Here is a 57671-nt window from a genome sequence, read left to right on the forward strand (position 1 = left end):
GGACAAGCATCGTCATTTTATTATGGTCAGCCTCAGGGTGAAGTGTGTCTAATCAACAGGGTTTTCGGTCTCTAAGTACTTTTTAAAGGGAACATCATCGACTCAAATCTCTATTTGCAACAGTGCCATAAAACTCGCCTCTGCTCAGGGGAAGTACAAAGGTCGGGTGCATAAACTAAAGCCTGACCAAGCTGAAGCTTTACGACAAGCATGGAAGGAGGGGAAGTATCCATCGAAAATGGCATTAGGGAAAGCTTTTGGGATTAGTCGTCAGGCGGTATACCGATATTTACAAGTTAGTGAATAGCTTATTGGGATTAGCAACTAAATTTAGTTTAACTTATAAAAATCATGAAACACTGTTCGAATTTTAAGCGTGGAACATGAATAATCAATAAAAAGCCGCTCTGGTGCCCTATATTCCAGAACGGCTTGCTTTAATATAATGATATTTAAAGAGAAATATCAAGCATTACGTATAAGGTGTATTATGTTAATTTTAGAAAATCTTTATATATCAGCATCAATTTTTTAGGATTAAAATGTTAGTTAAAAAAGAAAGATTAAGACCACTAACAATTAAAGACAATGTATGGACCGGAATTTTTTCTGCTATTTTAAGTATTTTGTTCTTATTTACCAATGAATACGAATTGGCCTTATCTTGTGCACTGATTTCAGGATTTACATTACTATTTGCTTTGTTCAGAAAATACATAAATGATGTACTACCACTTTCGATAAATTGGTTATTTTTTTTATTATTACTCTTTGCTGGAATTTCGACAGGCGTAACAATAGCACAAGATATTAATCAATCAGCACAGCAAAAAGAGATGTGCGGTCAAGTCGAAAATATTTATATTCCGCAGCGTAGAGGAATAGAAACCTTTGATTTAGTTAATAAGCAACAACGTTTGAATGGATTACCTTATTTTAGATATAAAAATCAGATACACGAAGCAAGTAATCAAATTTGTGTAATCTATTCACATGCTGAGAAATGGAATAAAAATCCTTATATCCACATGGTAAAAGCAAATCAAACAGGATATTCAAAATAATTAGATTTTTTATCTTTGTGCAAAACCGAAATAACCTTATACGATATAAACATCCATAAGCCTCTATTTAACATAATGGATATTATACGAAATGCATAACCTATAATTTATACTTATCAGTAAGTTAGTAAGCCTAGTTCTATTTCAGTTCTAGGCTTTTTTATGTTCCACGCTATTTCGGACGTTTTATAGGCATATTTGATACTTTATGCCAATCATTTTCCTACTTTTTAGCTTTGTAGTTTTTTAAAGCTGCACGCTGTTTATTTAATTCATCTACTGAATTTTGACTTATTGCATTTAGTGCTGCCATAGTTACAATGTAAGCAGCATTTTCTTGAATTAGTGTTGTTCGCTCTTGTTCGTAACGTATCCAGCTTTGGTGTTCAGAATAAACATTAATTCCTTGAGCCTCATATTCTTTAGCTTTTAATCTAACATTTACTGCGGCAGTAGTTTGATACGGAGAAATTTGTGACATAGAGACTATGTCAACTGATGCATTTGCCGAACGTAATAATTTGCAGACCTTATCATAATTTTCAAATACGAAACCTTTCTCTTTGATTGTTCTAATCAGTGATTGATTAGTTGTAAAATCAATTGAACATTCGTCTTTTGCATAAGTTTGTGTTGTTGAAATTAGTAAAATTGATGATGCTAATGCATACTTTAGAGCTTTAATCACTTTATATTACCAGTTGGTTTATAGAAATATTTAATAAAAAAGTATCTAAAATTAGACAATTAATTGTACTTTTATTTAAAATATTGTTCCAAGCGAAATATGACTTTTTTAAAAGTTCTTAGCTATTTTTAAGTATAAAAAAACCCGACCAGGGATGATCGGGCTAAAAAATAAACTACAGCACTAATTTCTGAAAGGAATATAACATAAATCACAAAAAAATAAAGATGTGAGCGTTCCTTCACAGGTCGGGCTAGTTGCCCTTCGGGTCGATACATTCGTATCGAGCAAAGCCAACATCCCTAACGCAAAAGCAAAAGCACTGGACTATATATAAGGACTTTCCCTTCAACTTATGCTGCAACAACCAACATCATTGGGTAATCCTCCCATAAATAACCGAAGTTAAAAGTAGAGGTTAAGCAGCCATTAGAGGTGGCCTTCCTTTGTTTGCTTGGTGTGGTCTTTCATAGTTGTAATGCCACAGCCAACTCGTTGCATAATCTTGTACTTCTTCCAGTGTGTCAAATAGATGCTTGCTTAGCCAGCTATAACGTATAGTCCGATTATAACGTTCAATATACGCATTCTGCTGTGGCTTACCTGGTTGAATATATTCAATACGAATACCTTGTTCAGTTGCCCAGCGTACAAATTCATGACTGATAAACTCCGGGCCATTGTCACACCGAATAACTAACGGCTTTTCTCGCCACTCCAGCAACTGATTCAACGTACGAATAACTCGGATTGTAGGTAATGGGCTTTGTTGCACAAAGATTTCATAACTATATGATTTTAAAAGTTTTGATTGTTTTTGATCCAAAATTAAATTTATTTAAATCAGATGCTTACATATTTATGCAACTACATATTTTGATTTCAAATCAAATCTGATAAAACTAAAAATGCAGCCCAAGCACGTTGGGGAAAATCCGCAAGTAATGCTCAAGCAAATCATGAGCACAGCCCGAGTATTACTCAAGTCATGCTTGAACCATGCCCTGAATAGCCACCACTTTCCTAGACAAATACAGCCCAAAGAATGATTTCACCCTGAAAATGCCGACCATGGAAGGGATTCATATGCTGCACCTTTAGCTAAAAGAGGATTCAGCTTACCATTAGTGGTTATTTGCAACAGTGCCCTTTTTCTTATGCACGTGGCATGTTCCCTCAGGTTTGATTTAAACCTTCTGCAGTAGAAGTTGAACCTCAACAGCTTGGGCTGCAAATAATTTTTAGCTCAAGTTTGATTGCTCTAAGTAATCTATAACCACCTTCTGGTGAGATAGATATTCAGAACACAATCCGACGAATGGAGTTGTTTTTTTCCACTGCTGTTTTACCATCTTGATTATGTTACACAATCAAGATGAACAAGTAAAATGGATGAATTTCAGCATGGTGGTGCCCGTGAAGGTGCTGGTCGCAAACCAGTTCATGAAGGCCCAACCAAAGTGATCCGGGTTCCCGAAGCCCGTGTACTGGAGATCAGGCAGTATCTGGATCAGATAAAAAAACCAGCCCGCAATGATGTTGCTTCGATTACTCCGGTTGAAGCCAGAACACATTATGAGATTCCGGTTGCCTTGCAAAAGGTGGCTGCAGGTTTCCCTTCCCCAGCCCAAGACTATATCGACAAGACCCTGGATCTGAACGAGTTCCTGATCCAGAACCAGCAGGCTACCTTTATCGTTGAGGTGGAATCGCTTTCCATGCGCGATGCCGGGATTGATCTGAAGGACAAGCTGATCGTGGACCGCAGTATTGAGCCCAAGCATGGTGATATTGTTCTGGCCCTGATCGACAATGATTTCACCATCAAACGACTGATGATTGAAGGCGACAAACGCTGGTTACAGGCGGAAAACCCGGATTATGCGGATATCCATTTGAAAGACGGTCAGACCCTGCTGATCTGGGGTGTAGTCACCAGTGTCATCAAGAAGTTCAGATGAACAGCCCCGAGCGGATTTATGCCCTGATCGACATCAACAACTGTTATGTCAGTTGTGAACGGGTGTTTAATCCCAGCCTGAATCACCGTCCAGTGATTGTGCTGAGCAATAATGATGGTTGTGCAGTGGCCCGCAGTAATGAGGCCAAAGCCCTGGGCATCAAGATGGGTGTTCCGTTGTTTCAGGTTCAGGACATTGTCCGGCAGCATCAAGTGGTGGTGCTGTCGAGCAACTATGCCCTGTATGCGGAAATGTCCAATCGCTTCCATTCGATTTTGGCCGGTTATGTGGCTCCGCATGAACAGGAAATCTATTCGATTGATGAATGTTTTCTGGATTTAACCAGTTATGCACAGCATTTTGACTTGACCCGCTATGCCAGAGAGATGAAACAGCGGATCTGGGACTGGATCGGGTTGCCGGTATCCATCGGGATTGGTCGCAGCAAGACCGAAGCCAAGCTAGCCAATCACCTTGCCAAGAAATGGCCTGGCTTTGCAGGCGTATGCAATGTGCTGGAGCTGGATTATCTGGATCAGGAAACGCTGTATGCTGGAATTGAGGTGGGTGAAGTCTGGGGTGTGGGACGTAAGCTGGTCAAAAAGCTGAACCAGATGGGCATCCATTCGGTACTGGATCTGGCCATGCAGGATGCGCATCGCATGGGAAGTTTGTTTTCAGTGCTGATGCAGCGCACGGTGCTGGAATTACAGGGCATCTCCTGTTTGCAACTGGAGGATGCTCCTGCACCCAAGCAGCAGATTGTGGCTAGCCGCTCCTTTGGAGAACGGATTACTGAGCTGGATGATCTGAAAGAAGCCATGGGTAAGTATGTGCAAGATGCAGTCATGCGCTTGCGTGCGGATGCCTCGCTGTGTGGCTGTATCATTGCTTTTGTGCAATCCAATCCCTTTGATCAAAACACAGCGTATTACAGCAAATCGTTGGCCTTTGAATTCCCGGAACCCACGGACTGTGTACTTGATCTGATTCATGCTGCGATGCAGTTACTGCAAGGCATCTATAAGCCAGAGGTAAAGTATAAAAAATGTGGGGTGATTCTGACCGGTCTGGTCAGCAAGACCCGCTATGTGCCTGATCTGCTTACAGACCATCGCCAGCGTGAAAGCAACGAACAGCTGATGCAGGCTTTAGAAGCCGTGCAAGCCAGATATGGCAAGACTAAACTGGCAGTGGGATCGTGTTATTTACCACAGCGGAAATGGTCGATGAACCGGACACATCTGACCCAGAACTATTTCAGCTGGCAGGGATTATTGAAAATTACCCATTAAGCCAACACCCCTTTTTAGGTTAAACAGGTGACAATTAACAACCGGACATCTATCCAGCCCCCCTATTGCGGACGGATCGCTGCTGGGAAGATACTCATATCGCTATGGTAAAACATTGAGCTCATCATATTGCAAGCAACTCAGGAGGCTTAAATCGCATGGCTAAAACAACAAAGGACGAAATCCCTGTAGAAGAATCAGCTCAAGCCAGTGAAGTTTCTGACAAAGTAACGGAAGCTAGAGCGTTATTGGGCAAGCAAATGTCCGCAAACCTGATTGCGATCGCAGAACTGACCCATACCCCGATTCCACACATGCAGGTAGATGAACACGGGGTTTTTCACGAGATTCAAAACACTGATAGGTAGACCGGCATGGATTGCAGTAACGGACGGTATTCTCCTGTTCAATCGGTCGAGTGCTCAGATCCGGTTTGATCGTTATCGTTAAGTCCATATTTTTGTACCTAACACATGGTTTTATACAGTTAAGTACAGGAATACGTACTGAACAGACAAAGCGTTTTTATGGTCCTTAGGCTTTTTTTCTATTCCTTAAAGGTGTCATTGAGCGCCTGCTGAACCGCCTCAATCCTTGATTTGCAGGCTTTGTAGGCGGTCATGGATTCTTCAACGATCGCCATCAGGTTATCAATATCCGGTTCTTCCTGCGATTCCAGCAGTTCGGCATTCTTCTTCAGAATCTCGTAGCCCTGTTTGAAACTGAGTTCTTCATTGTTCATGTGTATTTACCTGTGTCACGGTGGCATCAATCATGCCATCCTGGAGTTCGATCTGGAGTTGCTGGCCAGTGATTTGTTGCACTGAGCGGATGGCTTTGCCCTGACTGCGGACAATCGCATAGCCTTTAGCCATCACGTTTCGTGGGTTCTGTAGCAAGGTTTCCCGCATCAGGGATTCGGTCTGCTGTACAGCCTGCCGCAGCTGTTGCTGGGCAAAATACTGGGTATCGCTTTTCAGCAGATCAACGCTACGCTGCGCATCATTGAGCTGGCTTTGTGCCAGGGTTTGGATGGTTTTCAGATACTGGTCATTCTGGCTTTGATAGGCGGTCAGCTGATGCTGGGACAGCAGTTTGATGGTTTGCAGCGCAGTACTGGCTTCATTGACCCGTTCGACAATCAGGTTACGGATCCCGGCGATGACTTTACTTGGGGTATCAAAGGAGCGATGCGCGATTTCATCCAGAATGGTGCGGTCTTTCTCGTGGCCAATGCCCACCCAGATCGGCACTGTTCTTTTACACAACAGTGCAGCCAGATCATAGTCGTTCAGGTACGCCAGATCATTCACTGCTCCACCCCCACGGATGATCACAATTAGGTCGGGAGCGGCCTGGTAATCTTGAGCCCACTGCCTGAGTGCACTGGCCAGAGCCTGCATGATGCTGGTTGGGGCAGTATTGCCCTGGAAGGTGGCTGAATGATAAACGAAGTGGCAGACACCCGCCTGAGCCAGGGCATCGGCATCTTTTTTAAAGTCTCCCAGCCCGGCGGCATTTTCCGGGGCGATGACCAGTACGTTCTGCAAATCAAAAGGTGCCGGTAGCTGTTTGTTGTTATTGAGCAGGCCTTCCTGGGTCAGGCGCTGCAGGATCTGCTGATAGCGTTTGGCAATGTCACCTAAGGTGAAGCTGGAGTCGATATCTTCAATATTGACGGAGAAACCATATTGCGGATCAAATTTGGCTTTGACCTTGATCAGGACATTCAAGTCTCTGGACAGTTCAATGCCGCTTTCCCGTTCAAACCTTAACACGATTTTTTGTGCGGTGAATTTCCACAGGGTGCCTTTACAGCTGGCAATCACTTTATGGCTGTCTTCATCTTTCTCTGCCAGTTCCAGATAGTAATGCCCGCCTTTGATGCTGAGATTACGGATCTCGGCTTTGACCCATACCGCTTCATCGAAAGTCAGCTGGATGACTTCCTGTACGGTGGTCAGGTATTCACTGAGACTGAGTTGGGTTTCTGACATGAAAGAAAATACGGAATGCGGTCATTTGATCCTACAAAATAACAGCTTTCATTGGCTTTGTTGCATAAATATGTAAGCATCTGATTTAAATAAATTTAATTTTGGATCAAAAACAATCAAAACTTTTAAAATCATATGGTTATGAAATCTTTGTGCAACAAAGCCACTCACAAATATAGCTAACTAATAGTGAGTATCTAATCGAGGAGGAAAATTTGAAACTTTCAATAATAAATAAACTTTAAAAACAAGGAAAAAATGATACCTCCTGCCATATTCAAAAACTCTAAATATACGTGAATATTGCTGTATTATTTTTATTCAATAGCACACATGGATCTGACATCTGAACTACTTTTGAAGTTTCCAGCAACACAGATAAGTACTCTAAAAAATTTCAAAAAAAGCAGAATCACCATTCATCCACAAGCGTATGGTTTCAACTTATGCTACTTAAATATGTTTAAAAATCTCACTGCAGATTTAGATATTTCTAATCGCATAAAAGAACTCCATGTGTGGAAAACTTCAGAATTTGATGGCTACTCCATTTTCAATAATATTCACTTATATCTTAGCTATTTAAAGCAAGATATTAATGAAGTCACTTTAATTATTCACAATCAACAATCTTTTTCAGATGATGAGTTAGCATTTCTGATGGAGTTATGCAGTCGTGAATTTATTCAATTCATCAAATCTACAAAATTTGACATTAAGACTTTGAACCCACGAAAAACATTGCACTTGATTAATACACATCTTTCACGTCAAACACTATTAACTCTTAACAAAGGATCATCTTTAAAACCACATCATCAAATGAGTCTGGAACTGCTAGCACAACTACTTGCATGTTCTCGAAATCAACTGAATCAGCGGATTAAAAATATTAATCAACAGCGCACACATATTTTTAATGAATTATCACTCAACAGCAGATGTGTAAAAGAACTCATTGATCACTCTGATAGTTGCCTAAGTACAGAAAAAATTTGGAGATCATAGTGTGGAACGATCTAAACGAGCATATTGATTTGCCAGTTATTTCACTGCAAAAAACACTAGAAAAACTGTTTGGTGATGAGCAATTTGAACGTACGCAACATATCAACTTTGTAGTTAAACTATTGTCTTCTCAACAGACTGACAATTTTTTGGTTGGTCTTAATCTCGATTACTTTGATATCGATGTAGAGTTTGATTCACAGCTGCCGACACCTCTGGTAATCGCTTTCACGAAAAAGGTTAAGATTAGTGATTTACCCATTACGTCATACATCAATTCAATTGCGCAATTATCTGAGTCAAAAACTCATGCGCAACATTGGAATATTCTAGTTTTAAAAGCGGCAATTTATTTAATTGCTCTTCCTGAGCTTAAACCAGAGCTTTTTAAACAAGCACACACAGAACACTTCAATACCGTAAAGCGCTTATTCCAGCGCTTTAGGACTGCAAATAAAAATTTAGATACTGAAAAAAAATATCAAAATACAGAAGAGTATCAACGTCTCTGGAGTACCTATCTTCAAGATCCAACACAGAGCTTAGAACAATTTATTCAACATCTGATCACATTAGATACGGATGAATTGCCGGAGTTTGATCGCAATCTACTCAATGATATTCGCATTACTTTTAACTACGTTTTAAAAAACAAAGCGAAGATTGCACGTGCAAGTATCGATACACAACTTCAACATCAGTTTCTTGATGAAGAACAATTCATTGAAGAAAGTATCGAAATCAAAAAAGGGGCTAAATCTAAAGCACTGAATATAGAAACCTTAATTGATGAGCCGATTAATCGGCAAATTGTTGTCAATCCAACTGACGTCACACCACTCGCAGCACATTCAGAAACGAGTCAAAGCTATGTTCTACCGCTTGTTGCAAAACATATTCAACGCAAAGAACATTTACTCACGTCGAGTAGTTTTTTTCCGAATCCATCTAGCGTGAACCATCTACTGAAAAGACTTCATGTGGACTACTCTGAACATCAAAATAAAAGTGCTTTGATTCTAATGCTCGCATTTTTGACCGGTAATAGTGTGAATGAGTGGCTATATATACAAAGCAAGCGAGCTAAAAACTTAAATAACCGCCAAAAAATGATCAATAAAAATGATCAATTCTTCTTAAACAGTAAATTTAATGTATTTGAAAACCGAGATTTTGAGTATTCAGACAGCTTGCTTAATCAGACGATCTATTTAGACATTCCAATCCCGAATCTATTCATTGAGGATCTCCGCAAAATGGATTCGGTTAGTTTCGATGATATACAGCAATATTTACGCAAATTAAGACAAGAATTATTGATTCCAAAACTGTCTGTCGTAAAGGTGAGTTCTCTACTGCATCATACGGTTCTTGCAAAAACAGGGAATAAACAACTCGCAGATTTAATCACAGGGATTGATGCCAATCAGTCATCATCTATTTCTTATTGTCATCAGAATATTCCACGATTACATGCACAATATGTTGATATTCTAAAATCACTTTGTGCAGATATAGCAAGCACATATGAAAGTTGTGTACCTTCGCCCCCTGATTCAATAATTCATTTTGGTAGTCGTAAAGCTCCAAAACCACAGATCATTACAGAGATTTTTGCTGTATTGAAGTTTAATATTTTTTCACAAGCTGAAGACGATCTGATTGCTATATACAACCACTACAACATCTGGATGTGGCATATCCTGCTTCTTTTTACAGCAGCACGCCCCGTTGCTGAATTCCCTGGATTTCTTAAAAGCTTTAATTTAAAACGCCAAATTTTGATGGTTTCTGACAAAGAAGCAGGCGGTCGCAATGGATTCGGACGTTTAATCCCACTTTGTTCATTTTTAGTTGAAGAGATAAAAAAATTCCTTAAATTTTTAGAATATTTTTCGATTCAAATCATGATGAGTCATCCAGCTTTAAGTGATGCTATACAACAAATAGAAGCAAGTAAGCTGCCCCTTTTGGGAATCATCCAAGATGATGAGTGGAAACCACTAAGTCATTCTACAGTCAAAAATTTCCATCCTGAATTAGGACTTGCTCATGAAAATTGGCATCGCCACACAGCTCGTGCATTTTTGACTCATAAATTTTCTGAACCTGAAATTTTAGCTCTATTTGGGCATGAGCTCATGCAACAAGAAGCAGCACATCCATTTTCCAGTTTATCGCTCTCACAATTTTCTAAAATTGCAGATGTTTTAGAGCAAATGAAAACATATTTTAAAATTACAGGTGTTGAAGATCATGTCATCACGCAATAAAAAAATCTCAGAAAAACGCTATGCTGAAGACAGACGTCAATTCAAACGAGATGAGCCTAAAAAGGACATACGAGCTAATGCAGAACAAGAGCTCCGACAATACTTTGATGAACAAAAATTCTCAAATGAAGACTTAATTCAAGCTTATCCTGCAATTTATGAGTTTATTAAACATAAAGCACCGAATCTTGCCTGGAAAAAATATGCTCATGAATTCTTCCGAACATATATCAAAGACCTCAATAAAAGTAATAACCTAGACCTCCCACTACCTTATCTTACCTTTGAGATGAAACGCGATGAACCAATTTTCACCCTAGATTGGATCCAAGCCGGTCATGAAATTGACATCATCCTCGAAAAACTGTGGGATTACTGGATTCTTGCTCAAGATAGTTCCGCTTTTTCTGATGATGAAATTATTGGGAATATTCTGCTTTGCTCAATGTTATACGGTGGATTAAATCAAACAGCTTCATTAAATGCTTTGCTCGAACATTTAAAAAACCCTGAAAAAATCCAAAAAATTTGCGATTTTAATATCATCTTTTTAGAGCCACTTTCTCGAAGCTATGGCGATCTATTTGTTGATGAAAAAACAATACGAAAATCACGTAATTTTGTTCCAGATCAACTCACACGACTCTGGCTCATTCACTTCAATACAAGACAAATTCGTGACATCAGTCTAGACGTGAATGCGTATCTGCACCTCATTTTTCAAAAAATAAAACATCCATACACCAAAAAGACTTTTAAGTTTTTACGTGACTACGCCAATTTTAATTGGCTACAACTGCAGAATGCAGATGTTGATCCTGCCCTTTCACAATGTTTGTTAGAAAACACACTCACGTGTGGTTTATCAGAACATGAGTTTGAAAACTTTGCATTCCCAAAATTTAAAACTCAATTAAGTGATGAAATCGAACGAAATGTCTCTTCTACAGCCAAAGTCCTACCAGATCTCAATACGTCTGAAGCAGTAGAGAATGTGATATTTATTCATAAAAACTTGCTGAAAATAATTCGCACATCATCAACGGACCAACCTATTGCTGAACTCATTATTGATTTTTGCCTGCGTCACCAAGAGCAGTTTAATGAGTTTTCTAAACGTATTATTTTGTGGCTCATCAGTCTCTATCTACCAAGTTCAGAGCAAATAAAAAAATTATCAGCCACCTTTGATTTTGATACAACTCAGTACACGAAGGTATTTCAAGATAATCAAAAACTCGCAGATAGTTCAATCTATACATATTACACCCGGATCGCAGAACCGTTTTTAACTCATGCCTTACAATACTTCGATGCCGACGATGACATTAATGATCTGCTGAACAAAATCTATCAACAAATCATTAGCAATACACGACTTGCTGATGAAGCAGATCGACCTGAGTTTAAAAAATCTAAAGACCAAACAATCCGGATGTTGAAACGCTTTCACACCTTTCAACAAATTGTTTTTCAAGCAGAAGATTTCGAACTTGAATTTATTGCATCGCAAAGTAGACCTCGTGCACGCATCATTGGTCATACAGCCTTCCAGGTCATATTAAAGAAGTTAAATCAGCTCTTACATGACCAATCCATCTCAGACCATCACTATAAATTATTAAAAATTATTTATATTTTGGCTTACCGTACTGGTATGCGTATTAACGAAATACTCGGGTTACGTGTAAAAGATATCGAGGGTTTAAATCAATTTTCTATCTGGGTTCAACCTTATGGTTCAAAAAAACAAGGGAATCAACATCTGCTCAAAACGGATAGTGCGGAACGGATTGTGCCTGCATACGCTTTGCTAAAAGATGATGAGTACCAATTCTTTAGCGATTTTGTTGTTGAAAAACGCTTAGAAAATAAGAAAAGTTTATATTTATTCAGCAACTTGAATGAAAATAAAAAACTGAATAAACACACTGTCACCGTACCCCTAAAACTGATATTAAATCAGATCTTTAAAGGGCATCATTACTCCTTTCACTCTTTTCGTCACACTGCAGCGAATCATTTATCGCTTTTACTGAACTGTGAATATGCACCACTTGTGCAAAAGCTAACTGACTATAGCGAAAACGAATATCAAAAAATTCGAGCTGAGCTACTTCAAAATCAACATGGACAAAACCATTGGTTTGTTATTGCACATCTCTTAGGACATATAGAGCCAGTTGAAACATTCAAAAGCTATATTCATTTAAGTTATCTCATAGCTGGTCAAAAACTACTAAAACATCATCCAGATATGCCTAATGAATTGGCTAAAAAAATTATGGGCCACAATGCAACGTTTAAAAATTTGAAAATAACAAATGATGAAAAAGACTTTAATTTTGAAAAAAACCAGGCCGTTCTAGCAACTATATTATTGAACGATCAAACAAAATGGCTTCAAAGTAATGCTACTGATATTTTAGATGAACTGTCATTACAAATAGATCAATCCCATGATTTTTTTGCTTTCTTTGTTGGAACAGAAGATTCTAAAATTTCACTTCAACGCTTCTATGAAACGCTCAATATATTGGAGACCACTAACGATCCTAAAAGTGCAGCTCAACGTATGTGCTTACCAGAAGAACTCGTCAATTATTGGTATGAAAATGCCCTAAATTTAGCAAACATTAAATCAAAAAAAGGGAATCCGCGTTTATTTAGTATTGATAGCTCAACCCACTTAAAACCAGCAATGCTTGATAGCGCTGAAGAGCTTCATGCAGTGACTTATTTTTTTGAACATCTACAGAAAATAGCTCGTAAAAATCCAATACAAATTGCATACGTCCTGAATGTATTTTTAAATCGAGTGACCGCATCACATACCGGTATCCATTATCGCTGGAAGAATATCGATCAACTCGAACATTTTTACTCCCAAGTTAAGGCTTTATTTCCTGCCAAATTTTGGCACTTACTTGGACAAGATTTGCAAACAAAGTTAGATGCTAAACAACAGCCTCAACTTTTCAAATTAGCAAAAGCATCAACAGATAAACATCCATCGACTCTAGAAGAGTTTCCTCGTCTACAACTCTACTCAGTAAAAGATGGTCATGCTCTTGCTGCATTTAAATTTTGCTTACATCTAGCATGTATTGGTCGCCCACTACCTATTCAGCTTAATGGATTAGATTACATGTCACCTGATACCGTACATAAGCCTACAACTGTATTCCACCAAGAGGAACTTATTGAAACTGATTAAATCGCCGACTGGACTGCTCCAAGTATCCTAGACACGAGACAGCCTCATTTTGAAGCTGCCTCAAATGCTTCTGGGCTCATTCCTTACCTGACCAGCATTGTGGTAGGTATCGGGCTTTCATCATTTAATTTAGGAAGTGAGCAAATTACGCAGGACATAGTGCAAGATCCCACAGACCTTAAAGTATTCCACCTCATTCAAGGTATCAATACGACACAACACTTGAAAACGGTTAAATGTACCATCGATATGTTGTACTTCTACATCCAGTATTTGATGCGGATGAATATCATCTGACAAACCTAGAATTGAAAGGAGGTAATCGCTGAAATCACCACATCACCATGCTGCAACGGATATTTTTTACCCTCAATCATACAAAAAACATTTTCATGTGACAGGTTGGCGTGTTTTGCTTCAACAGCCGCACCTCCCCTCCTTCATTTTCCAGACGCTCTTTTTCTTCTTTGACCGGTTTCAAGATCAGATCCATCAAAGCATCAAAGGTATTCGGCACTTGCGACAATAGCACACGATCCTGCGGACGTTTCGGACCTGCCAGACTGGCTTCTACCGTCGACATATCTAAAGCCAGCGTATCTGTAAAGACGGGTTCATCCCTCGGATTGCACTAGGCAGCTAAATGCAGGGCTGCGAGGAAATTTTGCTAGAGAGTTGCCAACAATTCAGATCTGGCTGCCAATTCCGTAAGGAGATTAAGGTAAATTGAACCGCGTATTTTAACTGTATTTTCAGAGTGATTTCAGATCACTACGTAGCAAGGGCTTTTACAGATCGAAATGATAAAGTCATAAATTGCTTTTCAAAAAAAAAGAAACTAATATGTTTCTTACAGGACCTAAAAGCAATAAATTTATCTACAATGAATAAGTCTTTACTTCAGCAAGGCTTTGTTTCATAAATATGTAAGCAACTGATTTAAATAAATTTAATTTTGGATTAAAAAATAATCAAAACTTTTAAAATCATATAGTTATGAAATCTTCGTGCAACAAAGCCCTTTCAAAGCATTACAAAAGAAAAAGCCAACTAACAATGTCTAAATTAGTTGGCAAAAGCACAAACCTATTTTTTTTCTAAGTTTTATTTATTTATTTTTCTTCTTTCTTAAACTCCTTAAAATCTGCTTTACGAATCATCGCGTGAATTCCTTTGGTTTTATCGACCACTTGAGACACCTCAAAATCCGTTGCAGCACTTAAGTACGCATACGCAATTTCTTCTGAAATCCCGTATTCATCTACAAGAAAACGTACTGCTTCACGAGTCGACTTACGCATCGCTTCATCAAGGTCTTCATCTAAACCCGGCGTAATCCAAAATTCATCATTTTCACCCAAAGGCTGCTTTAATGACTTACCTGGTATTTTGTCACTCCCCGCTTTTAATACCGTAATTTTAAAGGTCGCACGTGCAGAACCTTCAAGTGCGGTCAATGCAACCTCACCATCACCTTGAACAAAATGACTATCACCCGTATAGAACAACGCACCCGGTACTTGAACTGGATAGTAAGCCGTTGCACCTGCGGTTAAATCATTAATATCAATGTTACCGCCATAGAACGATGGTGGCACAGAATGCACAGGGGCGCTCGTATTTGGTGCAACGCCCATCGTGCCCATAAATGGATTCAATGGGAAACGAATTGCTTTGCCTGACTCGGTTTTTAAAACGCCTTCCCAAATACCCTCTTTATTCTTTTCAATTGGAGTAAAGATGGAAACATTGCCATAGGCTTCTGGGTTTGCAGGCGATGCATGATCATGCTTTTGACGCTTAGGAAACTCAGGCAATGTGCCTTTACCATGACGGTTTGAAATCACACCATAGGGCACACGTGGCTCAACTTTTAAAATCTCGACTTTTAAAATATCACCTGGCATTGCATCTTTGACATAGACAGGTCCGGTAATAATATGTGGACCATCTTTATGGAAATCGTGCTCTAACTTAGAACCTGTAATCAGTTTCGCTTCAGGCAAAATATGCTGAGGTTTCACACCTTTAGAAGTGAAATACTTTTCAGCATCACGCCCTTGGTCTTCAAGCAAGCCTTCATGCGAAACTGTATCAAAGGTAATAGTGCTGCCTGATGGAATGGTCAACACAGGTTTGGCATCTTTGTTAGGTAAATAGCCCCAAGTGATTGTATTCAAGGTGCTTGGAACATAATAATTCCCTTTATATTCCCCACTTTTGAGTAAGGTTGGTTGACTTTCAAGCTGTTTTAAAATTTTAAAATCTTCAGTTGCCGCATGTGCAGAAATAAAAGAAAAGCTTGATGCAACAACAAGAGACAAAGCTAAAGGTTTTAACATATGTTCAAATTCCATGAAAAATTAATGCAAGCTAACTTCATGCAATCCCAATGCCAATCTAGTACATACCCCACCATAAATATTCAAAATTTAATCATTTGATCGATCTCCACTTGGCTTTGTTGCACAAAGATTTCATAACTATATGATTTTAAAAATTTTGATTTTTTTGATCCAAAATTAAATTTATGTAAATCAGATGCTTACATATTTATGCAACAAAGCCATGATTTAGTGAAACGTAATTTTAATGCTGATCATCCTGACCAACTGTGGGTGAGTGACTTTACGTATATTCAAACTCATTCAGGCTGGGTCTATACCGCCTTTATTATTGATGTGTTCTCACGAGCAATTGTTGGATGGAAAGTATCTACACGGATGAATACGTCTGAGAAACGATAATCAAATAGTATAAACTCTAGGTATCAGCAACGTCTGAAACTGAGATCAGTCATGCATAAAACGTCAGAAAAAATTGCAAAACAAAAAAAGGTATTAACTAAAGCTGTTTTATCATCTGCAAAACAACTTGGTTTAACACTGGACCAGCTTGCTATCGTTATCAATTTAGATTCAGTGGAAACTTTAAATTCGCTTCAGTTAGATCCCGATTCAAGTCAAGGAGAACTCGCAATTATTTTAATTCGTATTGCGATATCACTAGATGCTCTAACAGGTGGAGAGGCTAAATGGATGCAGCATTTTATGAAGTCACCAAATAAGCTAACCAAAGGCATTCCGATAAAACAGATTCAGACTACTCAGGGATTAGCTACTGTATTAAACGTAGTCGAAGGACTTCGGCTTCAGGGTAAATATTAAGAATATATAAAGCTTCATTACACAGAAAATTAAAAGTCATAATTTTGTCTAATAATTCAAATTCAAGGTATAAGAAGTTTCTCTTCTCAAGAGGTATACAACTGCCTCATTATTGAGAACTACCATACATATATGGATTCTATTAACCTAATTTGAGGCTAAATTGAATCTTATAAGTTCAATTTAGCTATTCAAGAATCATTATAAAAGTTTGCTATATAGCGAATATTAACCATAATTAGTTAAAAGTTTGCTATATGGCTAACAAATTTCGGGAGAAAAAATGGCTACACGAGGTGAAATAGGTAAAGAAATACGTTTGGCAAGAAAAGGGTTAGGCTATACACAGAAAAGCCTTGCAGAAAAAACTCAAGTCAATAAAACAACAATTTCAGAGATGGAAAATGGCCATTTTACAGGTTCATTTGATATATTTGAACGTGTGCTTGATGGTGTTGGTTTACAATTCGAAGTGAATAAAAAAAAGCATAAATTGCCGCAGTGGGATGAAATTGAAGAAATATTTTCAGAATATGATGAATAAATTGTGAATCGGTACCGAATAAGGTATCAGAAAAGGCAAAGCCCTGCCCATCGACCTCATTGCTCCAGACCACTTGTGCCAGATATTCCAGATTGACCTGATGGCAAATTCCGGTTCTTGGCGGCACCACGCGAAACTGATTGAGCGCCGCCTGCCTCCAACGTAGAAGCTGGTAGCGCTCGCCATTGCGTTGCATCTCAATGGCGACATTCTACTCAAAAGCTTGCGAGCTAGCAAAGTAATCGACCATCACCGAGTGATCGATGACTAAATCCACTGGTGACAACGGATTAATTTTTTCCGGATCACCACCGGCTTTGGCCATTGCTGCACGCATTGCAGCAAGATCAACCACTGCAGGAACACCGGTAAAATTCTGCATCAGGATCCGTGCCGGATGATACTGGATTTCCTGTTCTGAAGTTCGACCGTTAAGCCACCCTGCCAAGGCATGAATATGATGCATCACCCGATGGCTGGGTGTGCTCCAGAATTTTGGTGGCTATTCAGTCCATCATTACTTACATTCCAACTCTCTAGTTTTCCAACTAGCCCAGGTTATAATAATGGCCACCCAAAATACGATTGATCTATTATGAACACCTCCAATGACCCTTTACACGGCAAAAAACTTGCTGACATTTTGGATGAATTATTGGATTACTACGGTGGCTTTGAAGGTTTAAGTCGTAAAATTGAAATTAGATGTTTTTGCATAGACCCAAGTGTTAAATCATCATTGCGATTCTTGCGTACCACACCATGGGCACGTGAAAAAGTAGAAAGCTTATATTTGTACGTCTTACGCCAAAAGGCAAAACAGAAACCGTAGCCCCAGGCAACACCCCTCTCATTATAAAATTATACCAGTCAGTAAAACACCTTTAGATTAAGCATGTGTATGTTGGTTATTATTGTTGGCTATCACAATAAATTAGTGACCAAAAATCAAAGTACCCCACCCTACCTTAAATTACACCACACAAAATAAAAACTCTATATAACTGTTATATATAGAGTTTATTAAAATACTAATTATGTTATTTAGTGTATTTTATGTCGGTAACTCTTGCCAAGGTTGGGGTCGGGAGTTCGAGTCTCCTTTCCCGCTCCAGATTCAAAAAAAGCCCTGATATTAATCAGGGCTTTTTTATTATTAAATTTTTATAAATTCAATTTTTTACATCCAATAAACTTTTACTGCACTTTTTCCAAAAAAATTCATCCACTTATGAGCGCTGCTTGATTTACAACCAACAATAAGCATCATAACGTAAATTAATTTACTGAATTTAAATGTAATTTTTCATCTCAACCCATGCCTGATTTGCATAAAATCGCTATAATTTTCGTATTCAATTTGCTCAATAGATTAGAACCTTAACATGGAAAAATTAACCTGTTTCAAAGCCTATGATATCCGCGGAAAATTGGGCACAGAACTCAATGAAGATATCGCATACCGTGTTGGACGTGCTTATGGCGAAATTTATCAACCTCAAAAAGTGGTAGTCGGTTGCGATGTTCGCTTAACCAGTGAAGCACTGAAACAAGCTACCATCAATGGCCTGAATGATGCAGGTGTTGATGTTTTAGATTTAGGCATGACTGGGACTGAGGAAGTTTATTTCGGTGCATTCCATCTTGATGTGCAAGGCGGGATCGAAATAACAGCCAGCCATAACCCGATGGACTATAACGGCATGAAGCTTGTACGCGAAAATGCTCGTCCGATTGGTGCAGACTCGGGTTTAAAAGATATCCAACTTCTTGCTGAAAAAAATCAGTTCAAAGCAGTTGAAATCAAAGGTACAACTCAGCATTATAATATCTTGCCTGAATTTATTGATCATTTGATGACCTATATTGACCCTACAAAAATCAAACCTTTAAAACTCGTGGTCAATGCGGGGAATGGTGCTGCAGGTCATGTGATCGATGCGATCGAAGAAAAATTTAAAACCCTGAATATTCCAGTTGAATTCATCAAAATTCACCATGAAGCAGATGGCAACTTCCCAAATGGTATTCCCAACCCCATCTTAGTTGAAAACCGTGCAAGCACCTGCGATGCTGTACTTCAGCATCATGCTGACATGGGCATCGCTTGGGATGGTGACTTTGACCGTTGTTTCTTGTTTGATGAAAAAGGTCAATTCATTGAAGGGTATTACATCGTCGGTCTCTTGGCACAAGCCTTTTTACTGAAACAAAAAGGTGAAAAAATTGTGCATGATCCGCGCTTGGTGTGGAATACCTTCGATATCGTTGAACAATATCAAGGCGAAGCTGTGCAATCGAAATCAGGCCACTCTTTCATTAAAGATAAAATGCGTGAACACAATGCAGTGTATGGTGGTGAAATGTCAGCGCATCACTACTTCCGTGATTTTGCCTATTGTGACAGTGGTATGATTCCGTGGTTATTGGCAATCTCAGTTGTCTCTGAAACAGCAAAACCACTCTCTGCTCTGGTTGAGGAAATGATTGAAAAGTTCCCTTGTTCTGGCGAGATTAACTTTAAAGTTGCGGATACAAAAGAAACCATTCAAAACATCTTTGATCATTTTGCTGACCAAAAACCCAAAATTGATGAAACGGATGGCGTCAGTTTAGATTTTGGTGCTTGGCGTTTAAATGTACGTGCTTCAAATACAGAGCCTTTACTCCGTTTAAATATTGAAAGCCGTAAAGACAAAAATCCAAAGCCGATGCAAGCTTATATCGATGAGCTCACTCAACTCATTCAGGCTTAAAACCACATAAAAAAATGGAGCGTTGTAACGCTCCATTTTTTATTCACGATAGCCATTTGGATTTTGTTTTTGCCAATTCCAACTATCTGCCAACATATCTTCCAGATTCAATTTTGGCGTCCAACCCAATTCAGCAACTGCACGCGCATTATCTGCAAATGATGTTGCGACATCCCCTGCACGACGCGGTGAAAACTCGAAAGGAATCTCAATACCATTCACTTTTTCAAAGGTATTTTTAATTTCTAGCACTGAACAGCCATTGCCTGTCCCAATATTCCAAGCGCGACAACCTTGTGCATTTAAACGATTTTCCAGTGCGCATAAATGGGCATTGGCCAAATCCACCACATGGATATAATCACGTACCCCCGTGCCATCAACTGTGTCGTAATCATTACCAAAAATCGACAATTTTTCACGACGACCCACAGCCACTTGGGTCACATAAGGCATTAAGTTGTTTGGAATCCCCTGAGGATCTTCACCAATTTGACCACTTTTGTGCGCACCGACAGGGTTGAAATAACGCAGTAAAGCAATCGACCAACCTGCATCTGCTTGCGCGAGTTTCTGCAATAACTGCTCAACAATGAGTTTTGTATAACCATAGTTATTACTTGGCATGCCTGTCGACATCTCTTCATTCAGTGGCGATACATTGGCTTCGTCATACACCGTTGCAGAAGAGCTAAAGACTAAATTAAAAACATTGGCGCGTTCCATCGCTTTGACTAAGCTAATCGAGCCAGAAATATTATTCTCGAAATACTTCAATGGGATTTGCTGACTTTCCCCGACAGCTTTTAAACCAGCAAAATGAATCACAGCATCAATCTGATGATCTTGAAAAATTTGATCCAAAATGGCTTGATCGAGAATATCACCTTCGACAAAGTCTAAAGATTTTGCAGTGAGTTGCTGTACTCGATTTAAGGATTCTTTACAGCTATTGGATAAATTATCCAGTACGACAACTTCATGTCCTGCATCAAGGAGTTCCACACAGGTATGCGAACCGATATAACCTGCACCACCCGTCACTAAAACTTTAGACATTGTCTTTTCCCATTAATATCTGAATTAAACCTTGTGTCGACGCATCAAGCTTGGATAAATCTGTTTGTTCGCCACTTAAAATTGGCAACAGTTGATTGGCAATCTCTTTGCCTTTTTCAACGCCCCACTGATCAAATGGGTTGATATTCCAAAGCACCGATTGTACAAAGACTTTGTGCTCATACATCGCGATCAGCATGCCCAAACTATAGGGATTCAACTCTTGCATTAAAATGGTGGTACTCGGTTGATTGCCTGTATATTGTTTATATTCAGGTAAATCTGCAACTTCATGTTGATCCAATGCCTGATTACCAAATGCCAATAAACGCGATTGTGCTAAACAATTTGATAATGCCAAATGATGTTGTTCGATTAACGCATCTGCATTGTCGATATAGGTAAATTGTTGCCCGTTATAACGCTTGACCGGTGCAATAAAATCACAACTGACGGACTGCGTCCCTTGATGCAATAGCTGATAAAAGGCATGCTGGGCATTGGGCCCTACTTCGCCCCACACAATCGGACACGTATCTAAATCTACTTTCTTGCCGTCTCTTTGAATCGATTTACCATTCGATTCCATTTCCAATTGTTGTAAATAAGAGGCGAAATATTTCAAACGGCCGTCATAAGGCAATACCGCATGGGTTTGAATCTCTAAGAAATTGTTGTTCCAAGCACCCAGCAACCCCATCAGTACAGGCAGATTTTCAGCAAAAGGCGCTGTTTGGAAATGCTGATCTATCGCATAAGCCCCTGCCAACAATTGCTTAAAACCATCCACACCGACCGTTAAAGCAATCGGTAAACCAATACAAGACCATAAAGAGTAACGACCACCGACCCAATCCCAAAGGAGCAATTGATTTTCAGGTGCAATTCCCCAAGCGGTCATTTTTTCAGGTTTGGTCGAAACCCCAATAAAATGGTGTTTTAAAATTTGCGCTTCCTGACCTAAAGCTTTTTCCAACCATAGACGCACGGTTTGTGCATTGGATAAGGTATCAATAGTCCCAAACGATTTTGATGAAATAATAAAAAGTGTCGTTTCAGGGCGGAGCTTATGCAATAAATCTGAGAGCTGGCTGCCATCCATCGTGGATACAAAATGCACATTGAGTGGTTTGTCTGTGATTTTCTTAAAATCAGACAGTGCATGACTGACCATGAGTGGCCCTAAGTCTGATCCACCTACACCGATATTCACGACATCTTGAATCACTTCACCGGTGGCACCGCGGTATTGACCTGCATGAATTTTATTGACCAAGGCATACATCCGATCAAGCTGTGCATGCACTTGTTTGGCCAATTCAAGATGAGACTGATCATGTTTCGGTAAGCGTAGCGCCCAATGCATGGCCGCTCGGTTTTCCGTATAGTTGATCTGTTCAGTGGAGAATAAACGTTTGATCCAAGGCGTGAGCTCTTGCGCATTTGCCCATGCGACTAAACGACTTAAAACCTCTGCATTAAGACGGTGTTTACTAAAATCAAATACAATCGGCGAAACGGCCACTGAAAATTTTTCAAAGCGCGTGACATCTTTGGCAAATAACTCGGTTAAATGTAATTGCTCAAATTTAGTTTTCAAGGTCTTTAATTGTTGTATGGCTGTCGCACTACTTTCAACAGCATAAGGCTTTGCATGACTGATCATTAGCGACCTACCCCCATATAAGCAAATCCTTGCGCTTTCACATAACTTGGATCATAAATATTTCGCCCGTCCAGAATCAGTGGATGAGACATAGTTTTTAATAATTCTGGATAATCCGGACTCCAATATTGCTTCCACGCAGTCAGCAAACACAGCGCATGCGCATCTTTGACTGCATCATATTGGTCTGTACAGTAGATTAAGTCGGGACGATGGCCATAAACTTTTTCAATTTCAGGCAAAGCTTGAGGATCATGTAACTTCACTCTGATCCCTTGCGCCCAAAGTGCTTTCAACATGGTGTGAACCGGAGATTGCTGAATACGTGAGGTATTTTCTTTAAATGCAGCACCCCAAATCGCAACTGTTTTACCGTTTAAATCACCATGATAATAATTCCATAATTTACGGAATAAAATTTCTTTTTGTTGTTCGTTAATATCCCAAACTTGTGCCAGCAGTTGACTCCTTGCACCCGCACCTAACACCGTTTGCGTCAATGTCAAAATATCATGTGAGAAGTTCTCCCCACCAAAACCTGCACCTGGATATAAATAAGATGCGCCAATACGGCTATCCGCTGCCATGCCTTGACGCACTTGTTCAATATCAATCCCCAATTTTTCAGCAACCACAGCCAAGTCATTAATATAACTAATACGTGTCGCCAACATGCCAGAAATACTCAGTTTGGTAAATTCCGCATCCAGTACAGGCATAAATAAATATTGCTGTGTACGTGGGAATAATGGTCTAAGTAACTCTTTAATTTTGGTTTGTGCGCGTTCAGATGAAGTCCCTACAATGAGCTGCTTGGTCTGTATCAAACTTGGTAAAGCATTACCTTCTTGGATGATGTCAGGCAAATAAACCCAATCATCTTCTGATAAAATTTGTGCAAATTTTTCAGTACCATGCAATCCTAGAGTTGAAGCATTCATCATCAGTTTAGGATGAATCATGGGTCGAGATTTTAATTCTTTTAAAATCTCAATTGCTTGAATCTCTTCAGTAGGATTAAAACTAAAAAAATAAGCATCGATATCTAAAGGAATATGGGAAAAGTTGCAGTATTTTAAAAAGCCATTAGCTTTCTGTTGCTCAAGCAAACGCTTAACCGCTTCATCTTGGGTATAGGCTTGCTCCGATGTTGTTTTTTTTAAAACATCACACCAAAAGACCTGATGACCACTTTCAGCCATTAACCCTGCAAAAACACCTGCATACAGCGTCTGTCCAAATACTGCAACTTTCATATCTGTCTCTTTTTTATAATTTTAGATCTTTAATCAGCGCTTTAAATTCCTCACCTAATTTTGGATGATCTACTCCATAATGAAGTACAGCTTTTAAATAACCCAACTTGCTACCACAGTCAAAAGTTTGACCTTTCATACGATAGGCTTCAACTGTATCGGTTTGTTGTAGCATGGCAATCGCATCTGTGAGTTGGATCTCATTACCCGCACCTTTCGGAGTTTGTTCTAACAGCTGCATAATTTTAGCAGGCAAAATATAACGCCCCACCACAGATAAATTTGATGGTGCAGTACCAACCACTGGCTTTTCTACAATGCCTTGCATTTGGATGCTTTGACCTTCTGCAGGTGTAGATACAACATCGACAATCCCATATTGATCGACCATATGATCAGGCACAGCTTCGACCATAATTTGTGATGCTTGAGTCTCATCAAAGCGTTGAATCATCAAACTTAAATCATTGCGTTTTGATGAATCTTTAACAAGAACATCCGGTAAAAGAACTGCAAAATCATCTTGTCCCACCACAGCCTTAGCACACAATACTGCATGACCTAAACCTAAGGGTTGTGGTTGACGCACACTAATGACACTGACGTGAGGTGGTAAAATTTCGGTAATTTCTTTGAGTAAATCAAATTTCTTTTTATTTTCTAAGGTGGTTTCTAGCTCAAAATTACGGTCAAAGTAGTTTTCGATTGAGACTTTTGAAGAATGTGTGACTAAGATAATTTGTTCAATACCGGCAGCAACTGCTTCACGCACCACATATTCAATCGCAGGGCGGTCAACAACAGTCACCATTTCTTTTGGAATGGACTTACTTGCAGGTAAAAAACGTGTCCCGAGACCTGCGACAGGGAGAATGGCTTTTTTGATCATATAAATTACGCTAATAAATTAAATTTTACTTAGAACCAGTTTTGATATTTGAAGAGCCTTGACTTGAAAAACGAGTAGCACCTACCTCTTGGTCCGGTGCATTAATCCCCTCTTTAGTAATCATGACCTTCACTGTTTTAAACATAATTTTAAAATCTAGCCACATAGATTGGGTTTCAACATATTGCACATCGAGTTCGAATTTTTCTTCCCAAGAAAGATTATTTCGTCCACTGACCTGCGCCAAACCAGTCATTCCAGGTTTTACTTCATGTCGACGCATTTGTTCAGGCGTATAGTGATCTAAAAACTCTTTCATTTGAGGACGCGGGCCCACAATACTCATGTCACCCTTCAACACATTAATAAGTTGTGGCATTTCATCTAAGCTTGTGGAGCGCAACTTATGTCCGAAAGGTGTGATACGTTTTGCATCTGGGAGAGGATTACCATTTTTATCAACAGCATCCAACATTGATCTAAACTTAATCATCTTAAAGATTTTTGTATCTTTACCTGGACGTTCTTGATAAAAAAATACTGGTGAACCTAAATGTTTGCGAACTTTGAATGCGACTATAATAAATATCGGCAACAGCAATATAATTGCTAAAGATGCAATCACAATATCAATTAACCTTTTCATCCTAAGACTCATTTGAAAATATTTTTTAATGGACATCACTAATTACACTTCTAATCTTTTCCATTGCTATGGGTTCAGCATAATGTTCTATCAAAATTTTCCTAGGGGAAGACATTTTATCATTTATGAAGTCCTCAGAAATCTTTAAGAATAATTCAGCTAATTGTTGAGGATTTCCTGAAGAAACTGCCCAACCAATACTTAGTTGGTTGACCATACAGGATATCTCTGAACCTTCATGCATTATTGCTAATAATGGTTTATCCGCGGCCATAGAATAATAAGCTTTACTTGGCACACCTAAACCATACATTCCATCAGCTAATGTTACAATCGCAACATCGCATGCATTTAGTCCGTCTGATTTTCGGATGGGATCAAGGGGTCCAATATATTTTATGTTATCATCTTTAAGTTTTGCGATCATTTCTTTTAGTGGTTCTTCATAAGCGCCAGAACCGATAAACAAAACTTTAGGCCTTTGACCAATTGGTATCTTCTCAAGTGCCCGAATAATATTATCAATGCCTTGTACTCGACCTATATTACCAAAAAAGGCAAATACCGGTTGCACACTTTCCCAGCCCAAACGTTTTAGTATTGGATTATCTTGTTTTGATTGAACTGCTATATCGCAATGATCAATCCAGTTTTGAATAATAATTGAGTCCTTTTTGTTAACTTTCTGATCGATCAACTCTTTCATATCAATACCAATAACAATTCGCTTATCTGCCGCAGCATAAAATCGATCAAATAAAAACTTTAAAATTTTATAAAAAAAATTATTTTTTTTAATTACTTGTGCTGGAATTAAATTTTCAGGAAAAACGTCATGAACTAAAAGAACCCACTTAAATCCTTTGATTTTTTTAGCAAAAAATATCACCGGCAACAATAACACCGGTGTCGTTCCACTAAAAACCGTATCTCCTTTTTTCACATTAAAGATTATTTTCAACAAAAATCTTAAAGAAATAATTAGTTCAAAGACTAGTCTTTGAACTAATTTCTTCTTATTCAGGTTAACATTTTTAATTAGAATTGCATCTTTTTCAATTGCATGTTGAGGATCCTCTTTTACAATTAATTTTAGTTGCTGTCCGTAGTGTTTTTTTAAATTCACATGCAATTTATGGAATAAATATCCTGTCGTATTTTGCTCAGGCAAAATATATTCCGAAATCAAAAAAATTTTTTTCATGTTAACCTGCATTTATTCAGTATTTTTTCCAAACAACACGATTCACATAATCTGTGTAGCTCAAAATAATACGTACCACTTTTTCACTTACATTCGGCATACCATAGTCTGCAACTAAACGTAATAAGCGATCTTCACCACGTGGCTGATAATCTAAAATCGCTAAACCTTGCAAAATACGTTCCACTTTCAAACCTACCATCATCACGGCTGTCTCTTCCATACCTTCTGGACGTTCATGTGCTTGACGCAAATTTAGTGCAGGAAAATTCAAAATAGAAGATTCTTCGTTAATTGTACCGCTATCAGACAAAGTCGCTTTTGCAGATAATTGAAGCTTATTATAATCACTAAAACCAAGAGGCTTTAACAACTTAACAAGTGGATGAAACTCAATACTCATCTGTTCAATACGTTTACGTGTTCTTGGATGTGTTGAAACAATAACAGGATATTGATATTTCTCGGCAACTGAATTCAACATTTCTACCAAATCTAGAAAGTTCTGATCTGAGTTAATATTTTCTTCACGGTGCGCACTGACAATAAAATATTCGTGTTCTTTAAGATTTAAACGTTGAAGAATATCTGAAGATTCAATCTTCGCTTGATAATGCTTCAGCACCTCAAACATTGGACTACCTGTTTTAATCACTTGATCTGCAGGCAAACCTTCTGAAAGTAGATAGTCCCGTGCAATGGTACTATAGGTCAGATTAATATCCGCAGTATGATCAACAATACGGCGATTAATTTCTTCAGGTACACGCATATCAAAACAACGGTTACCTGCTTCCATATGGAAGGTGGGAATTTTACGACGTTTGGCTGGAATTACTGCCATACAACTATTAGTGTCACCTAGAACTAACAGTGCTTCAGGCTGTACTTCTTCTAACACTTTGTCTACAGCAATAATCACATTACCAATTGTTTCTGCACCTGACATTCCAGCTGCATTCAAAAAGAAATCGGGCTTACGAATACCTAAGTCGGTAAAGAAGATTTCATTCAGTTCATAATCATAATTCTGTCCAGTGTGCACCAAAATATGATCAAAATATTGGTCACATGCAGACATCACACGTGACAAACGAATAATTTCTGGGCGCGTTCCAACTACGGTCATTAATTTTAATTTTTTCACAGCTTCGACTCTTAATCTGTTAACGGCATCGCAAATGTATCTGGTTTTTCACGGTCAAAAATTTCATTCGCCCACAGCATCACCACCATCTCATCTTCACCAATATTGGTAATGTCGTGTGTCCAACCTGGCACAGTTTCAACAATCCGAGGTTCTTCACCCGTGGTTTCTAATTGATAAAATTCGCCCGTAATCACGTGCTTAAACTTAAATAGTGCTTTGCCTTTAATCACCAAGAATTTTTCGGTTTTGCTATGATGATAGTGTCCACCACGAGTAATGCCTGGGTGTGCAGTAAAATAGGAAAATTGTCCTGCATCTGGGGTTTTTAGCATTTCTACAAATACACCGCGCTGGTCACCATATTTTGGGACACTATAATCAAACTGATGTGGCTGTAAAAAACTCAAATAGGTTGAATATAATGCACGCATTAACCCAGTTCCAACACGATCACTGACGAGTGAATCACGTGACTGTTTAAAACCCTGCAAAGTTTTTTCAAGCTCCCCGACAGTGATTTGATACTCAGGTGTTATTTCAAATATTGGGGAAACAGTGATACCTTCTTGGATGATATTCCAGAAAGTTTCCACAACATCGTCTACATACACCAATCGTATCACTGCATTTTCATCATTGATTTGGATCGGCAAATCATGGGCAGTGTTATAGCAGAAGGTTGCTACAGCGGAGTTATAATTCGGACGAGACCATTTACCAAACACATTAGCTAAACGACAAATATAGACTGCATTACCGTTGGATTGTTGTAGATCTAAAAGTACTTGTTCCCCTCCCAATTTGCTTTTTCCATAGGCATTATCACGTTCAGCCTGAATAGAAGAAGACAAAATGATCGGCGTTTGTTTTTGAGCATCAATTAGGCATTGCGCAATTTTTTGCGTCAAACTCACATTACCATCAATAAACTCTTGTTCATTGACTGGTCGATTGACCCCAGCCAAATGGATAATCCAATCGGCTGCAGTGACCGCAGTGGTTAATTCAGCATCAGTGGATTGACGATGAATCTTTAAAATTTCAATGTCATTCTTTTCAGATAAAAATTGAATCAAATTTTTTGCAATAAAGCCATTTGAGCCTGTGACGAGTATTTTCATATTAGGCCTCAGGATCAATATATTGGCCATCAATTAAGGCACGAATGAAATCAAGTTTTAACAATAACTTTTTCATACCTTCTACATCTAAGCGTTCGGTATTATTGGAGTTATAGTCTTCAAATTGTTTAATTTTATGATCACCATTTTCTACATATTTCGCATAGTTCAAATCGCGTTGATCCGCTGGTACACGGAAGTAATTCCCTTGATCGTACGCAACGGCCATTTCTTCACGGCTTAACAGTGCTTCAAATGCTTTTTCACCATGGCGGGTGCCCATAATAGAAACCGGATGTTCAGGTACAGAAAGTAGCTCCGTTAATGCGTGAGCCAATACTTCAATGGTTGCTGCTGGTGCTTTTTGTACAAAGATATCGCCATTTTCACCATGTTCAAAGGCATACAGAACTAAATCCACAGCATCATCTAAAGTCATCATGAAACGTGTCATGTTTGGATCTGTAATGGTTATTTCTGTACCTGCACGAATTTGATCAACAAACAGCGGAATCACTGAACCACGAGATGCCATGACATTACCATAGCGTGTACAACAAATAGTGGTTTCTGTTTCTTCTAAGTTTCGAGATTTCGCCACAATGACTTTTTCCATCATGGCTTTTGAAATACCCATAGCATTAATTGGGTAAACAGCCTTATCTGTACTTAAACATACGATACGTTTTACACGGTTTTGAATTGCAGCTTCTAATACATTTTCTGTACCAAGAACGTTGGTTTTGACTGCTTCCATTGGGTGGAATTCACATGATGGTACTTGTTTTAAAGCAGCAGCATGGTAGATATAATCTACACCACGCGTTGCGTTTAAAACACTATTATAATCACGCACGTCACCTATATAAAACTTGAGCTTAGATGATTGGTATTTTTTACGCATATCATCTTGCTTTTTTTCATCACGGCTAAAAATACGGATTTCTTTAATATCTGTTTTTAAAAACCTCTTTAAAACAGCATTACCAAATGAACCTGTACCACCAGTGATTAACAAAATTTTATTTTCAAACATCTTCATTACTACTTGGTTACCAATTCAATAATTAATTTTCGTTGCATACCCCATTTGCTAACAGCAGATGGATAATTATCATGCAATACCTGTATACCACGTTTGACTAATTCATCACGCAAAGGTGCATTTGTCACGATTTCAAAAATTGCATCGGCAATATTTTCTTCATCTAATGGATCAAAATAAAGTGCAGCATCCCCACATAGTTCTGTTGCAAAATCCCTTTTGCTAGCTAATAGTGGTCGCTTTGACAAGAAAGCCTCAGGAAATACGGCTGTTGAAGATTCAACTATACTTGCGCAAATCACTGCATGACTGCTTAGATATAGTCCCGCAAATTTTGAATTAGGAATAAATCCTGCCGAATCTATATATTCTTCAACTCCATTATTTTTGGCTAAATTATATAATTTCAGCCATTCCGTACTCTCTTTAGGAATAGTAAAGAGTAATTTTAACTTTGAAACTAATTCACTATGTTTTTCTTTTAAAAAAACTAGAGAAAAAATCACTCTTTCTAAATTTTTATGTGGATAATAACTACAGGGAACAAGAATTTGAAAATACTCACTTCCACTTTCTTCAATTTCTTTAGATGTGGCTAAATAATCTAAAAAAGATGGGCTAAATGAATTTCCAATAACAAAAATTTTTGAGGAATCATAATTTAAAAAAGATGATAATTTTTGCTTTACAAGTTCTGTTTCAACTACCAAATAAGAATCACACATTAAAAACAATTTAGCTTTTACAAAATTTAGAAATTTTTCAAATAATCCCAATTTCAATTCTTTTTGATATAACATTTTACCTAAAGCAAAACCCTGTAATGTAGGAGCTTTAGGTTTCCAATATGCAGGTCCAAAAACAACAAATACAAAATCAGGTTTATATTTTTTTTCAATTTTTGAAATTCTAAAACCTTGGAAAAATTTGAAAAACACTGATACTGTATTTTCGACATAATAATGCTTAAATTTTGATTTAGTTAATACGGATAATTGTTGATCAATCTGTGTATTTACAACACAAATCACTTCAAATTCTGGATCATTAGCTATATTTTCAATAAAAGCCAAAGCAACTTGTACTCCACCACCAACTGAAGTAATAGAAGCATCCACCATTAATTTCATTTATTAACCCACTTATCTAAAGCATTAATTAAATTATTAGCCATGGCCTCACTATTAAATTTTTTAAACAATTTTAATGAATGAGATCCATGATCTAACAAAGAAATTTTTTCATTAGTATAAATTTCCATTTTAATTTGAAGATCTTTAAAATTATTTGACTTAAATTTATATCCATTCTGACCATCCTCAATAAGATGCCATGATGCACCAACCATATCAGAAGCTATTATGGGTTTTCCTAAACTAGCAGCTTCATTCAAAACAACGCCCCAACCATCTTCACGACTTGGAAGTACAATTACATCAGCAGCGCTTAATATTTCACCCACATCATTTGAACTCACAGAAGGACAGAATAAAATATTTTTATCTAAGCCTAAATGTATACTGAGGTTTACTAATTTTTTTTTATCACAACCATCGCCAACAATTATAAGACACCAATCTTCATTTTTAATGTGAGAAAAGGCTTTTAAAAGTAAATCAACTCCTTTCAAATGAATTAATCTTCCTAAATACATAAATGCTTTTCTATCACCTTTAAAATTAATGATTTCGTGATTTTCTTTACTGACTGCTAACGGCTTGATGGAGTAGCTTAAATGCGCTATTTCTTTCTTAATTCCCCATCTTATAAAGTCTAACTCAGCTAATTTACCTTGCGAAAATGCACCCAAAGCATAATTATTCACCATATAGGCATACCATTTTTTTACAAAATATGATCTGTACCATCGTAAGCCTGGTGTAGATTTTTCACTCCAATGAGCCCATTTTATTTTTTTATTTGACAGTTTCATACAAAGCGTACGAGTAAAAGAACTGCCATAACCAGGCAAAATATGAATGTATTCCTTATAAGAATTTAAATAATCATCTACTTGATGAAGATCTACTTGTATCTCATAATCATTAAATGAAAACTCATTCCACCCCATTTTCTTTCGTTCTTCAGTTATTTTTTCATAATAACCAACTTTTAAATCTACGCCCTTTTCAACAAGAGTTTGAAAGAAAAATGATTGATGATGAGAAGGATAATTCATCCAAATAAAAACTTTCATTTAACACCTTTCACGTATGCCTTCAACACCATTATAAATAACTCAAAAGAAGGGTATTTTTTTAAGACTTTTAAAATAGTCCCTTTGTCAACATCAACACCGTTACAATTAAATGTTTGGATATACAAATATTCCTTTTTCCATCCTCTTAAATCGTGTTTTTTTGAAATATAATCATAACTTTTTAAATATTTCGTATGATTACTATTTCCTATTCTCGGCTTATCATGACTGACATCAATGGTATAACTATGTAAAAATATTTTTTCAATATTACCAATATTTAAAACCCTTAACCAACATTCTAAATCCTGCCAACATTTTAAATTCTCATCAAAACCATCAATTTTTTTTAAAACTTCAGTTTTAGTAAAAATTTGGTTTCCAACAGCATTATTTAAAAATAAATCATCAAATTTTATAAATTTATTTTTAAATAATTTCTTACCATAAATAGTTTTATTTTTATTTTTAATTTTATATAAAGTACTTAGAGCTATTGTTCCTTCATTTTTCTTTCTCCAAGCATTTACTAAGCTTTCAATTCTGTCTAGATCAAAAAAATCATCATCATCTAGACCAGTAATAAAATATCCCTGAGCATTACGTATTGCGATATTACGGCTAACACATGCTCCAGAATTCTTTTCTTTTAAAAAATATTTAACACGACTATCTTGACTAGAAATTTCTTTTAAATAATCTTGAGTACCGTCTGTTGAACAATCATCAACAACGATTAACTCAATATTAGAATACGTTTGATTCAAAACAGAATTTACTGATCTTTTCAAAAGTTCCAATCTATTAAAGGTTGGAATATAAATTGTAACCAAACTCAATGTTCTAAATATCACAATTTTTCCTTTTATCTAGTTTAGAAAAATACGAAAATCCCATACCAATAATTAGAGAATAAAAACAATAAAGTTTAAATAAACCCTGATAAACTGGTTCAATTAAAAATATTACAAAAATTCCAAAAAACAAAGCCACAAAATACACTGAAAAAAAGTTTTTCTTTCTTAAAAAAATAAATTTTGTAAACAGCCCCAGTCCTAGTAACAACATTAAAAACAAAAGTAGTGCCGGAAAAAAACCATATGGAATAGCTATATCTAAGATAAAATTATGTGCAAAAACATCACTTGTTCTTAAATCACTTCCAATTAAAAAGTTTTGTTTAATAATTTCAAACCCTTCGATCCAGTTTCTTAGCCTACTGTTATCTAATCCATCATCTGATTCCATTCTTTTACCTAATATTGTTTCATTAAAAAAAATTAGGTAGTAAATCGCAACCAATGCTACAAGAGGAATAAATTTCATCCAATCAAACTTACAAATAAAAATAAGTAAAATAAAAACACCAAAAACCATTATAAATGTTGATCTATTTCCTAAAGTTATACCTATATAAATTGATATAATTCCCATTAATAAAACTATAAAATTTTTACTCTTAGATAATCCATTATTTTTTACCATAAACAATGGAAATAGAACCATTGATCCAGATAAAAAACCATTAATAGCTGTATTACTATATTTTACATTTGTTATAAACTCATATATAACACGACCATTATTCACTGTGAAATCTGAATAACTTCCATAATTCCATAGAGTATGAATCATAGATAATATGCAAAAAAACAATAAAGACAATGAACAATTTAATTTCAAATTTGCACTAGCTTCACGTCCATATTTATCATAAAAAATAACACCTACGAGGAAAAATAAAATTGGATATAATAACTTACCAAAAACTTCTATCCCTGCACCTTTAATGATATCAACTACAGAAACATATAAACTAAAAAAAATTAAAATTATTATATACAAAACCATTACTGCATTAAGCTTGTATTTTTTTATAGAATATATAAAAAATAAAAATAAAAATGGTAATATTTCACCCACCACAGGTATCAAAAAAAAACAAATCATTATTAAATTTAATATTATGATGTCATAATTAGCCTGTGTTTTCGATATATTCAAATTTAATTTTCTCCAAACAAATCACGTGTATATAACTTAGACTTTACTTCTGTTAAATCTTCATTCATACGATTCGCTAAAATCACATCTGAAATATTGAGAAATTCATTTAAATTATTTTGGACTGAATATCCTTCATAATGTTCAACATTCAATGTTGGTTCATAGACAATAATCTCTACATTGTATTCTTTTAATTCGCGCATAATGTCTTGAATCGCAGAATCACGAAAGTTGTCTGAACCTGCTTTCATCGTTAAACGATACACACCTACTACATTAGGACGTTTTTTCAAAATTTCTTTAACAATAAACTGCTTTCGTGTTTGGTTTGAATGAATAATCGCTTGGATTAAGTTTTGTGGTACACCTTTATAATTTGCTAAAAGCTGTTTGGTATCTTTTGGCAAACAATATCCACCATAACCAAATGAAGGATTGTTGTAATGGTTTCCAATTCGTGGGTCTAAACTTACACCTTGGACAATATCCAAACTGTTTAGATTATTTTTTTCGCAGTAGGTATCAAGCTCGTTAAAATAAGCTACACGCATTGCTAAATAAGTATTAGAAAATAACTTTACCGCTTCTGCTTCAGTCGAATCCATGCAACGTGTGGGCGCATTTTTCTCAATGGTTGCATCTAAATAAAGCTGAGCAATCGCTTCACCACGTTCAGATTTTTCACCCACAATAATTCGAGATGGATATAAATTATCGTAAAGTGCTTTTCCTTCACGTAAAAACTCTGGGGCGAATACAATTTGATTGGTTTGAAATTTCTGTTTCAACTGTGACGTATATCCCACAGGTATAGTCGATTTAATAATAATAGTTGCTGTGGTGTTGATTGGCAAAATTTGTGCAATTACACTTTCAATCGATGAGGTATCGAAATAATTCGTTTCAGCATCATAATTGGTTGGCGTAGCAACAATAATGTAATCGGCATCTTTATATGCTTGCTCAGCATTTAAGGTTGCAGTTAAATTCAACTTTTGTTCACTTAACGCTTGTTCAATATAGTCATCTGCTATGGGTGACTTTTTTTGATTAATTAAATCAATACGTGCAGAATTAATATCCAAACTAATGACGTGATGCTGCTTCGCAAAAAGAACAGCATTTGACAATCCTACGTAGCCTGTTCCAACGACTGTAATTTTCAAAATATTTATTCCTTTACCAGAAGGTTTATTAATTCTGCTGTTAATCCCAAATTTTGAACTGTTCTACCATTTACGCGAAAATCTCTGTTCAATGAGAAATTAGCTAAATTAATTAGTGATGTAGCTAATGGTGTCTCTACGCTTAACAATTTCCCTAAAGATTCTAGTAAAACTAAGCCCTGTGATACATCTTCAGTAATATATCTAGAATTACTAATATCAGGGCCTTTTGGAGAATGATTCATTGCATAATCAAAAAAAGCTGATTTGGAGTCAATTGATAGATCATGAAAATTCCTGTATTTACATGCATCTACATAACTTAGTTTAGAAAGTCCTAAACTTAAAAGTATATTATTTTTTTCTTGATCTAAATTTTCTACTAAGTTCCAAACACTAGGGGTAAAAACTTCTTTATACATCCAATAATCCCCCTTAGAATATTCAATTCTCGGAATACTCATAATTGCACCAATAGTATGTACAATCAGATTAGGGTTATGTAAAGCAGCTTCAAAAATATTTTTGAGATAAACAAAATTAAAATTCAATTGATCAAGTTTTATTTTAGCAGTATCTAAATTTTGTTTTGGATAGATGCCTATAGGATTTCTAACATTTTTAAATAATACTTCAGCTTCACCATTACTTGTAACACGACAATCAATTGGTGAACTTTGCGCTTCTACAATTGTACATTGTATATTATTTTTTATAAAATATGCAGTAGATGCATATCCAGGTTGGATATAAACCACATCAGTATTAACAATATAAGGTTTTATTTTTTTTACTATTTCCTCATGATAATTTGTTTGAGAGCATATAATAATAATATCTCTTTCTTCCAAAAATGCTTCATCATATGAATTAGTGATTTTAGATATTTTTACTTTTTTTGACTTACCGCCATCTTTAAATAATAAAGTATTATTATTTTCAATAATATATTTTGTTTTAACATCGAAATCTCTAGATGAGCTTTTAAGCAAAGAAACTTTATGACCTTTCAATGTTAAATCTGCAGCATATGTAATACCACAATTCCCTGAACCTATAATCAAAATATTCATAAATATTCCATTAACCTAAATTTAATAAATCACCTAAAAGTAAATCTGTTTTTTCCAACCTATCTCGATCTAATCCAGCAGAAGGAGTGAAAGTTAACTCGCCAAAAATCACCTTTCCATTTACATGATAAAAATCAGCTCTTACGAATTTAAAGTCTGATGATAGCTTATATGCATATTTTTTCATCTCATCAAACGCAATTGGTTTTTCTATTTTTATGTTTTGATTAATTGCATCTAAAGAGTCCTTACTTAAAGGAGCCAAATTCCAATCCATATCAAAGTAATAAAATTTAGTTTCAGCATTTTTACGGCCTTGACAAAGCATTACATATTTTGGTACCCCATCAAAACAGTAAAACTTGTAGTCATCTGGAAATTGCCCAAATTCATTAACTAAGAACTCCTCGCAAATAATTTTTCTAGGAATTTTTTTATAATGTGGCTCTGCACTAAACAATGAAAAATCAGTTTTCATCCAGTTATCAAGTTTTAACTTAATATTTTTTCGATCTAATTGATTTTTATCTTCAACAATAATGTTAAAGCCTGCACCGTGATTACATTTTAATGCGAATTTCTCAGGCAATTTATCAAAGTCAATTTCTTCAAAATTATTATAATTAGCTATCAAAGGATTTAGAATTTCTGAACAACCTTTTTCAGCAACATACTCTCTAACCAAATATTTATCTGCACATTTAGTATATATTTTTTTATGGTATTCATTAAACTTAAGCCATTGAATTTTTTCATTCAATGTTTTAACTTTACTCTTTGATAAAAACAACCATCTTTTAAAAATAAATAAAAAAAGAATTTTTGCATGTAATTTTGAAGAGATTAATGATAAAAATCTGAGATATTTCATTTGAATAACTTACCCGATAGAATATTTGCATGCATTTTTAAAATAATTCCTTTTTTGAAAAAATAATTAGCTATTGTTAAGGAAATTAACTCCACACCAACATAGCACATTACTGCCCCCAAAATACCGTATTCTTTTATCAAAAGATATGAAATTCCTATACTTAAAATAGCCATACTAAACATTTTAATAGCTAAATATTTATAAGCATTAAATGCAATCATATAACGATAGCTAATTGTACCTAGTGCTGACAATGCGGTACCTATAACGATATAAGGAAGTATATCTGATGATAGAAGATATTCAGCCCCATATAGCCATGCTACAACCCACTCACCTAACCACAATACACCTGAAAGTGCACAACCTGAAATTAGAAGAACAATGATATGTAATTGCTTTAAAATCTTTTGTTGAACTTCAAATTGCTTTTCTTCATAAACTTTGGAAAAAAAACTTGTAATTAAAGCTAAGTTTACAAAGCCCCAAGCTCCACCCAAAGTCATAGCAACGTTATAAATGGCTAATTCTGAAAAGGAAACAAACTTCGCCAAAAATATATTTGAAATTTGTGTATAAAAAACAATAGATAATGTTGAAAAAACTAAACTACCACCCGTAAAAAATAAATATTTATTATATTTTTTTGTATGTGCAACATAAATTCTCTTGTTCTGCTGATGGTAGTAAATTTTTCTTAACAAATATGGAATCAATGCAATGATAATAATTGGATAGACCATAGTGTAAGGTTCTGCTTCAAAAAGCACTAAAAAAAACCTTAAAACTAAAGCCAAAGCTAAACCAATTGTGTTTGAAATGGCATTTACATAGGAAATTAACTGACTATTATTATAAGTTGTGTAAAAATCACTCACTATAAAATAGCTTGCTATAAAATTGCCTAGTCCAAATATAAAGGTGAGCGGATCTGTATACAACCATAAATATACCAGAGCGATCGCAGAAACTAACACACAAAAAAATTGTCGCATTTTTTGAGTGGATATAGCTAGCTTTAATCCAGATTGAGCATTTTGGCTAAATCTTTTAAATAGAATATTTTGAGCACCAAACCATGCCAAGGTCTGTACAAATAAAAAAATAGAAGTGGTAAAAGCTAATTTACCAAAATTTTCAGGCCCTATATATTTCGCCATCAATGCATTTACAAAAATTAAACCAAAAATGGAAATCACTTTTTCAAGCATCATCCATAGGGAATTAGAAAATATCTTTTTAGAAAAAACTTGCATTTCAGACTTCTAATCCTTCCTATTAATGGCTTATTTCATCTACTTATATAATTAGTAAGAGTTCACTTACAGATTTCCACACATTATAGTAAAAACCATCTTTGTTGTCTTTGTTTTTTGACAAAACCTATGTTTTAGTGTTGTTTTTTAATATTATGAATGTACAAATCCATCTACATAGGTTCGTAATATCTTCATAAATTGAACTTTACTTTCATCCCTCATGATTTCATTAAATTCATTATAAACATTCGATATTTCACCATGTTTATAAAATTTCTCAAAACACTTTAAAATCCGCTCATGCCCTGTTTTTTCGACACCTTCCTGATCAATCAATAACTCTTCATACAGTTTTTCACCAGGACGTAAACCTGTAAACTGAATCTCAATATCCCCTACCCCATTTTCATCGATAGGACGGAAACCACTTAAACGAATCATTTGTTTGGCTAAATCGACTATTTTTACAGGCTCCCCCATATCCAACAAAAATACATCACCCCCCGTACCCATTGCACCAGCTTGAATCACAAGTTGCGCCGCTTCAGGAATAGTCATAAAGTAACGCGTCACTTCAGGATGAGTTACCGTTACAGGACCACCTTGGGCAATTTGCTTCTTAAACAGTGGTACAACTGAACCCGATGAACCCAACACATTACCAAAACGAACAATACTGATTTGTGTCTTTGGATTGGTCGATGCTAAACCTTGGCAATATAATTCCGCCATACGCTTAGATGCCCCCATCACATTAGTCGGACGTACTGCTTTATCAGTCGAAATCAAGACAAAGGTTTCAACCCCTTGTGCAACCGCAGCATCTACACTACGCTGCGTGCCAATCGAAGTATTGTAAATCCCCTCAAATGGATTGGCTTCGACCAAGGGCACATGTTTATAAGCGGCAGCGTGATAGACCGTTTGCACGCCATGTTCTTTCAAAACACGCTCTAATTTTGCTTGATTTGTGACTGATCCAAGAACAGGAATAATTTGAACACCTGTGCTTTGTAACTCTCGATCAATCGAATACAAGGCAAACTCGGACATTTCAAATAGCACCAACATTTTCGGTTGATGCTTGACGATTTGACGACACAGCTCAGAACCGATTGACCCCCCCGCCCCAGTCACCATCACGACTTTATCTTTAATATTTTTCTCTAAAAGCTCAGGCTTTGGTGGTACAGGATCACGACCCAATAAATCAATAATATCCACTTCACGGATATCAGACACTTTGACTTTACCATCAACCAGTTGTGTCACACCCGGTAATTCCATAATTTTCACATCAGTGGCTTCAAAGGATTCAATAATTTCCTTTTTACGGGCACGCCCCACCGATGGCATGGCAAGTAAAACTTCTTCAATACCAAATTTGCTGAGTTTCTTTTGCGCTTTTTTTGGGGAATAAATTTTTAAACCACTTAAAGACTGCCCTTTCAGTGATTTTTTATCATCAATAAAACAAACAGGTAAATAATCATCAGAACGATTTAAGGCAGCCGCAATTTGCTGTCCTGCTAAACCTGCCCCATAAATCGCCACACGTTTGCGAGTTTGTTTTTTGGCAAAGGTTTTAAGGGTCGCATAACGAATGACCGCGCGACTCCACCACATGTAGGAAAACAGCATAAAGCCATACATGAGTGGAATACTCATCGGAATAAAAGCAACATCTAATTTTTTAATAGCATACAACGCCACAATTTGAATAAATGTCCCAATCGAAATACGCAGTAAATAATCTTCATTAAATGAACGTACAATGGCACGGTAAATTCCGAGCAAGGCAAAAATCAGTACGCCTGCGATCGCCACATAGATATACCAAGCCTCAAGCCCTTGCATCACGGTCACATTTGGGCGTGCCAAACGAATGGCATAGGCCAGCCACATCATCAGTGGCAACATGCACATGTCCATGATCACCAAAACCACTTGTTTTTGGCGACGCGGTAAGGATGCAATGGAACGAATAAAATCTTTCATTGAGGCTCAGTTATCTTGGCTGAAAAAGCACGCTGTGATTATACGCTGTTTTAACCGTGAATCTTGGCAATCACGCTTTGAATCGCATCTACGGTTTTTTGTAGGCTGTGTTCAGACAGTGTTGGATGCACCAAGAACATCAGACTGCTTTCACCTAAAGCTTTCGCATTGGCTAAACGTGTTACTGGGCGCCACGGTGTCTCATCAAAAGCTTTTTCTAAATACACTTCTGAACATGAGCCACTAAAACATGGCACCGCTTGCGCACTGATTTCTGCCATGATGCGATCACGTGACCAGCCTTCAGGTAAGGCATCAACATTGACCTGTACATAGCATTTATAACTCGCATGCACATAATCTGACGATGGTTTAGCGACTGTAAAATAAGGACTATGTTCAAATACCGCTTGGATGCGTGCCATATGGGCATTACGTTTTTCTGTCCATTCCGGCATTTCTTTCAGTTGCAAACGACCAATCACCGCTTGCATTTCCATCATGCGCCAGTTGGTGCCAAATGAGTCGTGTAACCAACGGAAACCCGGTGGATGTTGTTTGTTATAGACGCTATCAAAGTTTTTGCCATGGTCTTTGTATGACCACATTTTTTTCCAAAGATTTTCATCATTGGTGGTGACCATACCGCCTTCACCGCCGGTAGTCATAATCTTGTCTTGGCAAAACGACCATGCACCAATATGACCAATTGAACCTGCGGATTTGCCTTTGTACATCGCACCATGCGCTTGGGCGCAGTCTTCAATCACGAAGATGCCTTTTTCCTCAGCGAGTTGCATGATCGGGTCCATATCACACATCCAACCTGCCAAATGTACACAAATAATGGCTTTGGTATTCGGTGTAATCACTGCTTCAATGGTACGGCGTGAGATATTTTGTGAATCGAGCTCCACATCAGCAAAGATTGGATTGGCACCTGCAGTGACAATCGAGCTTGCTGAAGCAAGGAAAGTACGTGAAGTGACAATTACATCATCACCTGCACCGATGCCTAAGGCTTTCAGTGCTAAATCCAGTGCCACTGTGCCATTCGCGACGGCAACGGCTTGTTTTGTTCCAACGAACTGTGCAAATTCCTTTTCAAATTCACGGCATTCCTGACCTGTCCAATAATTGACTTTATTGGAAAGAAGGACGTTTGACACCGCATCGGCTTCTGCTTGAGTAAAGCTTGGCCAAGGCTCAAATGCACTGTTTAACATGGAATTTTCCTAAAACTTATTGCTGTGAAGTGGTGACAATCCGTGCAGGATTACCGACCACTGTTGCACCTGCCGGCACACTTTTGGTGACTACGGCGCCCATACCGACAGTCGCACCTTTACCAATCACCAAAGGCTGATCGGGGGTACCCTGCTTAATCATGGCACCTGCGCCGATATAGGCATGGTCATGAATATGAATATTGCCGTTGCATTTTACGCCTGGCGCAAAGGTAACGAAATCCCCAATCACACAATCATGCTCCACATAGCTATATAAATTGGCATGGAAGCATTTGCCGATTTTAATATTGGAGGTAATGGTGACAAACGGGCCTAAGGCTGAACCTTCCGCGATTTGCACTTCATCCATGAAAATGACGTTATCGGCAGAGATTGACCAAAGCCCAATGCCATTAGCTTCTAAACGTTGGGCGATTTTTTCACGTACCCGACTATTGGCAATCGCGATTTGTACGTATTTTGTCGATGCTGATTCATTTAAGAATGCTGAGTAATTCATAGCACGATGACCATTCACCGAACCGATTTCTGTTAAGGCATCATCAATAAAGACAATTTCAGCCTCTTTTTTTTCACGTAATAATTGCTGACGCGCCACAGGCATTAAACTGCGCCCGCAACCTGAAGCACCATAAATTGCATAAAGTGTTGTCATTTTTTTTGTTCCGGTGTACCGGTAAATTTCGTCGTGGTTGCCTCGCCTTCGGCACTAATATCATCCTTGGCAATGACTTTTTTTATGGTTTTCAGCATGATTTTAAAATCGAGCCACAGTGACTGATGTTCAACATACCATGTATCGAGTTCGAATTTCTTTTCCCATGAAATGGCATTGCGACCATTCACTTGCGCATAACCCGTGATGCCCGGACGCACGTTGTGACGTTTGGCTTGTTCCTGATTATATAAAGGCAGATATTCCATCAGCAGTGGACGTGGACCCACGATGCTCATATCGCCTTTAATCACGTTCCACAGTTCAGGCATTTCATCGAGACTGGTGGCACGGAGCATTTTACCAAATGGGGTGAGGCGTTCGCTGTCGGGTAATGGGTTGCCCTCCGTATCCAGTGCATCTTTCATGGTGCGGAACTTGATCATTTCAAATGGCTTGCCATGTAAACCCGGACGCACCTGACGAAACAGCACCGGTGAACCGAGATTCTTTTTCACTTTATGTGCCACGATCAAATACACGGGTGACAGCAGAATTAAAGCCGTGGAAGCAATGGTGATATCAATAATACGTTTTAACATTGAATTCCTCTGCCCTTTAGTCAAGATCTGTCCAACGTCTATTTACAGATTGACCTGCATTATTCATGTGAATCACTTTGGCATAATTTCCCACAGCCGTGGCATTTTCAGGAATATCTTTCGTCACCACACTACCCGCGCCAATCGTTGAATTATCACCAATCGTAATTGATTCCACGATACAGACATGAGGTCCAATATAAACATTATTACCAATTTTGGCTGCACGACGAACACCATTGGCGCCAATCGTTGTGAATTGAGATAAATTGACGTTATGCCCAAGCTCTGCTGTGGGATTAATGACTAAAGGTCCACCATGTCCAATATATAAGCCATAGCCAATTTTAGTCGTGGTATGAATATCGATCCCATATTGCTTTCTTTTATAATAATAAATGGGGTAAGCAAGTTTTGCTAAAAACGTTTTTGAACTGGCAATACGTAACCAAAATGAAAAATTAAAGCCGCGATTAAATAGGTAGTTTTTAATAAACAATTTAAAACTGACTTTTCCCGTATAACGATATAAATCGCTTTTGATGTATTTAATCAACATGCGCCAGACTCTAAATTGATATCGATGATTCCCATTTCAGCAAGCATATGTTTATTCACCTGATGCACATCATATTTATTCAGGGCAATTTCACGGGAGCGTTGCCCCATCAACTCGATGAGTTTTGGATCTTCAATAAAATATTGCATGTTTTTCACCAAATCATCGACTGATTTTACTTCGACCAAATAGCCGTTTACACCATGCGATACGGTTTCACGACAACCCGGCGCATCAGTGGTAATCACCGCACGTCCCATTGCCATGGCTTCTAGTACGGTACGTGGCGTACCTTCACGATAAGATGGCAATACATACACAGAGCTTTGTGCAATCGCAGGACGGACATCACTGAGTTTACCCCAATATTTGAGACGCCCATCAGCCATCCATTGATCAAGTTCAGCTTGGGTAATCGCAGATGGATTATCGTCAATCCAACCGACCAAATGAAATTCTGCTTCAGGATATTGCGCTTTGATGATGCGTGCCGATTCCGCATATTCACGTACACCTTTATCACCGAGCAGGCGTGCAATCAGCAAGAAAGATGCTTTGACCTGTCCTTGTGCATTTTTCGGTAAGGGCATCACATCAAAGTCTTGTACATTGACCCCTGAACCATTCACCACCACAGTCGGCTTATCGGCTTCAAGCAAAAGCATGTCTTGGAACAGTTTTAAATCATCAGGATTTTGAAAAAACACTTTGTCGCTATGTTTTAAGGCTTGGGCATATAAGCCATGTACCATTTTTTGGAACAGACTGCGCTTGCCTGATTCCACATTTTGAAAGGCATAGCCAAGACCTGTAATCAACGCAAAACGATGCTGTACTTTGGCAAGCCATGACGCAAGCGTGCCATAAATCACCGGTTTAATGGTATACGACAGCACATAATCAGGCTGAATATGACGAATCTGTTGATACAGGTTTTTCAGCAGTTTTAAGTCCGCTAGTGGATTGGTACCAGTGCGTTGCATCGGAATTTCATGTAAGTGATAGCCAAGTGCTTGTAACTTTTTCTGTTCTTCGGGAAAGCTTGCAAAATCAGGTGCCATGATGTGAATTTCATAGCCTTGGGAAGCAATGGCTTCCAATAATTTGCCACGAAAATTCAGTACTGACGGCAAAAAACTACTGATCATTAAAAATTTCATGCCTGTTGGCTCCACACCTGCATATATTGACGGCTGACGGTTGCAATACTGAAATTCTGCTCGACCCGTTCACGCGTTGCTTGTTTTAAGCCTTGTTTTTCTGCCTCGGTTTTTTGTTCATACGCCAAAATCGCATCTGCCAAGGCTTGGGCATTTCTTGGTGGCACAATACTGCCTAAATCCTGCACAATGTATTTGGCATCACCCACATCTGTACTGATACACGGTAAACCCGATGCCATCGCTTCGACCAATACATTCGGAAAACCTTCCGTAATTGAGGTCATCAGAAATGCATCAATGGATTGATAAAAAGCCGGCATATCTGAAATTTGATCAAGCAAATGGACTTTTTGATGATCTAACTGATATTGCTCAAATAAGGCTTTAACGTCTGGGTTTTCTAAACTGGCGCCTGAACCTGCAATTTTAAAAATAATGTTTTCATTTTTAAGTAAACCCATGGTTTCAAACAAATATGGATAGCCTTTGGCATGTCTATACGTGCCTGCAAAACCGATCACGATCGGTTGATGCAACTGCGCATTCGGCTGAAATTTATCAAGAAATACACCATTGGCAATTACATGTTGATTGGCATTTTTAAAGCCATAATCGCTATGTTGCTGTTTAGATGAATGCGCACAGTAAATAATGGCGTTAGGTTGTTTCGATAAAACTTTACTTAAACCCAGTGCGATTTTGGTGCTGATCGATTCATCTTTTGGAGATGCCAATGAATGATGAATGCCCCACACCACATTTGGTTTTTGGGCTAAACCGATGACACTGAGACTGGTCAACGCATTGGCATGGTACATCCAACATTGCACGGTTTTTGGTTGTAATTTTTTCAGTAAACCACGCAGTTTTTGAATCGTGCCCAAGGTATTTAGGCCATTCCACTGCAGTGCATAATATGACTGACAACGATCAAGCGTGCTTTGATAGACCTCGGAGGTTTTCATCAAAGCAATAATGACATGCTGATACTGATCTTCAGTATATTGAATCAAACGTGCCAACATCATCTCAGCACCACCGACGCCTGCAAAGTTGGTGATGACATGCACCATTAAGGGTTTAGTCATGCCTTTGGCTCCAACAAATCTCGGTACTGATGCACCACGGTATCTTTATGGAATTGCAAACAATGTTGCTTAACGTCTTCAGCATCAAACTCGACATAATCATGATACAGCGCTTGATGCATAGCATGACTTAAAGCTTTTTGATCATCACATGGTACCAATAGACCAAACTGACCGTCTGCCAAAATTTCACGTGGACCACTTGGACAATCCGTACTGACCACTTTGACGTTGGAGGCCAATGCCTGAATCAACACACCCGGTAAACCTTCCCAATTCGAGCTTAAAACAAACAGTGAAGCATATTTAAAATAGGCATATGGATTTGGATCAAATCCTGGTAAATCCACCACGTCGGTTAAATTCAGTCCCTTAATTAAGGCTTCATATTCAGCACGTAACTCGCCTTCACCTAAAATAATGAGACGAGTTTCAGGATGGATTTGATGTAACTCATGGAAAGCGCGAATCAGCAATCCAAAATTCTTGGCTTCGGTTAAACGACCAACCGCCAAGACCACTTGATGACCTTGGCTAAAGAATCGATGCTGTACCGGTGCTTTGAGTTTTTGCAAATAACTACTATCAATCACAGGGTTATAAATGGTGCTGAGATTATCTTCAGCATAATGATAGTACTGCTTAAAATCGTCCAATACACCATTCGATACACAGATCACTTGATCCGCACTGCAATAGGTCCAATTCACCAATCGGTTAAAGACAAACTTTTTCAGCCCTGTCAGCTTCATATTTTTCGAGGGTGTCGACACTTCACGTAAAATGAGAGTGCTTTGACTTTTTGCTAGACGTTTTGCAATCGCACATACAATATTGCTGTGGCTTTGGGTGGCAATCACCGCAGCATAAGGGACAGCTTTGAGTAGTTTTTTTAAGGGTTGAATCGCACGAAATACACGACCGCAATTTAAATCAATCAGCTGAATTTTAGAGTCGACTTCAGGCAGTAATTTGGCTTTTTCACCGCTTAAATCACAGACCACCACATCGACATCACGGCCTTGCTGTACCAAGTTATTTGCCAGTTGGATCACGGTACGCTCCGCACCGCCACCGCCTAAAGTTGGCAAGAAAAACATGATTTTATTCAGCATAGAACAACCTAAAATATGGGGAAAATGAATTAAGAGGATTTTTGCCGTTGCACTTGCATGGCCCGTTCAACACGCTGTTGATAATCGGTGATCCCAACCAAGTCGCTATCACTGGCGCAAGTACTTTGAATTTTGGTTTGATAATCGGCAAAGTTTGACACCACTTTGGCAGGTACACCAATCGCTACAGTATTGTCAGGAATATCTTTGGTGACCACCGAACCTGCACCAATCACCACATTGGAGCCAATACTCACACCCGGCATAATAATGCTATTTACACCAATAAATACATGCGAACCAACCTGAATTGGCGCAAAGCGTTGATAGCGTTTACCTTGTGCATCTTTGACCAAACAGGTACTGCCATCATGGGTAATAAACTTCACACCTGAAGTGACGGTGACGTGATCACCCATAGAGACTAAAAACGGTTCTGAGCCCCAATTTTTAATATAAATTCGACAGTTTTCACCGACGTTTACCCCCTTTCTACGTGCATATGCCACACTGCCTTTAGCCATAAAATAAGCTAAATCAAACAACTGTCGCAAAGCAGAAATAATAAATGCCATATACATGACCTATGTCAGGTGTCAAAAGAAGGAAAAATCACTGAATATTTTACGCTGAAAATTTACTTTAGGATATGAATGCCAAAGTCAGCATGATGACCTGATTATAGGTCTTTGATTTTCTTCACGGGACTGCCGACATACACACCCGCATCATCCAGTGGTTTGGACACCAAACTACACGCGCCAACCACGCTGTTGCTTGGAACGGTAACCCCATCTAAAACCGTCACGCGTGCACCTAGCCAAATATTTTCACCGAGGCTGACACCCAATTTGGTAATCGCATCTTTGACCAAAAGATCAGGCTCACCGAACTTATGATTACTCGCAATAATAATGCTTTGCGTACCAATACGGGTGTTATCGCCAATCGTTACACCGCCACAGCCATTGATATAGGACTTAGAATTGATGCTGACATCTTTGCCAATCATGACTTTGCCACCAAAGCATTTGATGTAGCAGTTTTCACCAATAAAACTATTGTCGGCAATCTCAAGCACTGCACCATTTTCAACAATGAGACTGACATGATCGCCAATATAAACATTGTTGCCGATCTTCACTGTTCCACTGATATCAACCGTACAGCCCTTGCCGAAATAGCGAAACTTCGTGCCAAACGCCACGTTATAAAATTGCTGACGACATTGTGCAGTGAACCAATTCATCAGTTTTAAGAATTTAAAAAACATCAGTTTTTGTTTCTCCACACCACATATAAAATGGCAAAGTTATAGATAATCAGTGCCACAGGCACCGCTAACAGCATATAAATTTTATCATCAAATAAAACATATAAGCCTACAAATAATGCGAACTTGATAATCAGTTCAACGATTTGCAGTTTAAATAAAACTTGGCTGTTGCGCTTAGCAATTAAAAAAGCCGAGCTAGGTGGATTACAGAAAATCGCCCAATAGCCCAAGGCTAAAATTTGGAAATAGCTTGAGATCCCGACCCATTCACTGCCAAAAACCCATAAATATAGAGATTCAGGCAAGATAAAGAAAATGGCAAATAAAGGTAGTGAAACCAGACTGAGCAGTACACTCGCCTTTAAAGCACTTTGATTGGATTCTGTGGTTTTAAATTTGCGAATAAAGAACTGACGCAAGGTTTGCGAAATCAGATTGATCGGCACACGTAAAGTCCGCTCGACAATGGCATAAAAACCCATCGCCTGCACACCGACAAAATGCGACAACACATAGTAGGGTAAATTATGCGAGAAACTATTTAACAACGCATGTGGCGTATTAGCATATATAAAATCTTTATAATTTTTAAATGCCTGCCAACTGACTTGATAGAGTTGATGTTTCAACAGATAAATCAACACCGCCACAATCATGATGATCGAGCTGACGTTGTAGCTGTTCACTAAACTGATCTGCATCACAAGCGGTAAAGACAGTTGCACCGCCACCACAATTGCACTGCGCAAAATATTTAAACCTGCACAGAAATATTCTTTATGTGCAGAAAATTGATAATTATATAGGCTTTGAATCAGGGTATTGGCAAGCACACCTGTTGCAACAGCCCCTGCCATATCAACATTTAAAATAAAACTAATGAAAATGCCACTGATGATTGCAATGACCGTTGAGAACACCGCCCCTTCAAAAATCAGGCTTTTTTTATCCTGTTCTTCAGCAACCAATAAGGCTTGATCCAGACGTAAATTCGCCACCGTGGACAAAACACTGACAATGGCTAATGCAATCCCATACGCACCAAATTCCGCAACAGAATATAGGCGCGTTAAAACAGGAAGTGCGATAAATGTCATTATCGCACCTGCCAATAAACTTAAGGTAATCAGCCCAATCGACTGATACTTTGCGAACAGTTTCGCAATCATCTGCTCAAGATCATTTTAAGTTATTGACGTACCAACGCATTGCCAATTGAATACCTTCAGCGATTTTAAATTCAGGTGAATAACCCAAATGTTGCTGAATTTTGGCAATACTCGCTTGTGAATGACGGACATCACCAGCGCGGAAATCACGGTATACCGGATCACGCTCAAACTGCACATCATTTTCCGCAAGTGCTACTTGAATCGCGCGGTATAATTCATTCAATGTCGTACGGTCACCGACTGCTACGTTATAGACTTGATTCTTCGCTTCATCTGATGCTGTTGCCGCCAAAATATTGGCTTGCACAGTATTATTGATAAAGCAGAAGTCACGACTAGTTTCACCATCACCATTAATGAAGACATCTTCACCATTGATCATCGATGCGGTCCATTTTGGAATCACTGCCGCATAAGCACCATTTGGATCTTGGCGTTGACCAAACACGTTAAAGTAACGTAAACCAATTGCTTTAAAGCCATATGCGCGTGCAAAAACATCAGCATATAATTCATTGACATACTTAGTCACCGCATAAGGTGACAGTGGATTACCAATGTTCTCTTCCACTTTTGGTAATGCAGGATGATCACCATAGGTTGAGCTACTCGCTGCGTAAGTAAAGCTTGCTACACCGGCATCACGTGCCGCAGTTAGCATATTGAGGAAACCGCTAATATTGGTGTCATTAGTAGTAATCGGGTCTGCAATTGAGCGTGGTACTGAACCGAGCGCTGCTTCATGCAACACGTAGTCCACACCAACACAGGCTTTTTGACAATCTGCAAACTGGCGAATATCCCCTTCAATAAAGCGGAACTTTGCCCATTGCTCAGCAGTCACAGAAGCTTGGACTTCATCCAAATTATACTGATGACCTGTGGCAAAGTTATCTAAACCCACCACGGTTTGATCAAGCTTGAGCAGCGTTTCTAAAAGGTTGGAGCCGATAAAGCCTGCAACACCTGTCACGAGCCATGTTTTTGGCTGTGCTTTCAGCTGCTCACATACCTGTTGATATTGATTCATGAAACAGATGTCCTCTTACAAACGAAGGTCAGATTCGGCTTGAGATAACACATATTTCAAGTCATACAATACATGCTCAGATTTACCTAAAGCACGGATGGCCTCTACACCCATGGCTTTAAACTGATCATGTGCCACGGCTAAAATCACGGCATCATATTTGCCATTTTCTAAAGTCGAAATTGGCTGAATACCATATTCATGTTCGGCCTCTTGAACATCCACCCAAGGGTCATAGACATCGGCATCGATATGATATTCTTTCAGTTCATTGACAATATCGATGATGCGGGTATTACGGATATCAGGGCAGTTTTCCTTAAAGCTTAGACCTAAAATCAAGACTTTGGCATCTTCCACCTGAATGCGTTTTTTTAGCATGGCTTTCACAAGCTGCGTCACCACATAAGCACCCATGCCATCATTTAAACGACGACCTGCCAAAATAATTTCAGGGTGATAACCAATCGCTTGCGCTTTATGGGTTAAGTAGTACGGATCTACACCGATACAATGACCACCGACTAGCCCCGGACGGAACGGTAAGAAGTTCCATTTCGTACCAGCAGCTTGAAGTACTGCCTCAGTATCAATTCCCATTTTATTAAAGATCACCGCTAGTTCATTGATCAGTGCAATATTCACATCACGCTGTGTGTTTTCAATCACTTTAGCTGCTTCAGCGACTTTGATACTCGCTGCTTTATGGGTACCAGCTTCAATAATCAAGTTATAAACTTCATCGACAAAGTCAGCAACTTCAGGCGTTGAACCTGAAGTGATTTTTAAAATATTGGTGACACGGTGCAATTTATCACCTGGGTTAATACGCTCAGGACTATAACCTGCAAAGAAGTCTTGGTTAAATTTAAGACCTGATGCTTTTTCTAGTTCAGGAATACAGATTTCTTCTGTCGCACCTGGGTATACCGTAGATTCATAAACCACCACATCGCCTTTTTTCAGAACTTGCCCAATACTTTGCGATGCTTTAACAAGTGGGATAAGATCTGGCTGTTTATATTCATCAATTGGTGTTGGCACTGTGACAATATATAAATTACAGTCTTTTAGATCTTCTAAATTCGCACTATAAATCAACTGCGTAGACTGCGCTAACTCTTCTGATGAAACCTCTAATGTATGGTCATGCCCCTTACGCAACTCATCAATGCGTTTTTGATGGATATCAAAGCCCACGACAGGAACTTTTTTACCAAACTCAACAGCGAGCGGTAAACCGACGTAACCTAATCCGATAATAGCGATTTTTAGATTATAGAGATCATACATCTCTGAAGCCTTATATATGCTCTAAAATGAATATTCTACATCATTAATAGTTTGATAAAAATTACTCTTATTAAACCTCTTTAAGTCAGAGAAGTTATACTTTCTGCATTTAAAACATAAAGATAACTAGAGTAAGATATATTTATTGTTATATTTAGTATAAAATATCGCTTAACTTTATATAGTTAAGTTAAGATTAATTTTTGAATAATCATAAATGTATACAATATAGGAATACGAGTGAGTCACTATCGTTATAGTTTGCTGTTGGCGTTAAGTTTAAGCTTTACAGGATGTGCTGTTACCTCAGGTCTTCAAACCTATGACTTACCTGAAGAAGGTATTTTTCAGACGGATTTGGGTACGCAAGTCAATGTCATCAAACTCACTCAAGAGTCCCTTTTTGCTGTTCAACCTGCACAAGTCAATGTTCACCAAGATTTGGGACATTTGTTTCTACAAAATCAAAAACAATATCTACTCAGTGCTGGTGACGTATTATCCATTTATCTATGGGCATATCCAGAAATTACCCCCCCCACCAATACTATTAGCAACGAAGAAGCCATTAAATCCAACGGCTATCAAATCGACTCTCGTGGCTATATTCAATTTCCGATTATTGGACGGTATAAAGCGGCTGGCAAAAGTTTAGATCAAGTCAATCAAGAACTTCGTCAATTACTTGCCCGTTATTTAAAAACACCTGATGTCATCGCTCGAGTTTTGTCTTACCAAGGTCAGCGCTATTCGGTACAAGGCAATGTCATGAAAGGTGGTCAATATACACTAAATGATCAACCCACCAGTATCTATACGGCGCTTGGTTTAGCCGGTGGTGTCAATACACAATTCGGTGCAAATACATCGATTAGTCTGGTTCGAAATGGTCAAACTTATAATTTAAATTCGATTGAGCTAGAGAAAGCAGGGTTTTCGCTACACAATCTTTTGGTTCAAGCCAATGATACGATTTACGTGAACTCACGTGAAAATCAAAAAATCTATGTCATGGGTGAGTCAGGTAAAAACCAATCTCTTCCAATGCGTGATCAAGGCATGACTTTAAGTGATGTGATTGGGGAGAGCTTAGGGCTCAATCCATTGTCTGCGAGCAGCAGCCGTATTTATGTAGTACGCAGTCAAGCTGACTCTCCGATGACTGAAATCTTCCATATGGATCTGTCTAGTATTGCTAATTTTGGTCTCGCCAATCAGTTTAAAATGCAAAGTAATGATATTGTTTATGTCGATGCAACGGGTCTAACGCGCTGGCAACGTGTGGTCAACCAGGTTATTCCTTTCTCCAATGCTTTATATAATTTAGATCGTTTGGGGAATTGATGAATTTTAAAAATATCTTAGTGGTCTGTATTGGAAATATCTGTCGAAGCCCCATGGCAGAGTATTTCCTAAAAGATGCGTACCCTGATCGAAAAATTCACTCTGCTGGGATTTCAGGCTTAGTTGGTCATCCTGCAGATGATAAAGCATTACAATGTATGCAAAATTTCGGTATAAATATGCAAGATCATGTGGCGCGTAAACTGAATGCTGAATTGGTCAAAAATGCGGATTTGATTCTTGTCATGAGCCAGAACCAACAGAAGCATATCGAACAAACATGGCCATACGCAAAAGGAAAAACCTTTCGCTTGGGGCACTGGCGTGAAAAAAATATTGCGGATCCTTACCAACACGATCAAGCATTCTTTAATGACACCTGTCAGTTGATTCAGGATTGTATCGCTGATTGGAAAAAACACCTTTAATATTTTGAATAAAGATTATGAGTCAAACCGCGAATACCGAAGATACAATTGATTTAAAAGAATTATTTTTTTCATTAATCGCACAATGGAAACTGATTGCCTTGTGTGTGATTTTGAGTCTGGTCTGTGCCCTACTCTACTTGCGTACAACACCAGATACCTACTCTGTTGATGCTTTGGTCCAAGTTGAAGAAAGTAAAGGGACTTCAGCAGCACTTTTGGGTGATCTCTCAAGTATGATTGAGCAGAAACAACCCGCTCAAGCAGAAATCGAAATCTTGAAATCTCGATTAGTCCTCGGTTCAGTGATTGAGAATTTAAATTTAGATCTTAGAGTATCTGGTACGCAAAACTCTTTCTTTGATCGTTTATTTTCCCCACATGACTATTCAACCAGTTATTCACGTCAATCTGTGATTTTTAACGATGACGAAAAATCTTTTGCTATTCCACATTTTCATATTCCTCAGAAATTTCGTGACCGTGCATTGGCGCTGAATTTTACTGAGAAACAGTTTACGCTGACGGATTTAAGAACTGAAGAAGTGGTCCTAAAAGGTTCACTGAACCAACTCAATCAACGTTCTACCCGTGATGGCGTATGGAAAGTTGAGATTCGCACAAAAGATCAATTAAATGACCGCTATATCATCACCAAACAGTCTTTGCCTGCTGCGATGAAATCACTTTTGGCTAACTATTCAGTGGCTGAAAAAGGCAAAATGACTGGTGTTCTAGGACTCAATTATCAAGGTCAAGATAAAGAACATATTACAAAAGTCCTGAATACGATTTTAAATGCGTATAGTCAGCAAAATGTAGAGCGACGTTCTGCTGAAACTGCGCAAACGCTCAAATTCTTGGATGAACAACTCCCAGAACTTAAACAACAGCTGGATGTCGCAGAGCGCGAATTTAACAAATTCCGTCAAGGCTTTAATACTGTTGATGTCACCAAAGAATCTGAATTGTATCTCACGCAAAGTGTAGCCTTAGAAACGCAAAAAGCAGAACTTGAGCAAAAAGTCGCTGAAGCGGGTGCGAAATACACCAATGAACATCCAATCATGCAACAAATGAACGCTCAACTTGGCGCGATCAATAAAAAAATCAATGAGTTGGATGGCACCTTAAAACAACTTCCTGACTTGCAACGTCGCTATCTACAGTTATTCCGTGAAGTTGAAGTCAAACAACAGTTGTATACAGCTTTGCTGAATTCATACCAACAACTTCGCATTGCAAAAGCGGGGGAAATTGGTAATGTTCGCATTGTAGATACTGCTGTAGAACCGATTGAACCGATTAAACCTAAAAAATTACAGATCCTAATTCTGTCCATTTTCCTCGGCGGTTTCCTCGGGACACTTCTGGCGCTGTTACGTAATATGATGCGTTCAGGCATCAAAGATTCTAGTCAAATTGAAAATGAATTAGATCTGCCGGTTTATGCAACGGTACCGCGTTCTCCAGTACAAGAAAGCCGAATTAAGATGCTGAAAAAGCATAAGAAAATCCCAATTCTGGCGATTAAGAATAGCGATGATATTGCGATTGAAAGTTTACGCAGTATGCGCACGGCGATTCATTTTGCGCTGAGTTCAGCTCGAAATAATGTGATTATGATTTCTGGTCCTGCACCTGAAGTGGGTAAATCATTTATTTCAACCAATTTAGCAACAATATTAGCGCAAGCCGACAAACGTGTTTTGATTATTGATGCTGACTTACGTCGTGGTTATCTACACAAATATTTCAATATTGAAACACAGCCAGGTTTGACTGATTACATGACTGATCAGCACTCTCTACAAAATATTATTCGAGACACTGAAGCCGCTGGTTTAAGTGTGATCACTCGTGGTAAGAGTCCGAGCAATCCATCTGAGATGTTGAGTTCTGAAAAATTCAAACAGTTGCTTGAACAGCTTTCAACACAGTTTGATCATGTGATCATTGACACGCCACCTGTACTTGCGGTGACTGACGGTATTATCATTTCGCAATATGCAGGTGTGAATTTGGTCATTGCTCGCTATGCGAAGACACAAATGAAAGAACTCGAAATCACAGTCAATCGTTTCGAACAAGCCGGTGTGAAAGTGAATGGCTTTATCTTAAATGACATTCAACGTAATGCAGCGGGTTATGGCTATGGTTATAACTATGCGTATGCATATAAAGCCTCAAAGGACAATGATTAATTATTGTTGAATAAAGGCCTGATCTATTCAGGCTTTTTTTATGCCGATCAAACACTGTATATTTGTGAAATTTTGTTGATTTCATTGAAATTCTATATCGCTGAAAGTGAATTGACGCTATGCTGTTTTGGTTCCGCGATTTTAGAATGTCGCACATAGAATTGAAAAAAATTGGAAATCTCATGAGTAAAGCTTTACCCATCGCTGTTGCTGTCGTTTTAGGCGGTGCTGCGCTCGTCCCTGTTTATTATGCAAGTCAACATCCAACATCTGCGACAGTTTCTAGCATGACTGCTGATGCAAAACCGATTGATAAAATCAGTTATGCACTCGGTTATGAAGTTGCCAGCCAAACTCCTCCTGAAGTCGCGATTGATCCGTTTATTGTCGGTGTCCGTGAAGCGCATGCTAAAAAAGAACGTGCCTATACAGATGAAGAACTGCAAACTGCTTATGTGGCTTTACAAAAAGAATTAGAAGAAAAGAAAGTCGAAGACTCTAAAGCTGCCAATGCACAAAGCAATAGCTTCCTTGCTGAAAATGCAAAAAAACCGAATGTTAAAACAACTGCTTCTGGCTTGCAGTACCTCGTCAGCAAAGAAGGTAAAGGCAAACAACCTTCTGCAAACTCCGTGGTTAAAGTGCATTACACCGGTAAATTACTTGATGGCAAAGTCTTTGATAGCTCGGTTGAACGTGGTAAACCGATTGAATTTCCATTGAATCAGGTCATCCCTGGTTGGACCGAAGGCCTACAATTGATGAAGGAAGGCGGTAAAGCAACCTTATATATTCCATCAAATCTGGCTTATGGTGAACAGGGTGTTCCTGGTACGATTCCACCAAACAGCACACTCATTTTTGATGTTGAATTAATCGAAGTCAAATAAGTTAATCAAAAGGAGAGCCTTCAGCTCTCCTTTTTTGGATTTGAATGATGAAAAAAATCTCTATATTAAGCAGTCTGCTGATCCTCAGCTCTGCCTCATTTTCGGCAAACATTAGCAATAAAAGTACTGAAAAAGATCAGCTCGGATATAGCTATGGCTATGTGATGGGACGCACTAATGCGGATACATTAAAAGATATTAATTTGGATGCTTTTATTGAAGGATTGAAACAAGGCTCAACCGGTCAAAAATCGAGTTTAACCGATCAAGAAATGGCACAGGCTTTAACCAAATACAAAAAGCAAAGCGAATCGAAACAGCTGATTGAATTTCAAAAATTAGCTGCAGAAAATTTAAAATCTGGGCAGCAATTTTTACAAGAGAATGCCAAAAAAGCAGGTATTGTCACACGACCAACAGGGCTGCAATATCAAGTGATTCAGCAAGGTCAAGGCAAAACACCTAAAGCGACGTCTAAAGTGAAAGTTCATTATGAAGGGCGTTTGATCGATGGGACGGTATTCGATAGTTCGATCGCACGTAATCAAGCGGTTGAATTCCAAGTGAGTCAAGTCATTCCGGGTTGGACTGAAGGCTTACAACTCATGAAGGAAGGTGCTAAATACCGCTTCTTTATTCCTGCTGATTTGGCCTATGGTGAGATCGGTTCGGGCGATGCGATTGAGCCGAACAGCACCTTAATCTTTGATGTCGAACTTTTAAAAGTTTTGCCTTAATGTTCACATGACTTATAAAAAAAACATCGCTTCCGCGATGTTTTTTTGTTTTATTTAGGGTCTGGTTGAAACACTAGCCATGTTTTAATTGTCTTGGTCTAAAGCCAGTCGCAAATAAACCCAATACATAAGCAACCACACCCAATACACAGAGACCAAGCACTTCAAATACACGCATCCACGGTGCTACATCTGGGTTATACCAGCTTAGACCATACCATAAAGCTGCGATCATCACGGCGTTACCGACCATAAATTGGAAAAATAATTTTTTCCAATGCG

Annotated in this window: 52 protein-coding genes and 6 pseudogenes (1 of these 58 running past the window's edge); 19 read left to right on the plus strand and 39 right to left on the minus strand. The window is 38.0% G+C overall.

Annotation, left to right across the window (positions count from 1 at the left end; genetic code table 11):
* The 3 genes and pseudogenes from FTV32_RS09610 to FTV32_RS09620 form a co-directional block, all read left to right on the plus strand.
* Nucleotides 1-75, plus strand: a pseudogene (locus tag FTV32_RS09610) (IS6 family transposase); the annotation flags it as partial.
* Between the two features lie 52 nt (nt 76-127).
* Nucleotides 128-307 (plus strand): annotated as a pseudogene (locus tag FTV32_RS09615) (recombinase family protein); the annotation flags it as partial.
* A 235-nt stretch (nt 308-542) separates the two neighbouring features.
* Nucleotides 543-1064, plus strand: coding sequence for a hypothetical protein (locus FTV32_RS09620; RefSeq protein WP_075167584.1), 522 nt, complete (start codon nt 543-545; stop codon nt 1062-1064).
* A 223-nt stretch (nt 1065-1287) separates the two neighbouring features.
* Here the strand turns inward: FTV32_RS09620 and FTV32_RS09625 are convergent, their stop codons facing one another.
* Together FTV32_RS09625 and FTV32_RS09630 are read right to left on the minus strand one after the other, a co-directional pair.
* Nucleotides 1288-1752 (minus strand): hypothetical protein, encoded by a 465-nt coding sequence (locus FTV32_RS09625; protein WP_160241753.1) that lies wholly within the window; start codon nt 1750-1752, stop codon nt 1288-1290.
* A 418-nt stretch (nt 1753-2170) separates the two neighbouring features.
* Nucleotides 2171-2512: pseudogene (locus FTV32_RS09630) on the minus strand (integrase core domain-containing protein); the annotation flags it as partial.
* Nucleotides 2513-3140: 628 nt separating this feature from the next.
* Between FTV32_RS09630 and FTV32_RS09635 the strand changes: the two are divergent.
* The 3 genes from FTV32_RS09635 to FTV32_RS09645 all read left to right on the plus strand — a co-directional run bounded on the left by FTV32_RS09635 (nt 3141) and on the right by FTV32_RS09645 (nt 5376).
* On the plus strand, nt 3141-3713 hold the full coding sequence (locus FTV32_RS09635) for a LexA family transcriptional regulator (RefSeq protein WP_005180682.1): 573 nt from the start codon (nt 3141-3143) through the stop codon (nt 3711-3713).
* Entirely contained in the window at nt 3710-5008 is a 1299-nt protein-coding gene (locus FTV32_RS09640) for a DUF4113 domain-containing protein (protein ID WP_016658936.1), read from the plus strand. The genes FTV32_RS09635 and FTV32_RS09640 overlap by 4 nt, the downstream gene beginning before the upstream one ends.
* A 158-nt stretch (nt 5009-5166) precedes the next feature.
* Entirely contained in the window at nt 5167-5376 is a 210-nt protein-coding gene (locus FTV32_RS09645; protein ID WP_016658935.1) for a hypothetical protein, read from the plus strand.
* Nucleotides 5377-5555: 179 nt separating this feature from the next.
* Here the strand turns inward: FTV32_RS09645 and xseB are convergent, their stop codons facing one another.
* Nucleotides 5556-5750 carry an exodeoxyribonuclease VII small subunit gene (gene xseB / locus FTV32_RS09650; protein WP_005180690.1) on the minus strand — a complete coding sequence of 65 codons (195 nt, stop codon included), beginning with the start codon at nt 5748-5750 and terminating at the stop codon, nt 5556-5558.
* Entirely contained in the window at nt 5740-7005 is a 1266-nt protein-coding gene (xseA, locus tag FTV32_RS09655; protein ID WP_168408621.1) for an exodeoxyribonuclease VII large subunit, read from the minus strand. The genes xseB and xseA overlap by 11 nt, the downstream gene beginning before the upstream one ends.
* A gap of 333 nt (nt 7006-7338) precedes the next feature.
* On the opposite strand from xseA, the gene FTV32_RS09660 reads away from it, so the two are divergent.
* From FTV32_RS09660 to FTV32_RS09670, 3 genes are read left to right on the plus strand one after another with little or no spacing between them, the layout of a single operon-like run.
* Nucleotides 7339-8013, plus strand: coding sequence for a hypothetical protein (locus tag FTV32_RS09660; protein ID WP_160241755.1), 675 nt, complete (start codon nt 7339-7341; stop codon nt 8011-8013).
* Nucleotides 8013-10286: a hypothetical protein gene (locus FTV32_RS09665; RefSeq protein ID WP_160241756.1), complete on the plus strand. Its 2274-nt coding sequence runs from the start codon at nt 8013-8015 to the stop codon at nt 10284-10286. Before FTV32_RS09660 ends, FTV32_RS09665 begins: the two co-directional genes overlap by 1 nt.
* Nucleotides 10270-13503 (plus strand): site-specific integrase, encoded by a 3234-nt coding sequence (locus FTV32_RS09670; protein WP_168383601.1) that lies wholly within the window; start codon nt 10270-10272, stop codon nt 13501-13503. The genes FTV32_RS09665 and FTV32_RS09670 overlap by 17 nt, the downstream gene beginning before the upstream one ends.
* 129 nt (nt 13504-13632) lie before the next feature.
* Here the strand turns inward: FTV32_RS09670 and FTV32_RS09675 are convergent, their stop codons facing one another.
* From FTV32_RS09675 to FTV32_RS09685, 3 genes and pseudogenes are all read right to left on the minus strand, one after another.
* On the minus strand, nt 13633-13803 hold the full coding sequence (locus FTV32_RS09675) for a hypothetical protein (protein ID WP_160241757.1): 171 nt from the start codon (nt 13801-13803) through the stop codon (nt 13633-13635).
* 14 nt (nt 13804-13817) lie between these two features.
* Nucleotides 13818-14131: pseudogene (locus tag FTV32_RS09680) on the minus strand (aconitase family protein); the annotation flags it as partial.
* Between the two features lie 484 nt (nt 14132-14615).
* Nucleotides 14616-15845 carry an acetamidase/formamidase family protein gene (locus tag FTV32_RS09685; RefSeq protein ID WP_160241758.1) on the minus strand — a complete coding sequence of 410 codons (1230 nt, stop codon included), beginning with the start codon at nt 15843-15845 and terminating at the stop codon, nt 14616-14618.
* Between the two features lie 216 nt (nt 15846-16061).
* Here FTV32_RS09685 and FTV32_RS09690 point away from each other — a divergent pair.
* The 3 genes and pseudogenes from FTV32_RS09690 to FTV32_RS17480 all read left to right on the plus strand — a co-directional run.
* A pseudogene (locus FTV32_RS09690) lies at nt 16062-16235 on the plus strand (DDE-type integrase/transposase/recombinase); the annotation flags it as partial.
* Nucleotides 16236-16301: 66 nt separating this feature from the next.
* Nucleotides 16302-16670 carry an MbcA/ParS/Xre antitoxin family protein gene (locus tag FTV32_RS09695; RefSeq protein WP_005233302.1) on the plus strand — a complete coding sequence of 123 codons (369 nt, stop codon included), beginning with the start codon at nt 16302-16304 and terminating at the stop codon, nt 16668-16670.
* 283 nt (nt 16671-16953) lie between these two features.
* Nucleotides 16954-17214, plus strand: coding sequence for a helix-turn-helix domain-containing protein (locus tag FTV32_RS17480; protein ID WP_004647603.1), 261 nt, complete (start codon nt 16954-16956; stop codon nt 17212-17214).
* 4 nt (nt 17215-17218) lie between these two features.
* Here the strand turns inward: FTV32_RS17480 and FTV32_RS17485 are convergent.
* A pseudogene (locus FTV32_RS17485) lies at nt 17219-17674 on the minus strand (aconitase family protein); the annotation flags it as partial.
* A gap of 135 nt (nt 17675-17809) precedes the next feature.
* Here FTV32_RS17485 and FTV32_RS09705 point away from each other — a divergent pair.
* Nucleotides 17810-18046 carry a VF530 family DNA-binding protein gene (locus FTV32_RS09705; RefSeq protein ID WP_002058193.1) on the plus strand — a complete coding sequence of 79 codons (237 nt, stop codon included), beginning with the start codon at nt 17810-17812 and terminating at the stop codon, nt 18044-18046.
* Nucleotides 18047-18599: 553 nt separating this feature from the next.
* Entirely contained in the window at nt 18600-19970 is a 1371-nt protein-coding gene (locus tag FTV32_RS09710; RefSeq protein WP_180028513.1) for a phosphomannomutase CpsG, read from the plus strand.
* Nucleotides 19971-20009: 39 nt separating this feature from the next.
* On the opposite strand, the gene galE is transcribed toward FTV32_RS09710, so the two are convergent.
* From galE to tviB, 30 genes are all read right to left on the minus strand, one after another.
* Nucleotides 20010-21029 (minus strand): UDP-glucose 4-epimerase GalE, encoded by a 1020-nt coding sequence (galE, locus tag FTV32_RS09715; protein ID WP_180028514.1) that lies wholly within the window; start codon nt 21027-21029, stop codon nt 20010-20012.
* Nucleotides 21022-22695, minus strand: coding sequence for a glucose-6-phosphate isomerase (pgi, locus tag FTV32_RS09720; RefSeq protein ID WP_180028515.1), 1674 nt, complete (start codon nt 22693-22695; stop codon nt 21022-21024). The genes galE and pgi overlap by 8 nt, the downstream gene beginning before the upstream one ends.
* Nucleotides 22695-23951: a nucleotide sugar dehydrogenase gene (locus FTV32_RS09725; RefSeq protein WP_180028516.1), complete on the minus strand. Its 1257-nt coding sequence runs from the start codon at nt 23949-23951 to the stop codon at nt 22695-22697. Before FTV32_RS09725 ends, pgi begins: the two co-directional genes overlap by 1 nt.
* Nucleotides 23952-23964: 13 nt before the next feature.
* Nucleotides 23965-24840 (minus strand): UTP--glucose-1-phosphate uridylyltransferase GalU, encoded by an 876-nt coding sequence (galU, locus tag FTV32_RS09730; protein ID WP_180028517.1) that lies wholly within the window; start codon nt 24838-24840, stop codon nt 23965-23967.
* Between the two features lie 25 nt (nt 24841-24865).
* Nucleotides 24866-25486: a sugar transferase gene (locus FTV32_RS09735; RefSeq protein WP_180028518.1), complete on the minus strand. Its 621-nt coding sequence runs from the start codon at nt 25484-25486 to the stop codon at nt 24866-24868.
* Between the two features lie 25 nt (nt 25487-25511).
* Complete coding sequence (locus FTV32_RS09740; protein ID WP_180028519.1) at nt 25512-26690, minus strand: glycosyltransferase family 4 protein; 1179 nt, start codon at nt 26688-26690, stop codon at nt 25512-25514.
* A 16-nt stretch (nt 26691-26706) separates the two neighbouring features.
* Entirely contained in the window at nt 26707-27837 is a 1131-nt protein-coding gene (gene wecB / locus FTV32_RS09745; protein ID WP_180028520.1) for a non-hydrolyzing UDP-N-acetylglucosamine 2-epimerase, read from the minus strand.
* Between the two features lie 11 nt (nt 27838-27848).
* Complete coding sequence (locus FTV32_RS09750) at nt 27849-28961, minus strand: NAD-dependent epimerase/dehydratase family protein (RefSeq protein WP_127801618.1); 1113 nt, start codon at nt 28959-28961, stop codon at nt 27849-27851.
* Nucleotide 28962: 1 nt separating this feature from the next.
* A complete protein-coding gene (locus FTV32_RS09755) occupies nt 28963-29997 on the minus strand; it encodes a polysaccharide biosynthesis protein (RefSeq protein WP_180028521.1) in 1035 nt (344 codons plus the stop codon).
* Nucleotides 29998-30005: 8 nt separating this feature from the next.
* Entirely contained in the window at nt 30006-31136 is a 1131-nt protein-coding gene (locus FTV32_RS09760; protein ID WP_180028522.1) for a glycosyltransferase, read from the minus strand.
* The gene (locus tag FTV32_RS09765; protein WP_180028523.1) at nt 31133-32203 is read right to left on the minus strand and encodes a glycosyltransferase; all 1071 of its coding nucleotides are present in this window, start codon (nt 32201-32203) and stop codon (nt 31133-31135) included. The genes FTV32_RS09760 and FTV32_RS09765 overlap by 4 nt, the downstream gene beginning before the upstream one ends.
* Nucleotides 32200-33060 carry a glycosyltransferase family 2 protein gene (locus tag FTV32_RS09770; RefSeq protein ID WP_180028524.1) on the minus strand — a complete coding sequence of 287 codons (861 nt, stop codon included), beginning with the start codon at nt 33058-33060 and terminating at the stop codon, nt 32200-32202. The genes FTV32_RS09765 and FTV32_RS09770 overlap by 4 nt, the downstream gene beginning before the upstream one ends.
* Nucleotides 33050-34210: a hypothetical protein gene (locus tag FTV32_RS09775; protein ID WP_180028525.1), complete on the minus strand. Its 1161-nt coding sequence runs from the start codon at nt 34208-34210 to the stop codon at nt 33050-33052. The genes FTV32_RS09770 and FTV32_RS09775 overlap by 11 nt, the downstream gene beginning before the upstream one ends.
* Nucleotides 34211-34212: 2 nt before the next feature.
* Entirely contained in the window at nt 34213-35379 is a 1167-nt protein-coding gene (locus FTV32_RS09780; RefSeq protein WP_180028526.1) for a nucleotide sugar dehydrogenase, read from the minus strand.
* Nucleotides 35380-35384: 5 nt separating this feature from the next.
* On the minus strand, nt 35385-36452 hold the full coding sequence (locus FTV32_RS09785; protein WP_180028527.1) for an NAD/NADP octopine/nopaline dehydrogenase family protein: 1068 nt from the start codon (nt 36450-36452) through the stop codon (nt 35385-35387).
* A gap of 10 nt (nt 36453-36462) precedes the next feature.
* On the minus strand, nt 36463-37323 hold the full coding sequence (locus tag FTV32_RS09790) for an ATP-grasp fold amidoligase family protein (RefSeq protein WP_180028528.1): 861 nt from the start codon (nt 37321-37323) through the stop codon (nt 36463-36465).
* The gene (locus FTV32_RS09795) at nt 37320-38582 is read right to left on the minus strand and encodes an oligosaccharide flippase family protein (protein ID WP_180028529.1); all 1263 of its coding nucleotides are present in this window, start codon (nt 38580-38582) and stop codon (nt 37320-37322) included. The genes FTV32_RS09790 and FTV32_RS09795 overlap by 4 nt, the downstream gene beginning before the upstream one ends.
* A gap of 153 nt (nt 38583-38735) precedes the next feature.
* Entirely contained in the window at nt 38736-40583 is a 1848-nt protein-coding gene (locus FTV32_RS09800) for a nucleoside-diphosphate sugar epimerase/dehydratase (protein ID WP_180028530.1), read from the minus strand.
* A 50-nt stretch (nt 40584-40633) separates the two neighbouring features.
* A complete protein-coding gene (locus tag FTV32_RS09805) occupies nt 40634-41809 on the minus strand; it encodes a DegT/DnrJ/EryC1/StrS aminotransferase family protein (protein ID WP_180028531.1) in 1176 nt (391 codons plus the stop codon).
* Nucleotides 41810-41825: 16 nt separating this feature from the next.
* A complete protein-coding gene (locus FTV32_RS09810; protein ID WP_180028532.1) occupies nt 41826-42488 on the minus strand; it encodes an acetyltransferase in 663 nt (220 codons plus the stop codon).
* Nucleotides 42485-43090 (minus strand): sugar transferase, encoded by a 606-nt coding sequence (locus FTV32_RS09815; protein ID WP_180028533.1) that lies wholly within the window; start codon nt 43088-43090, stop codon nt 42485-42487. Before FTV32_RS09815 ends, FTV32_RS09810 begins: the two co-directional genes overlap by 4 nt.
* 16 nt (nt 43091-43106) lie before the next feature.
* Entirely contained in the window at nt 43107-43649 is a 543-nt protein-coding gene (locus FTV32_RS09820) for a serine O-acetyltransferase (RefSeq protein WP_180028534.1), read from the minus strand.
* The gene (locus FTV32_RS09825; protein ID WP_180028535.1) at nt 43643-44809 is read right to left on the minus strand and encodes a glycosyltransferase family 4 protein; all 1167 of its coding nucleotides are present in this window, start codon (nt 44807-44809) and stop codon (nt 43643-43645) included. The genes FTV32_RS09820 and FTV32_RS09825 overlap by 7 nt, the downstream gene beginning before the upstream one ends.
* On the minus strand, nt 44806-45900 hold the full coding sequence (locus FTV32_RS09830; protein ID WP_180028536.1) for a glycosyltransferase: 1095 nt from the start codon (nt 45898-45900) through the stop codon (nt 44806-44808). Before FTV32_RS09830 ends, FTV32_RS09825 begins: the two co-directional genes overlap by 4 nt.
* Nucleotides 45897-47015, minus strand: a complete 1119-nt coding sequence (locus FTV32_RS09835; RefSeq protein WP_180028537.1) for a glycosyltransferase — start codon at nt 47013-47015, stop codon at nt 45897-45899. The genes FTV32_RS09830 and FTV32_RS09835 overlap by 4 nt, the downstream gene beginning before the upstream one ends.
* A gap of 29 nt (nt 47016-47044) precedes the next feature.
* Nucleotides 47045-47590 (minus strand): acyltransferase, encoded by a 546-nt coding sequence (locus FTV32_RS09840; protein WP_180028538.1) that lies wholly within the window; start codon nt 47588-47590, stop codon nt 47045-47047.
* A 104-nt stretch (nt 47591-47694) separates the two neighbouring features.
* Nucleotides 47695-48288 (minus strand): acyltransferase, encoded by a 594-nt coding sequence (locus FTV32_RS09845; protein ID WP_180028539.1) that lies wholly within the window; start codon nt 48286-48288, stop codon nt 47695-47697.
* The gene (locus FTV32_RS09850) at nt 48288-49460 is read right to left on the minus strand and encodes a lipopolysaccharide biosynthesis protein (protein ID WP_180028540.1); all 1173 of its coding nucleotides are present in this window, start codon (nt 49458-49460) and stop codon (nt 48288-48290) included. Before FTV32_RS09850 ends, FTV32_RS09845 begins: the two co-directional genes overlap by 1 nt.
* 10 nt (nt 49461-49470) lie before the next feature.
* Entirely contained in the window at nt 49471-50493 is a 1023-nt protein-coding gene (locus FTV32_RS09855; protein WP_180028541.1) for an NAD-dependent epimerase/dehydratase family protein, read from the minus strand.
* A 15-nt stretch (nt 50494-50508) separates the two neighbouring features.
* Nucleotides 50509-51786: a Vi polysaccharide biosynthesis UDP-N-acetylglucosamine C-6 dehydrogenase TviB gene (tviB, locus tag FTV32_RS09860; RefSeq protein ID WP_180028542.1), complete on the minus strand. Its 1278-nt coding sequence runs from the start codon at nt 51784-51786 to the stop codon at nt 50509-50511.
* A gap of 240 nt (nt 51787-52026) precedes the next feature.
* Between tviB and FTV32_RS09865 the strand changes: the two genes are divergently transcribed.
* The 5 genes from FTV32_RS09865 to FTV32_RS09885 all read left to right on the plus strand — a co-directional run bounded on the left by FTV32_RS09865 (nt 52027) and on the right by FTV32_RS09885 (nt 57389).
* Nucleotides 52027-53130, plus strand: coding sequence for a polysaccharide biosynthesis/export family protein (locus FTV32_RS09865; RefSeq protein WP_180028543.1), 1104 nt, complete (start codon nt 52027-52029; stop codon nt 53128-53130).
* Nucleotides 53130-53558, plus strand: coding sequence for a low molecular weight protein-tyrosine-phosphatase (locus FTV32_RS09870; RefSeq protein ID WP_092767959.1), 429 nt, complete (start codon nt 53130-53132; stop codon nt 53556-53558). Before FTV32_RS09865 ends, FTV32_RS09870 begins: the two co-directional genes overlap by 1 nt.
* 17 nt (nt 53559-53575) lie before the next feature.
* Nucleotides 53576-55762 carry a polysaccharide biosynthesis tyrosine autokinase gene (locus FTV32_RS09875; RefSeq protein ID WP_180028544.1) on the plus strand — a complete coding sequence of 729 codons (2187 nt, stop codon included), beginning with the start codon at nt 53576-53578 and terminating at the stop codon, nt 55760-55762.
* A 182-nt stretch (nt 55763-55944) separates the two neighbouring features.
* Nucleotides 55945-56652 carry an FKBP-type peptidyl-prolyl cis-trans isomerase gene (locus FTV32_RS09880; protein WP_180028545.1) on the plus strand — a complete coding sequence of 236 codons (708 nt, stop codon included), beginning with the start codon at nt 55945-55947 and terminating at the stop codon, nt 56650-56652.
* A gap of 47 nt (nt 56653-56699) precedes the next feature.
* Nucleotides 56700-57389, plus strand: a complete 690-nt coding sequence (locus tag FTV32_RS09885) for an FKBP-type peptidyl-prolyl cis-trans isomerase (RefSeq protein WP_180028546.1) — start codon at nt 56700-56702, stop codon at nt 57387-57389.
* A gap of 73 nt (nt 57390-57462) precedes the next feature.
* Here the strand turns inward: FTV32_RS09885 and murJ are convergent, their stop codons facing one another.
* A protein-coding gene (murJ, locus tag FTV32_RS09890) for a murein biosynthesis integral membrane protein MurJ (RefSeq protein WP_180028552.1) crosses the window boundary here: on the minus strand, nt 57463-57671 show its final stretch. It continues 1345 nt past the right edge of the window; only the last 209 of its 1554 coding nucleotides appear in the window; its start codon lies beyond the right edge, outside the window; it ends in the stop codon at nt 57463-57465.

This window comes from Acinetobacter sp. YH16032 (assembly GCF_013417345.1).
Taxonomy (GTDB): Bacteria; Pseudomonadota; Gammaproteobacteria; order Pseudomonadales; family Moraxellaceae; genus Acinetobacter.

Bases quoted from the DNA above. Each gene is read 5' to 3' on its own strand.
- tviB (WP_180028542.1), bottom strand. From the start codon at position 51,786: ATGTATGATCTCTATAATCTAAAAATCGCTATTATCGGATTAGGTTAC.
- FTV32_RS09640 (WP_016658936.1), top strand. From the start codon at position 3,710: ATGAACAGCCCCGAGCGGATTTATGCCCTGATCGACATCAACAACTGT.
- FTV32_RS09855 (WP_180028541.1), bottom strand. From the start codon at position 50,493: ATGAATCAATATCAACAGGTATGTGAGCAGCTGAAAGCACAGCCAAAA.
- FTV32_RS09755 (WP_180028521.1), bottom strand. From the start codon at position 29,997: ATGTTTGAAAATAAAATTTTGTTAATCACTGGTGGTACAGGTTCATTT.
- FTV32_RS09825 (WP_180028535.1), bottom strand. From the start codon at position 44,809: ATGAAATTTTTAATGATCAGTAGTTTTTTGCCGTCAGTACTGAATTTT.
- FTV32_RS09875 (WP_180028544.1), top strand. From the start codon at position 53,576: ATGAGTCAAACCGCGAATACCGAAGATACAATTGATTTAAAAGAATTA.
- FTV32_RS09870 (WP_092767959.1), top strand. From the start codon at position 53,130: ATGAATTTTAAAAATATCTTAGTGGTCTGTATTGGAAATATCTGTCGA.
- FTV32_RS09725 (WP_180028516.1), bottom strand. From the start codon at position 23,951: ATGAAAGTTGCAGTATTTGGACAGACGCTGTATGCAGGTGTTTTTGCA.
- FTV32_RS09880 (WP_180028545.1), top strand. From the start codon at position 55,945: ATGAGTAAAGCTTTACCCATCGCTGTTGCTGTCGTTTTAGGCGGTGCT.
- FTV32_RS09800 (WP_180028530.1), bottom strand. From the start codon at position 40,583: ATGAAAGATTTTATTCGTTCCATTGCATCCTTACCGCGTCGCCAAAAA.
- FTV32_RS09750 (WP_127801618.1), bottom strand. From the start codon at position 28,961: ATGAAAATACTCGTCACAGGCTCAAATGGCTTTATTGCAAAAAATTTG.
- FTV32_RS09710 (WP_180028513.1), top strand. From the start codon at position 18,600: ATGGAAAAATTAACCTGTTTCAAAGCCTATGATATCCGCGGAAAATTG.
- xseB (WP_005180690.1), bottom strand. From the start codon at position 5,750: ATGAACAATGAAGAACTCAGTTTCAAACAGGGCTACGAGATTCTGAAG.
- FTV32_RS09660 (WP_160241755.1), top strand. From the start codon at position 7,339: ATGGATCTGACATCTGAACTACTTTTGAAGTTTCCAGCAACACAGATA.
- FTV32_RS09705 (WP_002058193.1), top strand. From the start codon at position 17,810: ATGAACACCTCCAATGACCCTTTACACGGCAAAAAACTTGCTGACATT.
- FTV32_RS09830 (WP_180028536.1), bottom strand. From the start codon at position 45,900: ATGACTAAACCCTTAATGGTGCATGTCATCACCAACTTTGCAGGCGTC.
- FTV32_RS09805 (WP_180028531.1), bottom strand. From the start codon at position 41,809: ATGTTAAACAGTGCATTTGAGCCTTGGCCAAGCTTTACTCAAGCAGAA.
- FTV32_RS17480 (WP_004647603.1), top strand. From the start codon at position 16,954: ATGGCTACACGAGGTGAAATAGGTAAAGAAATACGTTTGGCAAGAAAA.
- pgi (WP_180028515.1), bottom strand. From the start codon at position 22,695: ATGATCAGTCATGCAAAGCCTTATGCTGTTGAAAGTAGTGCGACAGCC.
- FTV32_RS09885 (WP_180028546.1), top strand. From the start codon at position 56,700: ATGAAAAAAATCTCTATATTAAGCAGTCTGCTGATCCTCAGCTCTGCC.
- FTV32_RS09840 (WP_180028538.1), bottom strand. From the start codon at position 47,590: ATGGCATTTATTATTTCTGCTTTGCGACAGTTGTTTGATTTAGCTTAT.
- FTV32_RS09695 (WP_005233302.1), top strand. From the start codon at position 16,302: ATGCATAAAACGTCAGAAAAAATTGCAAAACAAAAAAAGGTATTAACT.
- FTV32_RS09835 (WP_180028537.1), bottom strand. From the start codon at position 47,015: ATGCTGAATAAAATCATGTTTTTCTTGCCAACTTTAGGCGGTGGCGGT.
- FTV32_RS09620 (WP_075167584.1), top strand. From the start codon at position 543: ATGTTAGTTAAAAAAGAAAGATTAAGACCACTAACAATTAAAGACAAT.
- FTV32_RS09760 (WP_180028522.1), bottom strand. From the start codon at position 31,136: ATGAAATTAATGGTGGATGCTTCTATTACTTCAGTTGGTGGTGGAGTA.
- FTV32_RS09735 (WP_180028518.1), bottom strand. From the start codon at position 25,486: ATGAAAAGGTTAATTGATATTGTGATTGCATCTTTAGCAATTATATTG.
- FTV32_RS09820 (WP_180028534.1), bottom strand. From the start codon at position 43,649: ATGTTGATTAAATACATCAAAAGCGATTTATATCGTTATACGGGAAAA.
- FTV32_RS09810 (WP_180028532.1), bottom strand. From the start codon at position 42,488: ATGACAACACTTTATGCAATTTATGGTGCTTCAGGTTGCGGGCGCAGT.
- galE (WP_180028514.1), bottom strand. From the start codon at position 21,029: ATGTCTAAAGTTTTAGTGACGGGTGGTGCAGGTTATATCGGTTCGCAT.
- galU (WP_180028517.1), bottom strand. From the start codon at position 24,840: ATGATCAAAAAAGCCATTCTCCCTGTCGCAGGTCTCGGGACACGTTTT.
- FTV32_RS09670 (WP_168383601.1), top strand. From the start codon at position 10,270: ATGTCATCACGCAATAAAAAAATCTCAGAAAAACGCTATGCTGAAGAC.
- FTV32_RS09845 (WP_180028539.1), bottom strand. From the start codon at position 48,288: ATGTTTTTTAAATTCTTAAAACTGATGAATTGGTTCACTGCACAATGT.
- xseA (WP_168408621.1), bottom strand. From the start codon at position 7,005: ATGTCAGAAACCCAACTCAGTCTCAGTGAATACCTGACCACCGTACAG.
- FTV32_RS09850 (WP_180028540.1), bottom strand. From the start codon at position 49,460: ATGATTGCGAAACTGTTCGCAAAGTATCAGTCGATTGGGCTGATTACC.
- FTV32_RS09740 (WP_180028519.1), bottom strand. From the start codon at position 26,690: ATGAAAAAAATTTTTTTGATTTCGGAATATATTTTGCCTGAGCAAAAT.
- FTV32_RS09645 (WP_016658935.1), top strand. From the start codon at position 5,167: ATGGCTAAAACAACAAAGGACGAAATCCCTGTAGAAGAATCAGCTCAA.
- FTV32_RS09815 (WP_180028533.1), bottom strand. From the start codon at position 43,090: ATGTTAAAACGTATTATTGATATCACCATTGCTTCCACGGCTTTAATT.
- FTV32_RS09795 (WP_180028529.1), bottom strand. From the start codon at position 38,582: ATGCAAGTTTTTTCTAAAAAGATATTTTCTAATTCCCTATGGATGATG.
- FTV32_RS09790 (WP_180028528.1), bottom strand. From the start codon at position 37,323: ATGAAATATCTCAGATTTTTATCATTAATCTCTTCAAAATTACATGCA.
- FTV32_RS09635 (WP_005180682.1), top strand. From the start codon at position 3,141: ATGGATGAATTTCAGCATGGTGGTGCCCGTGAAGGTGCTGGTCGCAAA.
- FTV32_RS09685 (WP_160241758.1), bottom strand. From the start codon at position 15,845: ATGTTAAAACCTTTAGCTTTGTCTCTTGTTGTTGCATCAAGCTTTTCT.
- FTV32_RS09785 (WP_180028527.1), bottom strand. From the start codon at position 36,452: ATGAATATTTTGATTATAGGTTCAGGGAATTGTGGTATTACATATGCT.
- FTV32_RS09765 (WP_180028523.1), bottom strand. From the start codon at position 32,203: ATGAAAGTTTTTATTTGGATGAATTATCCTTCTCATCATCAATCATTT.